This window comes from Arthrobacter sp. fls2-241-R2A-200 (assembly GCF_030209745.1).
GTDB lineage: Bacteria > Actinomycetota > Actinomycetes > Actinomycetales > Micrococcaceae > Arthrobacter.
Genome location: NZ_JARVRJ010000009.1, coordinates 397,004 through 450,831, shown reverse-complemented (window position 1 = coordinate 450,831; position 53,828 = coordinate 397,004). Strand labels below are relative to the sequence as shown.

Here is a 53,828-nt window from a genome sequence, read left to right as displayed (position 1 = left end):
CTCTTCATCTCCCATTACGCTCCGCGTCGGCTCGCCTCAGGGCTGGGCTACGTGGTGGACCTGCTTGCCGCAATTCCTTCCGTCGTTTACGGCGCATGGGGAGCCGCATTCCTGGCCAAGGAAATTTCACCCGCCTATGATTGGCTGGCGAAGAACCTGGGCTGGATCCCGCTCTTCCAAGGCCCCGCATCGGCCACCGGAAAGACCATCCTCACCGCGGGCATTGTCCTCTCTGTCATGGTCCTTCCCATCATCACGTCCCTCACCCGCGAAATCTTCCTGCAGACGCCAAAACTGCACGAGGAAGCTGCGCTCGCACTTGGTGCCACCCGCTGGGAAATGATTCGCATGGCCGTGTTGCCGTTTGGCCGCGCAGGCATTGTCAGCGCCGTCATGCTGGGCCTCGGCCGGGCGCTGGGAGAGACCATGGCGGTTGCGTTGGTCCTTTCCTCCGGAGTGTTGACTGCCAGCCTCATCCAGTCCGGAAACCAGACGATTGCCGCGGAAATCGCCCTTAACTTCCCCGAAGCCAGCGGCCTGAAGGTCAACACCTTGATCGCCGCAGGTTTGGTGCTGTTCGTCATCACACTGGGCGTGAACATGATTGCCCGCTGGATAATCACCAGGCACAAAGAATTCTCGGGAGCCAACTAAATGACCGCCACAGTAGTCCGCAAGCGCTCTGCGCTCACCAAGGGCCAGCTGCCCAAGTTCGCGCCGTATGTTGTCCTGGTCATCGCTTTGGTGGTTGGCGCCGCGATCCTGGCGCTCATCGGGTTCAACGCTTTCGGTTGGGGCCTTGTGTCCGCCATCTTGTTCACCGTCGGCCTCGTTTCCTGGAGCGGCGCCGTTGAAGGTTCCCGCAAAGCCAAGGACAAGCTCGCCACCTGCCTCGTTGTTGGGGCTTTCCTGATTGCACTCCTGCCCTTGATCTCGGTGATCTGGACGGTGCTGGTCAACGGCATTCCCGGGCTCACCGCACCTGGCTTTCTGACGACGTCGATGAATGGCGTTACCGGGGCGTTCGACAACAAAGCAATGGACGGTGGGGGCAAAGTCGTCGGCGGCGTCTACCATGCCCTGCTCGGCACCCTTGAGATCACCCTCCTGGCAACTGTCATCTCCGTTCCCGTAGGCCTGCTCACCGCTATTTACCTCGTGGAATACGGCAACGACCGCCGGTTGGCACGGGCCATCACCTTCTTCGTGGACGTCATGACCGGCATCCCGTCCATCGTGGCCGGCCTCTTCGCCGCAGCATTCTTCTTCGCCGTTGTTGGCCCCGGCACCAAGACCGGCGCCGTTGCCGCCGTCGCGCTTTCCGTCCTGATGATCCCTGTAGTGGTTCGGTCCAGCGAGGAAATGCTCAAGATCGTCCCTAACGAGCTCCGCGAGGCCTCCTACGCGTTGGGCGTGCGCAAATGGCGCACCATCACCAAGGTGGTTATTCCGACGGCGATCTCCGGCATCGCGTCCGGCGTCACCCTGGCAATCGCCAGGGTCATCGGCGAAACGGCACCCATCCTGGTGACCGCGGGGTTCGCGACAACCATCAATAACAACGTGTTTGGCGGATGGATGGCGTCACTGCCTACGTTCATCTACACGCAGATCCTGAACCCGACGTCGCCCTCCAACCCCGAGCCCTCGGACCAAAGGGCATGGGGTGCGGCGCTGGTGTTGATCATCCTGGTGATGCTCCTGAACCTCGGAGCGCGCCTCATAGCCCGTCTGTTTGCACCGAAGACGGGCCGGTAGGTAGCGGGCTATCGCCTGACTGCCGGCCCTCCGATAAACTTCCAACCCTGAGGAACAAAGGAACACCATGTCCAAGCGCATCGACGTCAAAGACTTGAATGTCTACTACGGCAACTTCTTGGCCGTAGAGGACGTCAACATCCACATCGAGGCCAAGTCAGTGACGGCCTTCATCGGACCCTCCGGTTGCGGCAAGTCCACCTTCCTCCGCACCTTGAACCGCATGCACGAGGTCCTCCCGGGCGCGCGGGTGGAGGGTGAGGTCCTCTTGGACGGGGACGACCTTTACGGTCCCGGCGTGGACCCCGTCACGGTACGCACCCAAGTGGGCATGGTTTTCCAGCGGCCCAACCCGTTCCCCACCATGTCCATCCGGGATAACGTGCTGGCCGGCGTGAAGCTGAACAACAAGAAGATCTCCAAGGGCGCCGCTGACGCTTTGGTGGAGAAGTCCTTGGTCGGCGCCAACTTGTGGAACGAGGTGAAGGACCGCCTGGACAAACCCGGTTCGGGCCTCTCCGGCGGGCAGCAGCAGCGTCTCTGCATTGCGCGTGCGATCGCGGTCGAACCCCAGGTGATCCTCATGGACGAGCCCTGCTCCGCACTCGACCCGATTTCCACCCTGGCCGTTGAGGACCTCATCAACGAGCTCAAGGACCAGTACACCGTGGTGATCGTGACGCACAACATGCAGCAGGCTGCCCGCGTTTCTGACAAGACTGCCTTCTTTAACATCGCCGGAACGGGAAAGCCCGGCAAGTTGATCGAGTTCGCGGACACCACCAGCATCTTCAACAACCCCGGCCAGAAAGCTACCGAGGACTACGTCTCCGGCCGCTTCGGATAGGGACCCGCCGTCGTCGTATTGACCGGTTAGCGCCGGACCAGCGGCGAGAACGCCAGTTCCAGAACGAATGCCGCGGCTGCCGCGACCACTGGCGTCGCAACCCAGAACAACAGGATCCTGCGGACCAGGCGCCTGTTGGTTCCGGCAAAGCGTTGGTTTGTTCCCGCTCCCAGCACGGCCGAGGTCAACGTGTGGGTGGTGGAGAGCGGGAGGTGCAAGCCGATAGCGCCGATGAAGAGCATCACGGACGTGAGGGTTTGTGCCACGAAGCCCCTCAGCGGGTCCACCCGGAGGAGCTTGTAGCCGAGGGTGTGCGATATCCGCCAGCCACCGAACAACGTTCCGGCCGTGAGCATGACGGCTGTCAGGAGCAGGACCCAGAGGGGGACCGCGTCCCCGCCCGTGAGTCCGGCCGCCACGAGCGCCAAGACCATGACGGCGGCCGTACGCTGCCCGTCCTGGAGTCCGTGTCCGAAGGCAACTGCGGCCGCCGAAACAGCTTGGGCCCGGCGGAAGCGGCTGTTCACCACATTGGGTTGGCTGTAGCGGGCTGCCCACGTTACGGGCCACACCAATAAGTAGGCCCCAACAAAGGCAATGACGGGGGAGAGCAGCAGCGGCAGCACCACTTGGGCGAGGATGACGCCGTCGAATCCCCGGATGGAGTCACCGCCCACCAGCACGCTCGCAGTTCCTGCGCCGATCAGGCCACCCACCAATGAGTTGGTGGAGGACAAGGGGATCCCGCCCCACCACCCGTAGATACCCCAGAGGATGCTCGCCACCAGGGCGGAGGCCAGCATGCTCAAACCCCCGGCCCCGCTGGGCAAGGTCACCCAGGACTGGGTGAAGGCCAGGATGAAGCTGCCGCTGAGCATGACGCCCAGGAAACTGAAAACGCCGGCCAACAGCACGGCAACAGACGGCGTGAGGGCTCGGGTCCTGGTAGACAGCGCGACGGCGTTGGAGACGTCGCGGAAACCGTTAAGGAACGCGAAGCCGGAGGCAAGGCCCACCACGAGGACAAGGAATGCGACGGTCACCCTACGATTCCTTGACGATAATGCTGCCTACTTGGGTGGCAACCTTTCGCATATCCTTGGTGACTTCCACCAGCTGGTTGGCGATGTCGCGATGGCGTGCGTACTGCGCTGATTTCATATCCTTGAGCATCTCCGCAACCCAGATGCGGTGAGTCCGTTCCGCGCGCTTGGCAAGCCTGAGGATCTCTATCCAGTAGTCCTCCAGCTCATCAAGGTCCTCAAGTTTCCGCATGGCGTCGACTGTCAGTTCCGCTTGGCGGCTGATGATTTCGAGTTGGTCCGCAGCCCGCTTGGGCAGCCTGTCCAGCTTGTAGAGAGCCACCAGCTCGCCAGCAGCATCGAGCTTCTCCATCGCTTCGTTGAGGTGCCGTGACAGGGTGTACATGTCTTCACGCGGAAGCGGGTTCACAAAGCTGGTACGCATATGGGTCATGAGCGCAAAGTGCAGGTCCAGGGACTGGGACTCGTGCTCGTGAAGTTGCTCGGCCAGGCGATCGAGCTCGTTGGAGGGCGTGCCCAGAATCTCCGAAAGGGTGCCGGTGGCGGCTACGATGACGCCAGCCATCTGCGCAAGCAATGCCAGCCCGGCAGGTTCCTGGGGAAAAAGGCGCAGCTTCATGTCACTTCCGGTCCGGGGACGGATTGGCAATGGCAGCACCGACGTGCCGGCGGCCATTTAAGTGTCAACTTTACCGGTCCCGCGGCGACTGGTGCGAAGAAGCCGTTTGCAGTGCGCTGGGGCATAAAAATGGTGCCGAACCGGATACGCCTCTCGGCGGTAGGCCGCTCGAAGCGGCTGTAAGTTGAAGCCCGGGGGTTTCGCGGTTCGACACCAGTTTTAGTTTTCTACGTCGGCCCAGCTAAGTCAACATTGACACGTGGCGCTGCACGTGGGTAGGTTCAGCGCCCTTACTTCAGTCGAGCTCACCCAGGCGCCAAGCGTTCGCTGCATGTTCCAGGTCTTCAGCGGTCTTAACCAATTGATGGGAGTTGCGGGTCAGCTTGCTGGCGTGGCCCTCATTGCTGTGCTCTGCGCCATCGGCCAAGGTGGCTTGACCCAGCGCAACCACGCGGCAGAACGCGGCGGAGCGTTCCAGCGCGACGTCGAAATCGCCGTCGAAAGCTCCAGACAGGATGGCGTCAGCCATCGTTTTCATTTCCTCCGCGCCCGGCGGCTCGGCCGCGCCTGCTACAACGTTGGCAACCTGGGCCGTGTCCCGGCCGGCCCTGAAGTAGACAGAGATCCGTTCAGGATTCTGGACGGTGGCCGCGCGCAGGGCGTAGAGCCGCCACAGCGCGCCGGGGAGAGAGCGTGCGGGGCTTTCGGCCCACATCTCGGCGATGGCATCCAGCCCCTGCTCGTCAGCCAACTTCACCAAGCGATGGGTGACCTTCGGATCATCGCTGTCGCGGCCGCGGCGGACCAAGGCCTGGGCGGCAAGGTGGGCGGCTTCGGAGACGCGTGCGGGGTCGGCGCCACCGGCGAACGGTTCGAAGTCAATGGGTGCGAAGGGCTTGGGCTTGTGGTGCCTGTTTGCGCCGCCGTACGTAGGTGATCCTGGCTGTTCGCTCATGAGTTCACCGTACTCCTGTGCCCTGACGGGGTCGAGTAACGGTTATCCGGGAGCCGGGTAACCAGCCGCGGCGCCCGGTTCCATGGTGGGCTTGACCTTGGGGTACAGTATTCATGGCTGTTTCAACAGCTGGAGGGCCTTTAGCTCAGTTGGTAGAGCATCGGACTTTTAATCCGTGGGTCGTGGGTTCGATCCCCACAGGGCCCACCCTTCAAATCCCCCGGAACCACACGGTTCCGGGGGATTTTTGCATCATCAGTGCTCTGGAAGACGGCATTTTGTGGCCATGCGGGGATCAGTCTCGGGCACATATCACAGATGTATGGTTGTGGTGACGGGGAAACCGCAGGTCCCAAGGCGAGGAAGCCACGAGGGTGCATGTATGAACGAGTACGAGGCTTCGCTGGTGATCAAGTCGGGAGCGGAACTGCTGTCAACGGCTTCCTCCGATCCCCGTTCGGAGGAAGGATATGCGGCGGTCAAGGCCAATATCTCCGAAGCACTCGAGCGCATAGCGGAAGCTCTTGGCAACTTTGAAGCAAGTTCAGGAGTGCCCAGCCGTTCGACCGGTTGGGTTCAGGACCTTCGCCGGATAGCGGACGACCTAGGGGAATGACAGGGCTGAAACGCCGATGACAGCCCTTGCCACTGATTCAACGGTACGGACAGCATCCGATGGACGGCTCTGGGGCTGGATTCGGTGGATAGCTGTATCGTTCGAAGTCAGGAACCTTTCGGTTCCGCTACAGGAGCAATCATGGCTGACAAATCCCCCCGCCAAACAGCATCCAAGAAATCCGCCAAGAGCATCAAGGAAAAGCGCGCCGATAAGAAGGCCGCCGAAGCACCCGCCAGCTCACTCGATAAGGCCACAGCCGCCAAGTCCACAAGCCCGAAAAAGAAGTGACCGGTATGACCGATCACCTCACCCTCGGCGTCCTCTCCAGCACGCGAAAACCTGACGAGCGGCGCCTGCCCATTCACCCGCTGCACCTCAAGCGCATTGCCCCCGAAATCCGGCAGAACCTCATTTTTGAGGAAGGCTACGGCGACCGTTTCGGCGTGTCGGACTCCCATCTGGCCCCACTTGTGGGGCGCGTCGTCCCGCGCGCGCAATTGCTGGCGGAGGCCGACGTCGTCCTCCTGCCCAAACCGCAACCCGAAGACCTTTCGGAACTACGTGACGGGCAGACCCTTTGGGGCTGGCCGCACTGCGTCCAGGACCGCGCCATCACCCAGATAGCAATCGATAAGAAACTCACGCTGATCGCCTTCGAAGCGATGAACCACTGGGCCAGCGACGGCGGATTCGGGCTGCACGTATTCCACAAGAACAACGAACTGGCCGGCTACTGCTCCGTGCTGCACTCCCTGGCCCTGACCGGGTCCACCGGGGACTACGGCCCGAGACTCAGCGCCGTCGTCATCGGGTTCGGCGCGACCGCCCGCGGAGCCGTCACGGCCCTCAATGCCCACGGCATCCATGACGTCCAGGTGCTGACTAACCGCGGGGTGGCCGCCGTGGGTTCGCCCATCCATTCGGTGCGGATTGTCCAGTTCGATCACGACCCCAAAGCGCCGTTCCTCAGCGAGGTCATCACCGAACGCGGGCGGGTCCCGCTGGCGCCGTTCCTTGCCGAACGCGACATAGTGGTCAACTGCACCCTACAAAACCCCAATTCACCTTTGACCTACCTGCGAACCGAAGACCTTGACGCCTTCCGGCCCGGCAGCCTGATCGTGGACGTTTCCTGCGATGAGGGGATGGGCTTCAGATGGGCGAAAACCACCACCTTCACTGAGCCAATGTTCACGGTAGGGGACCACATCGATTACTACGCGGTGGACCACAGCCCCTCCTACCTCTGGAAGTCCTCCAGTTGGGAGATCACCGAAGCCCTGCTGCCCTTCCTGGAATCCGTGATCACCGGTCCCGCAGCGTGGACAGAAAACGAAACCATCCGCCGCGCGATCGAAATCCGCGACGGCGTGATCCTGAACCCGGACGTGCTGCGGTTCCAGCAACGAAAGCCGGACTACCCGCACTTGCCTGAACAGGGCATCTAATCGGTACCCCGGGAGGCGGCATTGCCGATTGAGGGACGCTGTCCGGACCGGTAGGCAGAGGCGATGACCGGTTCGAGTTCGTCGATCACGGTACGGTTCCCGGGGAGTACCACATGGGCGAGAAATTCCGATTCGAGCGTAGCAACGCCGGCTGCCACCGCTGCGAGTTTGGCGTCTGTCGAAAAGGCGAAAGCCTGCCAAAACCTGCGGGCACTGAGCTCTTGGGCTTTTGTTGTCACTGCCTGGCCATGGGCCTCGACGACGTCACTCTGGACACCGGAAGTTCCATTGGGCTGCGGTAAAGAGATGACGATGCGGAACTGCCTTCCGCAGGCCCTGAACGCGATGGCGCTAAGGCACCCGCGTTGACTGAAACGAACATCGGTCGCCCCGGAGTCCTTGAGCGCCCGCTCGACATGTTCCCTTGAATCGCCAACACTGAGGGAGTCACCGCGCGTGTAAAAACTCCGGGTATCAAAAGTTGCCATCATCCAACTATGCGCCCCAATGGTGCCCTTTGGCTGCTTCAGTGCGAAGCGGTGTTATCTATTTCCCAACCGTTGGCAGCGTAACTAACTCCAGCCAGCAGCCGTGGAGGGAAATCCAGTTCGCTATTAATCGGTAGTAGGCGCATGCTGCTCCAGAGCAGAGCGCTGAATTGGTCCAGTCAACGGCCTTGGATTCGTGAACCTCAGGCGCTGATCAACGACTAGTTCACAGTTCCCTATCGGATCCGTTATGCAGCCAGCGGTTCCGACGGACTGCGTCCCAAAGGCGCGCTTCAGGGTTGCGCACCTTCACGCTTTGTCCAAGTGGGGCCAGCGTGGAGTCACTCCGCAGGCGAATCGCCCAGCACTTCCTCGGAGTAGGGTGCGTGGGGGCCAGCGAGGTCGTTGATCAACTCATTCGCCGCCATCGCCAGAAGGTCCCGTTCAAGGGTGGGGATGGAGAGCATTCCTTGGAGGTACGCCTCAGCTTCAAGCTCGCCCACGGACCCGCCGATGCCCAAGTAATACGGCCACAGGGCCCCGGGGCTCACGGATGCCCTTTCCATGGCGGTCACGAGCCGTTGGCGTTGTTCCGGTTCGTGGTGGTCGAAACCCATGCCATGCTGCTTACGCTCGCGCTGCCTGGGCCGCGGTCATGGGGCCGGTGCGGGGACAATGACGGTCAACCCATACGCCGGCAGGGAGGACGTCCAGAGGAAGTTGTACCTTCATCGTGGTGACTTTCGCTGCGCTCCGCCGGAGGCCGACCGAGATGTGCGTCAGAAGCTAGGCTTTCTTGTAGTAGCCATTCTATACGTTTTGTGGTTCACAGGGCCGCTCCTGCAGTGATTTATTCGACGACGGTGCGCGCGTTACTGTCGAAGGATGAACCACCTGATCCCGGCTGACATTCCAACCCCTGCCATCCTGATCGACGTCGACATCCTGGACCGCAACATCGAGCGGATGGCTGAAAGCATGCGCAGCCGGGGCATTGCGCTCAGGCCACATGTGAAAACCCATAAAACCTTGGAAATCGCGGCCAAACAGCTCGCTGCCGGGGCTACCGGCCTCACAGTGGCCACCATTGGTGAGGCCGAGGTGTTCGCCGACGGCGGTGCCACGGATATCTTCATCGCCTACCCACTGTGGGTGGACGCCCGCCAAGCGGAAAGGCTGCGCGCGTTGGCGGACAAGTGCCGCATCGCGGTTGGAGTCGATTCCGTGGAAGGCGCGACGGCGATGGGTCGCCAACTCGGTTCGGCAGGAAGCCGGATCGCGGTGCTAATTGAGGTGGACAGCGGACATCACCGCAGCGGCGTGCTGCCCGACGAAGTGGTTGACGTAGCCAAAGCCGCTGCCGACGCGGGGTTGGACGTGGCCGGGATCTTCACGTTTCCTGGCCACAGCTACAAGCCCGGAATGCCGAGCGGCGCGGCAGGCAACGAAAACGAGGCACTCGCCCAAGCTGCGAGGGAACTGACCGCCGCCGGATTCGCCGTGCGGACCATTAGTGGAGGTTCCACGCCCACGGCCTTGATCGGCGGCGGAACAGCCGCTACGGAGTTGCGCCCGGGGGTTTACGTTTTCGGTGACGCGCAGCAATTGGAACTGGAGCGCTGCACTTGGGAAGACATTGCCCTCAGCGTTGCCGCGACGGTGGTCAGCCGCCATGAGGCGAGAGGGGGCAATGTCCGGCGAGTGGTGGTAGACGCAGGGAGCAAGGTCTTGGGCAGCGATCGTCCGGACTGGGCTACGGGTTATGGCCGCCTTCCCGAGTATCCGGACGCCCGGGTTACTGCGCTCTCGGAGCACCACGCCACCGTGGTCTGGCCCGACTCTGAGGAACTCCCCGCCCTGGGCGCACGCGTCCGGGTGATCCCCAACCACGTATGCCTGGCGATGAACCTGGTGGATGAAGTCCACGCGGTGCAGGGCGGCGCAGTGTTGGACAGGTGGAAAGTAGCTGCCCGGGGTCGCAACAGCTAGCAGGGCAGTTTCACGGGAACCCCTGCCCAGCCCCGGGTGCATCTGCCAAACTCATCCCTATGCAGTGGTTGTTCGATGGGCTCCTCCACGCCAGTCCGGTGGTGGTGGTTTCCATCGTGTTCGCGCTCGTCTTCGCCGAGGACGCGTTGTTCGTCGGCTTCGTCATCCCCGGCGAGACGGCGGCCGTGGTGTCCGGGGTCTATGCGGACAGTACTGGCATGCCGCTGTGGATCATGATCGTGGTGGTGATCGCTGCCGCCGTCCTTGGCGACACCGTGGGGTACGAGGTCGGCAAGCATGTGGGCCCCCGGGTTATGGCGATGAAGATCCTGGACAAGCGACGGGATGGGTTGAAGAGGGCCGAGGACTTTTTGGCCAGGCGCGGTGGCCTGGCCGTTTTTCTTGGGCGTTTCACGGCTTTTTTCCGTGCCGTGATGCCCGCGCTCGCAGGGCTCAGCCGCATGCCGTACCGGCATTTTGCCGTCTGGAACTTCACAGGTGGGATCATCTGGGGATCCATGTTCGTCACACTGGGATTCGTCGCCGGCAGTTCATACGAGCAACTGGCACGGACTGTTGGGCGCGGTTCCGCCTTGGTGGTGGCCGCCGTCGTCGTGGTCATTGTGGTGGTGTGGCAGGTGCGGAAGCACCGCGCCGCGGCCCGGCCACCGGCGGAATAGGAAACGAATGCGGAAACGCCCTTGAAACACCACCACCTTAGGCTGGTCACAATCCGTTCACAGGCGCCGGCGGTGGGACGGCTGGAAGTGCCGGGCGTAAGGGGCTATAAGAGAGTAGTAGCTGCCCCGATGTCCTCGGCTGTTCCAGGCCTCGAGTATCTGACGTCTGCCGTCGCAGCCGCCCAACGTTAGGAGTGTCGATGCATCTTTTGCCCCGTGAGCAGGAAAAACTCATGATCGTGGTGGCGGCTGATCTCGCCCGGCGGCGACAGGCCCGGGGGTTGAAGCTGAACTATCCCGAGGCCGTGGCCATCATCAGTTACGAGCTCATTGAGGGCGCCCGGGACGGCAAGACCGTTGCAGAACTTATGAGCTACGGAACCACGCTTCTTCGCCGCGAGGATGTCATGGAAGGCGTGCCGGAGATGATCCACGACGTCCAGATCGAAGCCACTTTCCCGGACGGCACCAAGCTCGTCACCGTCCACGACCCCATCCGATAGGACCGCCATGATCCCCGGTGAATACAGGCTCCAGCCAGGACCCATCCGCTGCAACAACGGCCGTGAGGCAACCGCCGTCGAGGTTGTCAATCGCGGCGACCGACCAGTCCAAGTAGGTTCCCATTACCACTTCGCTGAGGCGAACCGCGCCTTGGAGTTCGATCGGGAGGCCGCTTTTGGCCGTCGCCTGGACATTCCCGCAGGTACGGCGGCGCGCTTCGAACCCGGAGACCGCAAGACCGTGCGGCTCATCGACCTCGCCGGATCGCGGGAAGTCTACGGGCTCAGTGACGCTGTTAATGGAAAGCTCGACGGCGGCACCGGCCTTGCCGCCGAGGCGACGGAAGGAACCACCAAGTGAGCTTCGAGATCCCGCGGCGGCAATACGCGGAACTGTACGGACCAACCACCGGTGACGCCATCCGCTTGGCCGATACCGAGCTGTTCCTGGAGATCGAGAAGGATTACACGGCCTACGGCGAGGAAGTGGTGTTCGGCGGCGGCAAGGTGATCCGCGATGGCATGGGGCAGAACGGCCAGCTGACCCGGGAAGAGGACATCCCGGACACCGTCATCACCAATGTGGTGGTACTGGACTACACCGGCATCTACAAAGCCGATGTCGCCCTCAGGGACGGGCACATCTTCAAGATCGGCAAGGCCGGCAACCCGCAGATCACCGATGGCGTTGATATCGTCATCGGTGCCAGCACGGAGATCATCGCCGGTGAACGGAAAATCCTCACTGCCGGCGGGATCGATACACACATCCATTTCATCTCCCCCGAGCAGGTGCCCACCGCACTCTGCAACGGCGTCACCACCATGGTCGGCGGCGGCACCGGGCCGGCTGATGGGACCAAAGCCACCACCATCACTCCAGGTAAATGGCACATCTCCCGGATGCTCCAGGCCGCTGAGGGCCTTCCGATCAACATCGGCGTCTTCGGCAAGGGCCACGCATCCGCCGTCGAGCCTCTTGCCGAGCAGATCCGCGCCGGCGCCGTGGGGCTGAAGGTGCACGAAGACTGGGGAGCGACAACGTCCTCGATTGACATGTCCCTCCAGGTGGCGGACGAATACGACATCCAGGTGGCCATCCACACAGACACCCTGAACGAGTGCGGGTTTGTTGAGGACACCATCAAGGCGATCGATGGCCGGGTCATCCACACCTTCCACACCGAGGGCGCGGGCGGCGGGCACGCCCCGGACATCATCAAAATTGCCGGCCTGCCCAACGTGCTTCCGGCGTCCACCAACCCCACGTTGCCGTACACCAGGAACACCATCGAAGAGCACTTGGACATGCTCATGGTCTGCCACCACCTCAACCCGGACATTCCGGAGGACGTGGCTTTCGCGGACTCGCGGATCCGGGCAGAAACCATTGCCGCGGAGGATGTACTCCACGATCTCGGCGTCTTCGCGATCACCTCGTCCGATTCCCAGGCCATGGGGCGGGTGGGTGAGGTGGTCACGCGGACCTGGCAGGTGGCGGACGCCATGAAACGCCAGCGTGGCGTTCTCCACGATCCCACCGGTGCCTCGCACGGCGCCGCCAACGGCCTGGGCGCGGAATCGGATAATTTCAGGCTCAAGAGGTACGTAGCGAAATACACCATCAATCCGGCCATCGCCCAGGGAATGGCAGATGTGATCGGTTCAGTGGAAGAAGGGAAATTCGCGGACCTGGTGCTGTGGGATCCGGCCTTCTTTGGGGTGAAACCGGAGTTGGTGATCAAGGGCGGCCAGATCGCCTATGCCCTGATGGGCGACTCCAACGGTTCCATTCCCACTCCACAACCGCGCACCATGCGGCCCATGTTCGCTACCTACGGCGCGGCGCTCCGGACATCGTCCATCACCTTCCTGTCCAAGGCCGCGATCGACGCCGGTGTTCCAGGGGAACTTGGCTTGCAGCGGGTCATCAAGCCGGTTTCCGGCATCCGCAACCTGAGCAAAGCGGACCTGAAGTACAACGGCGAAACCCCGGACATCGCCGTCGACCCGGAAACGTACCAAGTCACGGTCGACGGCGTCGAAGCCACCTGCGAGCCCTCCGACGTGCTGCCCATGGCCCAGCGCTACTTCCTTTTCTAGGACCCTCATGATCATCGAAAAAGTTCTCGGAAACCTGCACGAACAGCCCGGTGCCTACGCCGGGCACCACAAGGAAAAGGTGGTGCTCCCCAGCTCCCTCCTGGTCAAACGCATCCAACGAGTCACTACAGACCATGGCAAGGAACTCGGCATCCGCTTGCCCCCAGGCTCAGGTGACCTGCGCGACGGCGACATCCTCGCCGTTGATGACGGGAACCTCATCGTTGTCTCCGTGCTGCCGACGGATGTGCTGGTCATCGGGCCGCGGTCCATCCACGAGATGGGTGTGGTGGCGCACTCGCTGGGTAACCGGCATTTGCAGGCGCAGTTCTTCGACGCTGCCTCCGAGTATGGGGCCGAGGTCATGGTGTGCCAGTACGACCACACTGTGGAGGACTACTTGAAGCACGTGGGAGCCCCCTACGAGAGGCAAGAGCGGGTCATGCCGGTGCCGTTCCGCCATGCTGAGCACTCGCACTAGGGTGCCCTACCAGCTGGCTCTTCAACAGTTGACCGACTCCGCGCTGCCCACCGGAGCGTTCGCGCATTCCTTGGGGTTTGAAACGTACCTTGAGCGCGGGATGGTGCACGACGAAGCCAGTTTCGGCGCTTGGCTGCACGCTTTCCTGGGACAGCAGTTGCTGTATTCCGATGCGCTGGCTATCCGGTTCCTCTATGAGGACGTGGATGTGGCGGAGTTGGATGCCATGCTGTCCGGGCAGTTATTGGCCCGGGAGGTGCGGGAGGCTTCGGTGAAAGTGGGGGGCCGGCTGTTGGAGATCGGCAGCGAGGTCTTCCCCTCCACAGCCCTGGATCACTACATGGAACTGGTTGGCCAAGGCTTGGCGGCAGGGCACCAACCCTTGGCGTTCGCGGTCATTGCACGCTCCCTGGGTGTTCCCTTTGAGGAAGCGCTGCCTGCCTACCTCTTTGCGACTGTGACCTCCTTGACCCAGAACGCGGTGCGCGCCATACCGCTGGGCCAAAATGCCGGCCAGCGGGTGCTTGGCCACGCGCACGACGCCGTTGCTGCCGCCGTCGAGGATGTAGCACAGTTGTGCTGGGACGACTTCGGGGCCGTGAGCCCCGGCCTGGAAATTTCACAAATGCGGCACGAGCGGCAACGCGCCCGCATGTTCATGAGCTAACCGAGGAGAACACATGACAGAACCCATCAAAATCGGCATCGGCGGCCCCGTCGGCGCAGGAAAGACCCAGCTTGTTGAACGGATTACCCGCCACATGAGCCGGGAGATCTCCATGGCGGCCATCACCAACGACATCTACACCATTGAAGACGCCAAAATCCTGGCCGCCAACGGGATCCTTCCCGAGGACAGGATCATCGGCGTCGAAACCGGCGGCTGCCCGCACACGGCCATCCGTGAGGACACGTCGATGAACACAGCCGCCATCGAAGAGCTTAAGGCGCGGCACCCGGACCTGCAGATCATCTTCGTCGAATCCGGCGGCGACAACCTTTCCGCCACCTTCAGCCCCGAGCTGGTCGATTTCTCCATCTACATCATCGACGTGGCCCAAGGTGAAAAGATCCCCCGCAAGGCCGGCCAAGGCATGATCAAATCCGACCTTTTCATCATCAACAAAACCGACCTCGCCCCCCACGTCGGGGCTGACCTGTCCATCATGGAACGGGATTCCAAGGAATTCCGGGGAGACAAACCTTTCTGCTTCACCAACCTCAAGACCGACGAAGGGCTGGACGCCGTCCTGAACTGGATCCGCCGCGACGTCCTGATGCTCGATCTGACGCAGTGACGGAGACCCTCGCCGTTTTGCCGGGTCCGGCTACCTTGTCACCTCGTGGTCGCCTTGAACTCGGGATCAGTGTCCGCGGGGGGCGGTCCGTGGCTTCGCGGCAGTTCCATGAGGGGGCCCTGAGGGTGCTCAGGCCGCATTACCTGGACGAGTCAGGGCAGGTTTGTTATGTGATGGTGAATCCGGGTGGGGCCTATTTGGGGGCCGATCTGTTCCTGATTGATGTGGACGTCGAGGACGGGGCGGACCTGCTCCTGACCACGCAGTCGGCCACGAAGATATATCGGACTCCGGGCTCGTTTGCCGAGCAGCGGATGAACGTTCGGCTGGGGGAGCGGGCCCGGTTGGAGTTGGTTCCAGACCAGGTGATTGCGTACCGGGAGGCCAGCTATCGGCAGAGTTCCCGCTTTAGCCTGGACCCGACGTCGAGCCTTGTCATGGCAGAGGTCATCACGCCGGGTTGGTCGCCGGACGGCGCGTCGTTCAGGTACGAAGAGGTGCGGCTGCGCAACGAGATCCGGATTGAGACCGGCCGCGGCAGCGAATTGTTGGCCCTTGATAACCTGCTGATCCGGCCGCCATTGAACAAGGTGACGGGCATGGGGTTCATGGAGGGCTTCAGTCATCTTGGCTCCTTGGTGGTGGTTGATCCACGGGTGAGCCAGGGGCTTGCCGGTGAGCTACGTGAGCTGACACGGGATTTCGATGCCTATACGGGAGCATCTTTGACACGGTCCGTTGCCGGCACCGCCGGGCTGGTGTTGCGATCGTTGTCGAACAGCACGGAGGAGCTCAACAACTTGTTGGGTGCCTGTACAGGGCTTTTGCGTGGACGTTGGCATGGCCAGGCGCCTGTGAACTTAAGGAAGTACTGATGACTGCCCTGAACGGCCTGGCCGCCATATACCGGAACAGGGAGAAGCTCTCCCTGGGGACGCGGCTCTGGTTCACCTTCGGCGCGGTGGCCGCCTTGCACGTCGTCGCCGTCGTGCTCCTGCTGCTGGGGCTTGCCGGTGGCGGCCAGCCGCTGGCTTGGGGCCTTGTCATCACCGCCTACTTGGCGGGCATCAAGCACAGCTACGACTGGGACCACCTCGCTGCGATCGACAACTCCACACGCAAGTTCGTAGCGCAGCGGAAAGACCCGGTGAGTGTGGGTTTCGCGTTCAGCCTGGGGCACAGTTCGGTAGTGATCCTGGCCGGAGTGCTTGTGGTGGCCGGCGCCACGCTGATCGGCCAGTTCATGGAGGAAGGAACCACCGGGAACAGGGTGCTTGGCTTGATCGGCAGCGGGGTGTCCGGGCTGTTCCTGCTGGCCATGGGGTTGTTCAACGGATCGGCCTTCGTGCGGGCAACGCAGGTGTACCGCAGGGTGCAGGCCGGCGGTGAAGTACGCGCCGAAGACTTGGAAACGAAAGGCCTGGTTGCCAGGTTGCTCGCCAAACCGCTGTCCAGGGTTGAGCGGCCGCGGAACATCTATGTGATCGGGTTCCTCTTCGGTTTGGGATTCGACACCGCCACAACCATTGGGCTGCTGGTCATCACCACGACGGCGTCCCTCGCCGGAGTGTCAGCGCTCGCGTTGATGGCCCTCCCGCTCGCGTTCACCGCCGCCATGACGCTGTGCGATTCCGCCAATGGGGTGGCCATGATGAAGATGTACAAGTCGGCCATCCAGAACCCGCAGCGCAAGGTGGGTTTCAATGCCGTCATTACTGGCATCTCGGCGGTATCGGCGCTGTTCATCTCGGTCATCACCCTGGCCGGGTTCGCCGGCGAGGCGTTCGGTCTTGGCGACCCCATGACTACTTGGCTTGGCGGGATAGACCTGGGCGACGCGGGGCTGATTTTGGTGGGGCTCTTCATCGTGGTCTGGGCTGTGTGTGCTTGGCGGGGCAGGGCTGTACGTTAGGTCATTGGACTAGTGCATGGCCTTGCTAGCAAACATTATGCATTCGTCTATAACGAACTCTCTGGGACTTTCATAGGGTTGAAGAGATCTGCTTCACATCAGTGTTACCAGCAAGCCCCGAGCTACCAAGGATGAGATTCAAGGATGAAGAGCATCGCCCTCCTGCGCGAACGAGCCACCCGTGTCATGCCCACCGGCTCCCACTGCCCCGCATCGGGCCTGTGGAGCCCTGACTCGGACCCGGACGCTGTCCAACTCTTCGCCGAAGGCCACGTGCTGCCGGCCTACAACGGCGGCCCGACCCTTTGGCGTCGTCGGACCTCTGAAGGTTCGGCATGACCGGCACTAACCTGACCGGCACTAACCTGACCGGCACTAACCTGACCGGCACTGGCCTGAACCGACCCGCCGGCTACCGGCACGTACCTGTGGCAGAGTGGAGCGAGTTGGCCCCCGGCGATCCCGTCTGGGTCTACGACCTCGGATGGGGCGCGGGCGCGGGGCGCGTGGACGATGTCTCCCAGCACCAGGAGCTGCTGTGGGTCGTCATCGAGCCGACCGGCCGTCGACTCATTTGCGGAACAGACGACGTCGAGGTCTGGACCGCCTAATGACTCGCCGAGATGGCAGATAACACCAATGTCTGAGCGGATGATTGGTGTTAGATGCCATCTCGGCGTCAGTTAATCGGCCAGTACCAGGACGCTTGGGGATCCCGTTTCCATGCGGGCCACGGGGCCGCCCGGCAGACCCGTCCCGGCGTCCAGCGTGAAGGCAACGACGTCGTCCGAGCCTTCGTTGGCCACGTACAGCCAGCCTTCACGGACCAGGTGATGGCGGGGCCATTCGCCGCCGCACGGCACCTCACCGACGGGCTGGAGGGCGGCGCCGTCCCCGGATACCTGAAGCACGCAGATGCGGTTGGAGCCTCGGACTCCGACGTAGGCGAACCTGCCATCCGGCGATAACGCAATCTCTGCCCCGGCGTCGCCGTCGCTTGCTCCCTTGGCGCTGGCCGGAACCATGGCATTGAGTTCGTACGTGCCATCGGGCTGCATCCCCAGGGCGGCCACTTCCACCGAATACTCGGTGTCCACAAAAACGGTCCCGCTCTGGTGGCGGGCCATGTGCCGCGGCCCCGATCCCATCGGGAGGACAACCTGATGGTCCGGCACCAGGCCGGTTCCCGGCTCATACTTCCAAACCCGAACCAAGTCATGACCTAAGTCGGTGGTCATGACACGACCGTCCGGAAGCATGAGGCTCGAATGTGCGCGGCTCGGGCGGGGTTCTTCCGGTGACGCTGCCGTGTGAGGGTCGACGGCGGCCGTTGCGCTGGTGCGCGAGGTGATGGCGCCGTCGTGGTCCAGTTCGTAGAGGACTACCTGACCATCGCCCCAACACGTCGCTACGATGAATCGTCCGTGCGGATCCACGGCCACGTGGCAGGTAGCCTCACCCGCCGGCCAGGACTCGCCGAACGCCTCCAGCTCAGTCCTGCCTGTGCGGCGGTAGGCGCGCACCGTCCCGGCGTCTTCGGCCACGGCGTAAACCACCGGCAACGACGGGTGCACTGCCAGGAACGATGGCGAGTCGGCTGCAACAGCCAGCCCCATGTTGGTCAGTTGGCCGTTGTCGTCAACGGAAAGCGCGGCGATGCCCTTGCCTTTGGCGTTCCTGTCGGCAGTATAGGAGCCGGTCCAGATCAGTGTTTCCGTAGTCAAGTTCCCCATCCTTAATGGCCCTGTTCCTTAATGGCCCTGCACATCGGAGTCGACGCCCGCGTCAGGCCCGGCGTCGAGCGTTTGCAGTTTGGCGAGATCGTCCTTGTCCAACTCAATGTCGAACACATCCAGGTTCTCCCTCATCCGCTGCGGATTGGATGATTTGGGAATGGCGACGAGCCCCTGCTGCACATGCCAGCGGAGCACCACTTGGCCTGGCGTCTTGCCGTGCTTGGCGCCGATGGATTGCAGAACCGGGGCGTTCAGCAACTCGCTGCCCGCGCCGAGGGGGCTGTAGGACTCCGTGACGATCCCATGCCGTTCGTTGAAAGCACGGGCAGCGGGACGCGGGATGGAGGGGCTGACCTGAATTTGGTTGACCGCGGGCACCACCTCCGTTTCCCGGAACAAACGGTCCAAGTGGGCCGGTTTGAAGTTGGATACGCCGATGGAGCGGACCTTGCCGGATGCCTGGAGCTCCTGGAAGGTGTTCCAGGTGGAGACGAATTCATCGCGGCGCGGAAGAGGCCAGTGGATCAGGAGCAGATCCACATAATCCAGCCCAAGCCGCTCCAGGGATCCATCCAAGCCGGCGACGGCTTTGCCTGACCCTTGGAATTCCCCGTCCAGCTTGGTGGTGATGAAGAGTTCGCCGCGATCCACCCCGGAAGCCCGGATCCCTTCGCCAACGCCCTTTTCATTTCCGTACTTCACGGCCGTGTCGATGTGCCGGTAACCGTATGACACGGCCTCGACGACGGCGTCGGCAACCTGGGCGTCGTTGAGGGGCCACGTTCCCAGCCCGATTTGGGGAATCTTGAAGCCGTCGTTGAGCTCAATGAGTGGGGCAAGTGTCATGGGGCATGATCTCCTTTGGCTATATGGCGGACCGTGCTCACCAAGCGTAGTCCTCCGGGGCCGTGCGGTGGCCCGGGAATATCTCATCCAAGCGCTTCAGGGCGTCGGCGTCGAGCGTGACATCCAGCGCGCGTATGGCCGAGTCCAACTGCTCCTGGGTGCGGGGTCCAACAATCGGCGCGGTAACCGCTGGTTGGTGGAGGAGCCAAGCCAAGGCCACGTCTCCGGGCTTTTGACCGAGTTCGTCCGCGAAATCCTCGTATTGGCGGATCTGGTCCTCGTGCTTGCGGAGGGTCTCCAAAGCCCGGCCTTCGGTGCGTCGCACACCTTGCTCTTCCTTCTTCAACACGCCCCCAAGCAGACCGCCCTGCAACGGGGACCAGGGGATCAGGCCCAAACCGTACTGCTGGGCCGCGGGAATGACCTCCAGCTCCAGTTCGCGCCTGAAAAGGTTGTAGATGGACTGTTCGCTGACCAAGCCCGTGTAGTTGCGCCTGCGCGCTGCTTCCTGGGCTTGGGCGATGTGCCAACCGGCAAAATTGCTGCTGCCGGAATAAAGGATCTTGCCCTGCTGGACCGCTACCTCGATCGCCTGCCAAATTTCATCCCACGGGGTGTCACGGTCGATGTGGTGGAACTGGTAAATATCGATGTAGTCCGTCTGAAGCCGCTTCAGGCTTGCATCCAATGCCCGGCGAATGTTCAGTGCGGACAGCTTGGACTCGTTGGGCCTGCCCGTCATGGTGCCGTAGAGCTTGGTGGCCAGGACGGTCCGCTCGCGGCGCTCGCCGCCTTTGGCAAACCAGCGGCCGATGATTTCCTCAGTCCAACCACGGTGCCCGACGCCGCCGTAGACGTTGGCGGTGTCGAAGAAGTTGATGCCGGACTCCTGTGCAGAGTCCATGATGGAGTGTGCTGTTGCTTCCTCGGTCTGGGGGCCGAAGTTCATGGTGCCCAGGCAGAGTCTTGATACTTTGAGGCCGGACCGGCCCAGATGTGTGTACTGCATGTCCTTTGACTCCTTGATTTCGAGCGGGGGTCTAAAGCTGCGTGAAAGCCGCGACGGCGGGATCGGCGCCGATGCGGGTACCGGACTCCAGTGCGGTCACTGCCGCAAGTTCGGATTCGGTGAGGCTCAGGTCAGCGGCGCCAAAGTTTTCGCGCATGCGGGTGGAGTCCGCGGACTTGGGAATCACAATGGTTCCCTGCGCGAGGTGCCACGCCAAGATCACCTGGGCCGGTGTGGTGCCGTGGGTCTCTGCCACCAATGCCACTTGCTCGGCGTTCAGGTCCTGGCCCTGTCCCAGAGGGCTGTAAGCCTCCACGGCAATGCTGAGTCCACGGCACTTGTTGGCCAGATCGGCCTGCTGGAAGGTGGGGTGGAGCTCGATTTGGTTGACCGCAGGAACCACCTCGGTCTCACGCAGGAGCGTGTCAAGGTGTTCGGGGAGGAAGTTGGAGACCCCTATCGCCCGGATCTGCTTGTCCTGGTACAGCTTCTCCATTTCCTTCCAGGCCTGTGTGTACAGCCCTTGGGAGGGGACCGGCCAGTGGATCAAGTAGAGGTCGATGACGTCCAAGCCCAAAGCTTCGCGGCTGCGCTGGAACGCGTCATAGGCCTCGCCCTGTTCGCCGTTGCGCAGCTTTGTGGTGATGAAAAGTTCTTCGCGGGGGATCCCCGACGCGGCGATGGCGGCTCCCACGCCTGCTTCATTCCGGTAGGCGGCCGCGGTGTCGATGTGGCGGTACCCGGCGTCGAGCGCGTCTTCCACTACCTTCTGGGTTTCTTCCTCAGGTACTTGGAAGACGCCGAACCCCAGTTGCGGGATAGTGACGCCATTGTTCAAGGTCAGCTCCGGCATGACGATCTCCTTCGACGATGTGATTGGCTGGCTCTCCGACGCAGTTGGCTGGCACGGTTTTCGGGCATGTTTCCGGCATGCCCAGAAAGCGGTTTCGGAGGCTCTGCTATGAGCCTATGCAGTTTTGGCAGCTCAGTCAGTAACCCAGCCTGATCCTGTTTTTCCTAGGTTTCATAGACCTACCCACGATGATGGCCTTTCACACATTCGCGTCGCAGAATAGAACAATGGGTCAGAGCGCCGAGTTCGGTAAATTCCTTAAAGCCATGCGTGCGCGCCTCTCACCGGAGGACGCAGGAGCGCAGGATTCCAGCGGTTCGCGCCGCGTCCCCGGGCTGCGCCGGGAGGAGGTGGCACGCCTCTCGGGTGTGAGCACCGACTACTACACACGGCTGGAGCAGGGCAGGAATATCCACCCCTCCAAGGCGGTCCTCGACTCCGTCGCCCGCGCTTTGCGCCTGGATCCCAGGGAGCACGCGCACATGATGGACCTGATGGAACACTGTGCCAGTTCTGCAGGAAATCCCGGACCGGCACAGAAAGTCCGCCCTGCCCTGCGGCAGTTACTCGACGCCGTCGGAGACGTTCCAGCCATGGTGCTGGGAAGGCGTTCGGACATCTTGGCCGGGAACCGCTTGGCGTACCTTTTGTTCGCCGATTTCCCCGCATTGCCTGCCGCAGAGCGAAACCTGACGCGCTGGATCATCCTGGACCCCGCAGCGGGAAAGCTGTTCCGGGATTGGAAGACTGTGGCCGCCGATGCGGTCGGAGCGCTTCGCATGGATGTGGGCCGCCATCCGAACGACCCCCAAACCAACCAACTGGTCGGCGAACTCGCCGTGCAAAGTGAGCACTTCCGCCAGTGGTGGGCCGGCCATCGGGTTGCGGCGCGGCCCGCGGGCACCGTTCGGTTGCACCACCCCCTGGTGGGGGACATGGAACTGAACTTTGAGACGCTCAGTCTCCCGGACGACGCCGACCAGGCGCTTCGGGTGTATTCAGCGAAGGCGGGTTCGCCGTCGTCGGATGCTTTGATGCTGCTCAGCAGCTTTGGCGCGGTAGACGCAGCAGAGGCACTCGACTCAGTAGACACAGCGCCGCTGCCCACACCCGAACCCGCTCGCCGGGATGACAGTTAATGCCGATGTTCGTCTGAAACACCGGCATTAACTGTCATCTCGCGAGGTGGGATTAGCGTTCCAGACGGAATCCGAGCTTGATGGTGACCTGCCAGTCGGCGACTTTCCCGTCTTCGAGGTGTCCGCGGATTTCCTTGACTTCGAACCAGTCCAGGTTCCGCAGGGTCTGGGAGGCTGTCTCGATGCCGTTCCTCACGGCATCGTCCACGCCCTCAGTGGAGGTTCCTACGATTTCCGAAACGCTATATGTGTGGCCAGCCATGGTGCTCCTCATCATTAAATGCGGTTCTACGTCATTGGATCTTGTTATTCCGGCCGGGGCGGCCGTCCATGCAGACTAGCCCACGGATCACCGTGCGGCCATAGCTTGCATCGGCTCAGCTTTCCCGCCAGTCGTGGCTGGTGATGTGTGAACCCGCCTGCGGTCCCATCTGCAGCATTCCGCCGTCCACGGGCCACGAGGCGCCGTTGACATAGCTGGCCGCAGGCGAGGCAAGGAAGGCGACGACGGCGGCAATTTCGTTTGCGTGGCCGGGGCGTCCCAAGGGAACTCCTGGCCGTTCTTCCTTGGTGGGATCCTCGTCCGTCTGCCCCGTCATCGGGGTGGCAATCTCGCCGGGGGCCACATTATTGGCGGTGATTCCGTGCTCGGCGAGCTCCAGAGCCATGGTCTTGACCAAGCCGCCCAGGCCATGTTTCGAGGCATCGTAGGCAGAGGCTCCTACGCGAGGCTGGAACTCGTGGACACTCGTCACGGCGATGATGCGGCCACCGCGGCCGGCCTGCACCATCCGCTTGGCCGCAGCCTGCATTGCCACGAAGGCGCCATTGAGGTTGGTGTTGAGGGTGGTCATCCACGTTTCGTAGTCCAGGTCAAGGAATTTTGTGCCATCGCCGGTTCCGGAGTTGTTGACGAAGACGTCCACTCCGCCCAGTTCCTCCGCGAGCTGGTCCACTGTCGCCGCTGTTTCGGACGGCTTGGTGGTGTCCAATTGCTTCACCACGGCCTTGCGTCCCAGGCTGCGGATCTCTTCCGCCGTCGCCTCCGCTCCCTGCTCATCAGAGTGCCAGGTGACGCCAACGTCCATGCCAGCCTGCGCCAACGCCACAGCTGTGGCCCGGCCGATGCCCGAATCCGATCCCGTCACTATGGCGGTTCGCGGGTCAAATGCTTGCTCTGCCATGATCTTGCCTTTCGGTCGTGTGATCGTTCCGATGATTTATCCCTACCCGGCCGCGCGTCGTCGTAAACACTCCTGCGGCATCGCTTCCGTGCCGGGCCGCTGATGGCGTGTAGATTCGTGGGGCAGCACCCAGTGAATCTGAGACCCAGGAGAACACATGACAGAAGTTATCGTCGTCGGCGTTGACAACAGCGAAACGGCCAAACGTGCAGCAATGGCGGCGGCGAAGCTCGCCACAGCCACCGGAGCCGAGCTCCACGTGATCAGCGGCTTTTCCGACGACCGCATCGAGGAATTCGGCAGTGGCAGCGACCGCATCATTGTGTCCTCGGCCGATTCCGCGGAATACGTGGCCCGTCAGGTATCCGAGGCGCTCGATGTTCCCAAGGGCAAGGTCAAGTACTCCGCCGCCCGTGGTAATCCGGCCAATGCCCTGATCAGCTATGCCGAGGCCACCGATGCTTCGGTGATCGTCGTCGGCAACAAGCGGATGAAGGGGCTGGGCCGGGTACTGGGCAGCATCGCCAACAGCGTGGCTCACGGCGCCCCCTGCAACGTGTACATCGTCAACACCGAGGTTGACGCGTAGCCTGCTCCACCACGTAGAGCCCATCCAAGTAGGCTGCTGCTACTTGGATGGGCTAACAGGTTTGGATGGCTAACGGGGGGTCTTCCTGGATGCAAGCGCCTTCACCGCCAGGACCGCCCCGGCACCTACCGCCAGCCACGGACCGGCGACAATGATCGGGTCCAGCCACTGATGCTTGGTGTCAGCCCGCTTCTGTCCACGCCGTGAGCTCATGCCTCCGCTCTTGAATTCGCTGAGGACCCCTGTCTCCGTAATGGGATTGTCCGGATGCCGCGTTCCCAAGGACAGCAGATGGCTCTCCCACGCGTTGACACGGTCAGCGGCCAACAAGATCAGCCAGTGCGCTGCCCGGCCCTCGCTGTATTTGTAGGCATACTTCCGCATGACACCGGACAGGCCCGACGGCGGGGCTGAAGTTCCGAAAACGGGCGTCAGGAACCTGTGTTCAATGGAGCGTTCCCGAGGCGATTTCTCCTCCTGGCGCTCCGGGAAGTCCCAGTGCGCGCCGGTCTTGATGCCAGGTTGCTCGCGGGGAAACGAGGGCCTGTCCTTGGGATCCAGGTCTGCGCCCCACCCGGGAATCCTTGCCCGTAGCTCCTCCGCTGTTTCCCTGGGCTGCGGCTTTTCTGCCGTGTAGGGCATCTTGTTGCTTCCGTTCTCTTGCATGGTCAGCTCGCAGACGGTGTGATGATCGGCTTGATGCAGTTATCCAACTTCGCGGAGAAGATGTGGTAGCCCTCGGCGATGTGCTCCAACGGGATCCGGTGGGTGATGATGTCGCTCGGTTTCAGGTAACCGTTCTGGATGTGTTCGAACAACCGGGGCCACTGCCTTTTCACCGGGCACTGGTTCATCCTTAGCGTCAGTCCTTTGTTCATGGCGTCGCCAAACTTCACGGCGCTGAACATCGGGCCATAGGCGCCCATCACGGAAACAGTTCCACCCTTCCGTACCGAATCGATGGCCCAGTTGAGGGCTACGGGGGAGCCGCCCTGAAGCTTGAGCTTGGCCGCGGTAATGTGCTGGGTGAGGTTTCCGTCAGCTTCGGCCCCTACGGCGTCGATCACTACGTCCGCGCCCAGGTGGTCCGTGGCTTTCTTCATCTCCACCACTATGTCGTCGTGTTCCGCGAAGTTGTACGTTTCCGCGTGCGCGAACTCCCGGGCCTTGGCCAGCCGATACTCGAGGTGGTCGATCACGATCACCCGCCCAGCGCCCATCAGCCAGGATGATTTCGCCGCATACAGGCCAACAGGGCCGGCTCCGAACACCACCACCGTGTCACCTTCGTGGATGTCGCCTAGCTGAGCCCCGAAGTACCCGGTAGGGAGGGCATCGGTGAGCATCACCGCGTCCTCCTCGTCCATCCAGTGGGGGATTTTCACGGGCCCGACGTCGGCGAACGGCACCCGCACGAACTCCGCCTGGCCGCCGTCGTAACCACCGCAGGTGTGGGAGTAACCGTAGATGCCACCCACCGCCGTCGCGTTCGGGTTGACGTTATGGCAGTTCGAATACAGGCCTCGTGCGCAGAAGTAGCAGGAACCGCAGAAAATGTTGAACGGCACCATCACGCGATCGCCCACCTGCAGGTTCTCCACCGATGGCCCTACCTCGTGAACCACACCAACGAACTCATGGCCAAACGTCATGCCCACCCGCGTGTCTGGCATCATGCCGTGGTACAGGTGAAGATCGGAGCCGCAGATTGCCGCGCTGGTCACGCGCACAATGGCGTCGTTGGGATGTTCTATGGGTGGGATGTCTTTTTCTTCGACCCGAATCTTGTAGGGGCCCCGGTACACCATCGCTCGCATTTTGCCGCCTCGTTAGCTCGCTATCGATACCGTCAAGAACGCTAAGCTGTCTAGCCCCTCCGAGTGGCAGCAGGGTCCAGCACATACGTCTTCAAGTCATCCAAGGTCTGCTGCATGTGCCCGTCCATCGCGAGCCGGGCCTCGTTGGAGTTCCGCGATTCCAGCGCAGCGGCGATGTTTCGATGATGGCTGATTGCGTGTTCCTGGATCTCGGCAAAGGCGGACGTCTCAGCCCGGCGGGCCTCCAGGACGCGGTGCAAGGGTTCGAACAGGACGGCCACGAAAACGTTCCCGGATGCGTGCAGTATGACGTCATGGAAGGCGAGGTCGGCTTTGACGAAGGCGTCGAGATCATTGCTTTCGTGGGCCCCCCGCATCTTCTCCAGGTGCCCTTGAAGGTCACTGAGCTCCTGGCCTGAGATGCGTTCGGCGGCCAGTTCACAGGCGCCGGTTTCAAGCATGCGGCGCAGCTCGATCAGCTGGACGGCCGCGACGGCGTCGTTGGTTCCTTCGGACGCAGCCCGCAGGACGGCTTCGAGCGAGCCCCACTGGTTGAGCGGGGTTACGAAGGTGCCGCGCCCCCGCTCTACGCTCAGAATCCGCTGGGCTTCGAGGGTTTTCATGGCCTCCCGGACGGTCATACGGCTCACCTCATGCTTGGCACTGAGCTCAAGTTCGCCGGGGACCACACTTCCGGGCGGAAACTCGCCCGCGATGATCCGGTCCAGTAGCTCATCAGCTACTACGCCGACAAGCGACTTGCGTGCCATGTGTCCCCGTTTCCTCAACTCCAGCCCGCGCCCGAGTCCTCCTATGGCCGCAGGGATGTCAGACATCTTACGCTGGTGGAGGCCCGCTGGATCTCCAGAACCCGCCTAACGCCTCGGCGCATTCGCGGGGCCGTTCCCAGTGCACGCTGTGCCCAGCCTCGGGAACCACCGTCAGCTGCCGCCCCGGTTTAGCCTGGACACCCGGTTTAGCCTGGACAAAGGCCTCCATTTGGTCCATGGACCGCACCCGGTCACCCGATCCCGCGATCACCAGCAAGGGCGCGTGAACACGCCCGGGCACTGAAGGTTCGACGCCGGTCATCGCCGCGGTGGCGCTGGCGGACAGTACGGGGAAGGGCACATCAAAGCCACTGCTGAGCAACTCCCTGGCATCCTCCGGCAGGAGGGGCCCGAACCAGGAATCCATGAGTTTGGCCTTGGTCCCGGCGTCGAGGAACCCCTGCTCCACTTGCGAGAGCAGGAGGCGCTTAAAGGCATCGTTCGGCGGAGCCGGAACCATGCCCACCAGCGTCACCGTGGCCACCAGGTCCGGTCGGTCCGCTGCCAAGGTCAGGGAAACGCTGCCTCCCATCGAGTGGCCCACGAGGTGTACCGGCGCCTCGGTCCGGGTCGCGATGGCTGCGGCCACAGAAGCAGCCGCGGATTCCAGCGTCCATTCGCGGCCGGGTGGCCACAACTCGCCGGGAGGGTAGCCCGGAAGGTCAAGAATCCAGACTGGCCAACCGGCGTCGAGCAATGTGGAGGCCAGCGGTTCCCAGTAGACCGAGCCGGACGCCCACCCGTGAATCAGTACGGCGGGCGCGGCGTCGGCTGCGGGCCTGGTGGGTTCGCGGACATCCACGAACGGAAGGGGGACCGAAGAGCCAGCCATGCGTCCAGCCTAGCGACACGTTGCGCCCCGAAGGCCCCTGTGCCAGACTAAAACAGCAAATGTCTGACATCTTACATTCCACCATCGCCGCGCATCCCCACGGAGTGACACATGATCCTTGAAGCTGAGATTTTGGCCGGTTTCCCGCCCGAGATCCGGATTCCCGCGCAGCTGGTTGCCGACGCCGTCGCGGCATCGTCCGCAACCAGCCCCCGAGTCCTGGTAGTCCTCGACGACGACCCCACTGGAACGCAGTCCGTCGCCGACCTCCCCGTGCTCACCCGTTGGGACGAAGCAGACTTCACCTGGGCCTTCGCGCACATCCGTGAGAACCTGACCACGCCCGCCGTGTATGTCCTCACGAACACCAGGAGCCTGGACCCCGAAGAGGCCGCAAGCCGTAACCAGGAGATCGTTCGCAATGCCCTTGCCGCTGCCGCAACGGCCGGGCTGGTGCTGGGCTTCATCAGCCGCAGCGACTCGACCCTGCGTGGGCACTACCCGCTGGAACCGGACGTCATCGCGGCCACCATCGCCGCCGAAACCGGTGAAACCACTGACGGGGTGGTGATCGTTCCGGCATTTCCCGACGCCGGCCGGGTCACCATCGGGGGTGTGCACTACATGCGGGGCTCCGGAGAAGACTCTGGCACCCTCACCCCCGTTGCCGAGACTGAATTCGCCAAAGATGCATCCTTCGGGTTCGCCAACTCCGAGTTGGCCAAGTACGTGGAAGAGAAGTCGCAAGGCCGCTTCCCTGCGAACCGCGTGATTGTCTTGGACCTGGACATTATCCGCGCCGGCGCCGCTGCCAACGATCCCGCAATCTCCGCCAACGCCATTGCCGATGTCCTCGAACGGGCCACCAACTCCACCCCGATAGTGGCCGACATTGTCACCGAAAACGACTTCCGCGCCCTGGCCCTGGGTCTTGAGGAGGCGGAACGCCGCGGCAAGAAACTCCTCTACCGCGTGGGTCCACCATTCGTGCGTGGCCGCATCGGCCAGGAAATCCGCGCCGCACTGACCTCCAACGAAGCCTACGCAGGCAACTCTCCTTCAACAGCTGGGGGCCTGATCGTCGTCGGCTCCCACGTCGGCGTGACCACCCGCCAACTGAACCATCTCACCGCCGAACACCGCTCGGCGCGGACCGTCGAGATCGACGTTGAACAACTGCTTGGCGAAGAAGCCGACGCCTATGTCGCAATAGTGGTATCCGACGTCGTCGACGCCCTCCATCAGGGCGATGTCATTGTCCACACCAGCCGCTTGCTCATCAAAACAGACGACGCCGCGGCGAGCCTGAAGATCGCCCGCACTGTCTCGGCCGCCGTCGTCGCTGTTGTGAACCGCACGCTAAAGGCGTTCCCGCCACGGTTCGTCATTGCAAAGGGCGGCATCACGTCCTCCGACGTTGCAGCACACGGGCTGGAGATCCGCCATGCGGTGGTCCGCGGTCCCATGCTCCCCGGCATCGTGTCCCTCTGGGAGCCGGTGGACGGTCCCGCGAAGGGCATCCCGTTCATCGTCTTTGCCGGCAACGTGGGCAACGACCAATCCCTGACCGACGTAACGCGCAAACTCAGCAACACCTTCTGACCGCCACGTTTCAATGGAGAACATGATGACCAGCAACAACTTCACCGTCGCCGTCCTGGGCCTCGGCGCCATGGGCCTACCGATGGCGACTCGCCTCGCAACCGAATTAACGGTCCACGGCTTCGACATCGCCGACGCCCGGCTGGAGCTCGCCGCAAAGGCCGGCATCAAGACTTTCGGCTCTGCCCGCGAAGCATGCGACGGCGCCGACGCCCTCCTCCTTGCCGTGCGCAACGGCGACCAGCTCAACGAGGTCCTCTTCGGTGAGGACGGCGTGGCCTCGGTCCTGAAGCCGGGCGCCGTCGTCATTCTTGGCAGCACCGTAGGCACCGAAGCCATCCCCGCCACGGTGGCGCAGCTTTCCCGGTACGGCGTGGCGCTGGTGGACGCTCCGCTTTCTGGCGGCCCGAAGCGCGCCGGGGAAGGCGACCTGCTGATCGTGGTCGGGGCTGCGCCTGAAGCACTCGAAAAAGCCCGGCCCGTGCTCGAACTGCTGGCGTCCACCCTGAGCGTCGTGGGCGACAAGCCGGGCGACGGCCAGGCCCTCAAGACCGTCAACCAGTTGCTGTGTGGCGTCCATATCGCAGCCGCCGCTGAAGCGATGGCCCTCGCCGACGCCCTCGGCCTCGACCAAGCCAACACCCTCGCCGCACTCGAAGCCGGAGCTGCCGGGTCCTTCATGCTCTCCAACCGCAGCCCCCGGATGCTTGAGGCCTATAACGACGACGGCGCAGAGGTCCTCAGCCGCCTGGACATCTTCGTCAAGGACATGGGCATCGTGGGCAAAGCCACCCGCTCCGCCGGCTTGGCCACCCCTGTGGCGGCTGCTGCTGAACAGCTCTACCTTCTGGGTCAGGCCCAGGGCCTTGCCGCCGCAGACGACTCAGCCGTTATCAAGGTCCTTGCGCCGACCAAGCGGAATCCGGAGGCTAGGATCAAGCCATGACCCTGGCCTCCCTGGTATTCGCCTTCATCGCTGCCGTGCTCCACGTGTACATCTTCACCATGGAATCCATCACGTGGACCAGGCCGGCCACGTGGAAGCGGTTCAGCCTCACCTCGCAGGCCGACGCCGAGACCACGAAGTCGCTCGCCTATAACCAGGGCTTCTATAACCTATTCCTGGCCGTCGGCGCGCTGATCGGCATCGTTGCCGTGGCCATGGGCGCTCCGCAGGTCGGTTGGACGCTCATCTTCGCCAGTTGCGGATCGATGCTGCTTGCCGCGCTGGTCCTCGCGGCCAGCGGCAAAAAGTACCTCCGGGCGGCGGCCATCCAAGGCACGACGCCGGCGCTCGCCGTCGTGCTCGGCGTGCTTGCTGTGGCCCTGGGTAGCTAAGGCCACGGGGCTGGCTTGCTGGCCCAAGTACCACTGCGGGAGCAGAATGGAGGCAACACGCACGGGCGTGCTTCATAGGGAGAGTCATGGAGAGGAACGGGCACCCGGCCGCCGAGCAGCGGACTGCGCAGGGCGAGCCGGCACCGCAGAGGGAGCCGGCCATCGATCTTGTCCGGTTTACTTGCCTACTCTTGGTGGTGGCTGCCCATTGCCTGATGGTCAACCCCGTCCTGCATAGGGACGGAACAGTGACAACCCGGAACACGTTGATGGACCAGAGCTGGTTCGACCCCGTGGGGTGGGTGTTCATGATCGTGCCGCTGTTCTTCGTGCTGGGCGGCGAAACCGGGCTCCAATCATGGCGGCGCCTGCGAGCCCGCGGCGGTAACGGATTCGACTTCGCCCAAATCCGGCTCCTACGCCTGGTCCGCCCGGCCATGGCCCTCCTCGCCATGATGTGGGGAGGCCTCTGGGCGGCGTTGCTGCTGGGTGTGGACCCCAGGGTCATCCAGCTGATGACCACCGGCGCCGCGATGCCGCTCTGGTTCTTGGCGGCGTACCTCACCGCCCAACTCAGCATCCCGGTCATGTCCCGGTTGCACAGCCGTGCGCCGATGCTGACTTTGGCCGTCTTGGTGGTGCTCATCATCACGGTCGATTCGCTGCGTGGCGCCCTTCCGATTTTGGCATTTATCAACATGATCTTCGTCTGGTGTGCGGTACAGCAGCTGGGGTTCCTCCGGGCCGACGGGTTTTTCGACAACCGCGGCCGCACGTGGTTGGTTGGCGCGATCGCATCAAGCAACGTCCTCTTGGGCCTCGTCACGGGGGTGGGCGTCTACCCTGGGAACATGGTGGTGGACCTCAATCCTCCTAACCTGTGCCTACTCCTGCTGGCTATCTCACAGACCGCGTCCCTCCAGCTCCTCCGGAATGGAATCGATGCCGTGGCGAACATTCGCTGGGTCCAGATGGTCATCGCTGTGGCTGGTAGGCGTTCCATGACGGTCTACCTTTGGCACCTTCCGGTCTTGGTGGCACTATCCGGGCTGCTGTTGCTCACGGATATTTCCCTGCCTCCGGACGACGCCGCCGAATGGTGGTGGGCCCGGATCCCGGTCTTCTTCGCAGTCATTGCTGCCTTGTTGCCCGTCGTCTGGATTTTCGGGCGTTTGGAGAACCGTCCGACGGCGGCCAGCCACGCGCGCGGCCCGTCGCATGTCGCTGTGGTGACGGCCGCCGTCGTGGTTTTTGTCCCTGTGGCGGACGCAGCTTTCAATGGCCTGACGCTGGCGTTGCTGGGCGGGGGAGCGGCGTGTTTCGCCCTCGCGGTGCTGCTTTTGGGCAGGGTCCCAACCCCTGTGCTGCCTCCCTTGGAAGAAATCGTTCCGGAGCCGTCAACGGAAATTCGGGCCACGTTGCCAGAGCCGGGTTTACGTGCCAACCTCGAGTCATGAGCGAGTACACGGATTCCCTGGCAGAGTCGTTCCCGGCGGGGGTTACCACCACACGCAACGACAAATTCCACCGCTACGAGCTTCACGTCGGTGGCGAGCTGGCAGTGATTTCACAGTTCCTCGACCGGCCTGGCCACATCGACTTCACACATACCGAGACGAAGCCCGGGTTCACGGGCCAAGGCCTGGCGAAGGTGCTCGCCCACTTCGCACTCGATGACGTCGTGGCGTCGGGCAAACGGATCATTCCGCATTGCCCGTACATAGCGGCCTACTTGAAGAAGCACGAAGGATACGGACAGGATGTCGACTGGCCTTTGGAAAAGCCCGTGGGCGAGCCGGATAACGACTGACCGCGGCTGCTAGGAGTAGAGTCGCACCCGAGCTTCGCATTCCTCGCTAACTTCCTGCCCCTCACCCGTGGTGGCCCTGACTGCCACTCCGCTCACCAAGTCCGCCCCGCGGCGAACGTCTTGTGAGGTAATGCAATAGCTGAACCTTTGGGAGCACATGTCGCCCGCTTCCAGGGTGCCCAACAGATGCGGCGAGCAGGGCAGTGCCTCGAGATTGCCGCTGTTGGCGCGGGCTTTGTTCCGCGACTTTCCCAGCCGAAAGTAGGGAATCAGGGTGATCCCCCGCAAGGGTGTTCCGCCGTCGTTCATGACATCCGCGGTGAAGGTGACAACTTGGTCTGCAGAGGCATCAAACACGTCCGGGGTGTGGATGACTGTCAGTCCTGGCACAAAGGCGACTGCGTTGCTGCTCCCGCAATTGGGGCCGCTGATGACGTGGAGTCCCGTGGTGAGCTCTCCCAGCCTGGACAACCAGAGCCGGACCGTATCCAAGGGAACGCCCAGGTGTTCGGCTACTTCATAGGGGCCGACCCCTTCGGCCACCGCCGCCAGGAACTCCGTACGGACGGAGCTCATAACGCTGGAATTCGGCATGCGAAAGCCCCCTGATCGCTTGCCTCCTGCGTGCCCTTTGTCAGGTTCACCGTATCCGTCGGCGAAAGAACCGGCAACTGACACGGTACGGTCCAGGTCGGGCCACGGTCCGGGTCCGATGCTGGGACTGGTAGTCATCAATTAGGAGTGCTGGAGGGTCCTTCGACTTCCATAATGCCCATATGGCCAGGCCTCGGTCGCGGTGCGCGGCGTCGGGGCAGGAGAGGCGGGAGGGCGGTGGACGCCCGGTATGGCAATCCGTTCCTCGTGGCTCCGAATGGCCAGTCCTTCCGTGAGCCACTGAGGGAAACAATGGCGTCATGCTCGTCGGTAATGACCTGCCCACGGCACGTAGCCCGCACCTGCATGGCGCTGATTACGCTGCCTCCGTGGAGGTGATCTGAATCGGTCACCAAGTAGGAGAAGCTCCGCATCACGGATTGGCCGGGACCCAGCAGCGCAATCTTGAGATCGCGTTCCACCGGTTGGGATGTGTACTCAAGCATCTCCATCCCCTCATTGGTGAAGGAACGGGGTATCAGGCGGACGTCCTTGAGGTGGCTCCGGGAGTCGTTGGTAATCCACGCCGTGAAAATGACGACGTCTCCCGGTATCGCCACAGGCCTGTCCGCTCCATAAACCAGGGCAATATGCCCTGCGTTCTTCTTCTTGGCCAGCGCGGCCGAGCGGTGTGCGGGCAGGGTACGCACTATTGCGGTTTGTTGCTGTCTGGCGTCGTTGTGGATGGCTCGCATCAGCTTGAGGAACGGGCGACGTCGAGCATCCATGGAAGCACGGGGAGATCCGGCGGCGTCGCCGATGTTACCGGTGTCAGGGGTCATGCCCTAGGAGTGCGGCAAGCGTCGGAATCGTGACGAAAAATAGTTAGGTTCTCTACAGGTACTTCGGCACCGATTCAAGTCACACAGGTTGTGATGTCACACTACTGTTTATGGATCAACTATTTGCGGTCGGAGCCGATGGGGCGTCTCCGGACTTGGCCAAGGCCAAGGACGACGATCCCCATATCATCGCCTTGGTCCGCCAAGGCGTTACCGATGCCTTTAACGTGCTCTACGAGCGCCACTTGAAGGTGGCCCAGTATGTTGCCCGAGCGCAGACGGACAACCCCAGCGACGCCGATGATGTTGTGGCGGAGTCCTTCGCCGCGATCTTCCAACTGCTGCGGGAAGGTAAAGGGCCCAACGAGTTCTTCCGCTCCTACCTCCTCACGGTGGTCCGCCGGACAGCCCACGATCGGAACCGTAAGGCCAGGAGGATGGCGACCGCAGCCGATGATGCGATCCTCGATACCGCCGTGACCGATTCGGATCCCGTGCTAAGTGATCTTGAGTCGACCATCATGGCCAAAGCATTCAAATCGCTGCCTGAACGCTGGCAGGCAGTCCTTTGGCACGTTGACATTGAAGGCCTGAAACCTGCGGCCGCGGCCCCCTTGGTGGGCCTCACCCCCAACGGTGTCTCATCCCTGGCCATCCGGGCGAGGGAGGGCCTCCGCCAAGCCTACCTGCAACAGCACATCAGCCAAACGGTGGATGCAGCCTGCGGAGAATTCGCCAGCCAACTGGGTCGCTATGCCCGCAACGCACTGAAGCGAACCTCCCAAGAAAAGGTCAGTGCGCACCTTGAGACGTGCGCTAAATGCACCGCGCTGCTCATTGAGCTCAACGACGTTCAGGGTGGAATGCGGGCAGTCCTGATTCCGCTGATCACCGGGATCGCATTCACTCCAGGCGTTGCGGCGTCTCTGGCATCTGCTGCGACGGCGATGGGGCCGTCCTCAGGAGCGGGGAGCACGGCGGTGCCCGCCCAGGCTCAACGGCCCGGAGGCCTGGGCCGGCTGGTGAGGTTGGCGGCGGCTATTGCGTTGGGGGTCGTTGCGTTGGTGGCGGTTCTCGTCTGGTTTGCCCAAGCGAGTTCGACCACGCATGCTCCCGTAGCCACCGACGAAGCCAGCAAAGCCCCTGCCCGGCCAACTGCCGGTAACCCGTCGCCCATTGCCACGGCCAACGCCGGGCCCACCGTCACGCCCAGTGTCCCCATTTCGTCGCCGAGTTCGACGCCGGAACCGGGCTCCGCGCCGTCGTCGCCCGCTGCTGCGGTGCAGGCTGGGGAGCCTGCAGTGTCTGGGCCGCAAGCGACTGTCGTTGTGGTCCCCAGCGTGGGGCTGCCTCCGCGGAGTTCCACGGTGGTGGACTCCGGCCTGGTGTCCGCAACGACTGCGCCCCAGGCGGTTGCCGCGGCGTCAACCGAAACTGTTGATGCAACGTTCGCTTCTTCGATTGGCCCATCGGCGGCTGAGCGGCAGCTACAGGTGCAATTTAGTTTGCAGGGTAATGGAACGCCGACCGCCGCCGAAGTGGTCTTCACCTTGCCGGACCAAGCTGGCTTCGTTCAAGGAAGGACGCGGGCACCCTCCGGGTGGACCTGTGCCGACACGGGCTCTGCCGGCAAACAGATTCGGTGTTCCACCGATGCCATGGATCCTCAACAGCTTGCGTTCGCGCTCGAGGTTTCTTTGCCGGCTGGCAGCGGCAGCGGAACCCTGAACTACCAATTCGGTGGTCAAGGGATCGTCCCAACCACGTTCTCCAACACCTTCAACTAAAACTTAAAAACTTTTTTCGATTTTCGCGTCACGATTTACGTAGTCCCGCCACTGTGTCTTTGGGCTCCTGTTGTTTGGATGCCCTGGCCGACCGCGGAGTGTGCTTCGGCCGTGACAATATCGGTTGAGCCAGTCCTACGGAGAAGTACGAGAATCATGAAGCCCACACGCCCACCGAGGATGCTGGCGACCCTCGTAGCCGCAGCGGCCATCTCCTTGGGAGCGGGCGGCGCACTGTCAGTGCCCGCCCAAGCGACGGTTCCCGCCCAAACATCGGTTCCCGCCCAAGCGAGGGCGCTGGTCCCCACCACGGCGCCCGGCACACCCGGTGCCACCCAGCCTGGAGCGGTCATCTACTCCGAGGACTTCTCCAACCAGGACGCAAGTGGCGGCGCCATCAGCATCCTCGATTACGTTGGAGGGCCGGCCGCCGCAGGTGAAACGTACAGCGCCGATCTGCCCTACACCCCGGCCGGAGGCCAGTGCGACGGCTGGATCCTGAATTCCTCCAGCCCGCTGCCAACCTCGGATGCAGGTTGCGCCCACAACCAGCCCAATGGATGGAACCAAGTCCGCGACATGGCCATGAAACTGGGCCTTGCGCAGGGACAAACGCCAGCACAGGCGGCAAAGAACCAGGTTTTGTCGGAATACACCAACAGCATGTCGGGAGCAATCACGGCCGGAAGTGAACTCCGCAGTGGAAGCACGGGAATACCTGCCATCGCCGGCCACTACTACGCGGTCTCGGGCTACTTTGCCCAAGTCAACTGCCAGGCGACGCACGCCAGGGAGACCTTCAGCCTCCTCGTCAACGGCTCACCGGTGGTGCTCGGTGCGCGACTCGACCCCTGCGGGGCCAACACAACCCAAGGCGGCAGCACTGAAACCACCAAGCTGGAGTCCGCTGCCTACCGGATCCCCTCCGGCCCGGCGATTTCCCTTGGCCTGGACATCAGGAATGAGGCCAGCAGCGGGGTCGGTAACGACGTCGCCGTCGACCTTCCGCAAATCGTAGACGTCACGCCGCAGCTGGATACAGCGTTCGCGCCGGCGTTGATTGCTCCGCACGGAACTTCCACGTTGACGCTGACCGTCACGAACACTGATGACCTCAAGGCCAAGCCGGACTGGTCCATTACCGATAACCTCCCGGCCGGACTGGCTGTTGCGGCGGTCCCGAATATTGGCGGTACCTGCGCCCAAGATCCAGGTACCAACCCGTATTCGGCCAATGCGGCCGCGGGGAGCAACTCCGTGACTGTTTCGGGGGGTGGCCTGGCCCAGGGTGTTTCCTCATGCACGGTGACGGTGGATGTCACGGCGCAAGGGGAGGGGACATACACCAACCGGGTCGCCAACGTTGTGACTAATTTGAACCCGCCGGCTAATGCCGCCCTCGTGGTACGTGCGCCCAGGATCGCGCTCAGCGGTGCGTTCGCCACGCCTCGGCTGAACGATGCGGACCAATTCACCATGGAGATCCACAGCGGTTCGCCCGATGGCCCAATCGCGAACGACCCCACCGCTTCCTCGACCACCGGTTCGGGCTCCCTGGTGGCCGCGGGCACTGGCGATACCGGCCGCTCCATTGCGGACTCCGGAACCACGTACTATCTGAGCGAGTCCGGCGGCGATCTTTCCGACTACGCGAGGTCCATCACCTGTGCCGACGCCAATGGTTTGCAGCCGGGCCTGCCTGCGGGTGCCTCCCTGTCCGGCTCCCTGTCCGGCTCCGTGGCCGTGAGGCCTGTGGCAGGATCGGACATCAGCTGCGTGGTGACCAACACCGCACTCGCGTCACCGGGCCTTACTTTCGCAAAGTCGGCCGACGTCGGCAGCCTTCATTCGCCACCGCTCGCCGGTGACCGGATCACGTACGCGTTCACGGCGAAGAACACCGGCAATGTCACGCTGCTGAATGTGGCCGTCGAGTATCCGATGCCCGGCCTCCCGGCCTTGGCCTACGCTTGGCCGGGAACCCCGGGCAAGCTGCTCCCCGGCCAGGCTGTCACTGCGACAGCAACGTACCGCATCACCCAATCGGACATCGACGCCGGACACGTCGCCAACAGCAGCACGGCCAGCGCAACGCCCGTCGTAGGACCCGGGTTGCCTGCTGCTTCAAGTTCCACCGACACTCCGTTGGTTGGTGCACCGGCCATGTCATTTTCCACGGTGGCAGATGTCTCGGGAATGCATTCGCCGTCGGTTGTGGGTGACCCGATCACGTACAACGTCACAGCGAAGAACACGGGAAATGTCACTCTGAGGAACATCTCCATCGTGGACCCGTTGCCTGGTCTCGCGGCCCTAAGCTACGCCTGGCCAGGTGCCTTGGGGGAGCTGCTGCCAGGACAAACCGTCACCGCCACGGTCAAGTATGAAGTTAAGCAATCGGACATCGACGCCGGGCACTTGCTGAACAGTGTGACGGTGGGCGGCACTCCTCCCTCCGGGGTTCCCCTGGCGCCTCCTCCCGTCGCGGTGGACACTGCGTTGACGCCAAACGTCGGCCTGCAGTTTGCCAAGGCTGCCGATGTTTCACGGGTCGGCGATCCAGCACGCAGCGGGGATGTCATTACCTACACGTTCACTGCCCGGAACATAGGCGCTGTCAGCCTGCGTGCAGTGGCAATCAACGATGCGCTGCCTGGGCTTTCGGGCTTGGCGTACAAATGGCCGGCTGCTGCCGGCACCTTGCTCCCGGGCCAAACAATGACGGCCACTGCGACTTACGTGATCAACGGAGCTGATGTGATCGCCGGCGCTGTTCGCAACACAGCCACGGCCAGTGGCACACCTCCCGCTGGCCCAAGGACCACTACACCCCGAGCCAGCGTGGTTGTCACCTTCCCCTCACTTTCACGCTCGGATTCCGGTGGTGGAGGCAACGGGAGTGCACCTTGGGGATCTCCGGGCACCGGAGCGGGAACCGGTGGGGTTGGAACCGTCAGCTGGGGAGTGCCGGGGGTCGGGGTGGCTGGCTCGGGAACAAGCGGATCGGGAACGGGCGGTTCCGGAGTCGGCGCGTCGGCAGGGCAGGGGATGTCCAGCAGCGGCGCCCAAGCCTACGGCTTTTTGGCCTCGACCGGCGTCGCGCTCACGGCGATACCCGTTGCGCTGGTTGCGATCGGTGCAGGCATGTTCCTTCTCCTAATGCAGCGTCGGAGAACCCAGCGCCAAATAGCCAGCGCCGAACAAGCAGCGCCAGACAATTCAGGAGCGTGAGGCGCGTAGTCTGGGCGGATGACGACTCGAGCCAATGAACTCACTGCCTTGGTCACTGGTGCCAGCGCCGGCCTGGGCGCCGAATTTGCCCGTCAACTGGCCGAAGCGGGGCATCATCTGGTGCTGGTAGCCCGTGACGAGCAGCGCCTTGCGGCTAAAGCGGAGGAGCTTGAACGTGACTTCAGCATCTCAGTGGAGATCCTCCGCGCAGACTTGACTACCGACGTCGGGGTTTCAGCTGTTGCAGACCGCTTGCGGGACGCTGGACGTCCTGTGGATGTGTTGGTCAACAACGCGGGGATCGGGCTGTTGAAGTCCTTCGAGCTCAACAGCGTGGATGAGGAGAGGCGGCATCTTCGGCTCCATGTCCAGACGCCAATGGAACTGTGCCACGCCGCTCTGGAGGTGATGCTGGCGCGGGGGAAGGGCCGGATCATCAACGTGGCCAGCGTTGCCGCCTTCGCCAACCGCGGCACTTATTCGGCCGCCAAGGCATGGCAGGTGACGTTCAGCCGATGGGCGAACACCGCGTACGGGAAGTCCGGGGTGCAGATCACCGCGGTGTGCCCGGGCTTTACTCATACTGAATTCCACGAGCGGATGGGCATGGACAAGACCGTGGCTCCCCGTATCCTGTGGCTCACAGCCGAGCGTGTGGTTCGCGAAGGGTTGGCCGACAACGCAAAAGGCAAGGGAGTTTCCATTCCCACTCGCCGGTACAAGGTGGCCAGCTTTTTCGCGAAGATCCTGCCCGCCAAGCTCACATCTGGTCCACGGCGCCGTCCACTGGCCGGTTAGAGGCGACTCGTTAGCGGCGCCGCTGGACCACCACCGCCGTCGCGATCCCTACCGTTGCTCCCACGAAAGTTTCAATCGCGCGTTCGGTCACGAGCACCCCGGGGTTTATGGGTGCCGCGAGTTGCCCGACCAGAAGGATCACGGGCGTGAAGAACACCATGGCCCAGCCGTAATGCCTGGCCATGAACAGTTCGGTGGGGAATTGGCAAAGGATCACCACCGCGGCGAGCACCACAGCGGCGTGGCCTGGAAAGTACTGCAAGGGCGACAGCGGGCCCGGGAAGAGTACGACGGCGACCACCGCCAACCCGAGGAACGTCCCCACGATGCGGTGGATACCACGGTGGACGCGGCTGGGCAGGTCCGCGCCGGCAAGCGGAACAGCCGCGGCAGCCATGGCCCAGTGCGGGTGGCCGCTGCCGGTAAGGACGCCGATAATGCCTGTGACGCCCACAGCCAATAAGTAGCGTGCGGCATGTACCAGGCCCGCCCGGTTCAGGGGGCCGCGGAGCAAGGAAATATTTCGGGTGGCGCCCGCCAGCCACGTCCGCCGTCGGAACCAGCCGGCAAAACCGATCACCACGGAGAAGGCGGCGGAGGCCGCTGCGATGAGTACCGCGATGGCCCAGGGGACACTCGTTGGGACGGAAGCGCAGGCACCCAGCGCCAAGATGCCGAAGAAGGGCCCGATGGGTTTGAGCCGCACTGCGTCCGCATACAGTGACCCGACTCCAGCGAACAGTGCCTCTATCAGCACCAGCCACCAGGAATTGATGTGATTGACCGATAGGGTCACCCCAATGCAGACGCCACCAAGGAGCATCGCAGCGGCTTGGCCTTGGTGCTTAAGGCGGAGTTGGTGGGATTCATGGCGGCCGTACATGCCTGTCAGTGCGCCGAAGACCGCGTACATCATCAGCTCGGGCCGCCCGACCAAGACCAGGAAAACCCCCGGCACGGCAACGCTGACAGCAACCCTCAGGGCCGAGAGCTTGTCGTTGTTCGCCGGGCCCATCCTGTACAGATCGCGGGCATGCCCCAGGAACGTCGGCACGGGTACACCGCCAATCATTGTGGGTCGTGAGCGCATTGTGGGTGGTGAGCGTCATTGCCTGTTACGAAAACTATCAGGATCGTGCGTGGCGATGCCATCGGGCATTCACAACCCGTAGCAAGCGTGCGGCGCAAGCGGCCCCGGGTCTGGGAAGATCGAGATATGCCAGTAGCTTTCGTCTGCCGCAACCGCTCCTCCATGTCGCCGCAAGAGCTCTTTGATCTCTCCCGCAACATCGATGCCCATGTCGGGTCCATGACGCGGAGCCGGGAGAAGGCAATCGGTGGCGTTACCTCGGGACTGATCTCCGAAGGGCAGACCGTCACATGGCAGGCATGGCACCTCGGAGTGAGGTTCCGCATGACCAGCCGCATCGTACAGATGGAGGCGCCGGCGTCGTTCTCTGACGAGCAGGTGAAGGGCCCCTTCAAGTACCTCCGGCACACGCACGAGTTCCGGCCCGACGGCAGCGGGACCCTCATGGTGGACACCGTGGAGTTCGCAGCGCCCTTCGGGCCGCTGGGCCGGTTAGTGGAAAAGTTGGTTCTGGCCCGCTACCTGCAGAACCTCATCGAGAAACGCAACGAATTCCTGGTGGGGCAAGCACCAGACGCCCACCAATGATCAGGTTGGCGCACGCGGATGACCTGGTCATCATGCAGCAGATTGAACGGGCCGCCGGAGAGACCTTCCGGAGCTTGGGGATGGACGCCATCGCCGATGACCAACCGTTCTCCGTGGAGAAGCTGAACAGCTACGCAACCGCCGGCCGGGCATGGGTGTACGTCGACGGGCTCGACTATCCGCTGGCTTATTTGCTCGCCGACGTCGTGGACGGTGACGCACATGTTGAACAGGTCAGCGTCCACCCGGATCAGGCACACCAGGGGCTGGGCCGGGAACTGCTGGACGCCGCCCGGATTTGGGCCAGGGGTTACGGGATGCACCGACAGACACTCAGCACTTTCCGCGATGTGCCGTGGAACGCCCCGTATTACAGGCGCCTGGGGTTCGACGTGCTCGACGCCGGAAATTGGGGACCGGAGCTCGCTCGCCTGATGAACCACGAGGCTGACCTGGGGCCGACCCGTTGGCCGCGGGTGGCGATGTGGCGGCCCGCGGTTCCACCGGGTCGCTAATCGGCCACCAACTCCACCTCGTAGCTGTCGGTATTAAGAAGGTACGCGGCGTAATGATCGGGACCGCCGGCGTGCGGGTACTTTGACTCGAACATCTCATACCAGCCGGCATCGGCACCGAGCGCCCGGATCCTGTCCACGTTTTCCCTTGTGCCCGCATGGAAGGCCACGTGATTTACGCCCGGATCGGTGCGACGATGCGCGGTGCCGGTGATGGCGTCTGTTTGTTCCACCACGACGTACGTGCCATTGAGCTTCCAGCTGCATCCGGTGGGCCGTTCCTGGAACGGCTGATAGCCCAGTTCGCCCAGGAGCCACCCCCACTCATCGCGGGCACGCTCAAGAATCGGTACCCAGATTTCAAGGTGGTGGATGGACCCTACAGGTCCCGTAGCAGCAGTGTCTCGCATGCGCCGAGTCTACGAGGTCCGTGCCCGTTCCACATCGGCAGCACTGTGGAGATCGCCGCGTGCTTGGAGACCGGCGATGACGCCGTCGACATCAGCCGGAGCCCTGTTTTGGCTGAGTTTGGTCTTCGCCTCCACCCTACTGATCACGAGTTCGACGCCGACAATCGCCCTCAGCTGCCCGGCGATGAACCGTTCGGGTGCTTCGTCCACAGTCCAAGGGTGCTGCATCTGTGCTTCGTGTTTGTGGGTCAAGCGCCGCACATGCCGGGCGAGCCAGTCGACGTCGTCGTGTATCACGAGCTCGCCGTAGACGTGCGCGGTGGAGTAATTCCACGTTGGCACCACGCGGCCATGCTCAGCTTTGGAGGCATACCAAGATGGCGAAATGTAGGCATCCGCACCTTGCAGGATCATGAGCGCCTCTCCCGTGACCGGGGCCGACCACTGGGTGTTGTTGCGGGCCAAATGCGCCTGCAGGGCTCCGTGCTCGCCGATCGAGGGGTCGTAGGCGAACGGCAGCAGGGTGGCAAGCAAGCCGCTCGGCGACATCGTGATGAGGTTGGCGGTGCCGGAGTTGAGGAGCAGTGAGTCGACGGCTTCAGGGGAGGCGGCGAAATGCGCGGGGGTGTACATGGAGGCGTCCTTTCAGGGGACAAATAGCTTCAAGGGGATGTCAGGAGTTCGACGGCGGCCCAAGCCTCACGCGGACAGCAGCACCAGCACAGAGGATCACCGCGAGTCCGCCCACCACGGTGGTCCATGTCATCGGCTCGCCGAGCAGCAGGCCCGCCCATGCGATGCTCAACACTGGCTGGACCAGTTGGATCTGGCTGACCTGCGCCATGGGCCCGATGGCCAATCCCCGGTACCAGGCGAAGAAGCCCAGGAACATACTCACCACACCGAGATAAGCGAAGGACAACCATTGGGCGGGCGAAGCGGAAGGAGCTCCCGCACCAAGGGAAACAATTGTCAGCAGGATCATCACCGGAGAAGCCACCACCAACGCCCAGGAGATGGTTTGCCACGCTCCGAGCTCCCGGGCCAGCAAGCCGCCTTCCGCGTAACCGATGGCGGCAGCCACCACTGCACCGAGCAGCAGCAAGTCCGCCCAGTGGAGTGAGCCGAAGCCGCCGGACTGGACCAGGGCGAACACGAGGGCCGCGATCACGCCGATTGCTGTCAGGACCCAGAACAGAGGACGTGGGCGTTCACGGCCCCGGATCACAGCTACTGTTGCCGTGGCTGCAGGCAGTAGCGCGATGACCACGGCCCCATGGCTGGCGCTGGTGCTTTTCAGGGCGAAAGTAGTGAGCAGGGGGAATCCGGCAACAATTCCGCCCGCGACAACGGCCAAGCGGAACCATTGCGAACCGGCGGGCAACCGTTGCTTGGTCAAGCCGAGCGCCAGCGCTGCCAACAAAGCCGCCACCACGGCCCGGCCCGCGCCGATGAACAGCGGGGACATTCCCTCCACAGCCACGCGGGTTAGCGGCACGGTGAAGGAGAAGGCCACGACGCCGAGCAGGCCCCACCAGATTCCGGTCGACGTCCGTTTGGATACCACTGGCCGCGAAAGGGTAGTAGCGCTACTATTGATATTCATGAACAACGATAGCAGTTCCCGAATCGCCTTGCGCGTCAAAGAGTGGATCGCAGGGGCGGCGCCGGGAGCCAAGCTGCCATCCACCAGGCAACTTGTGGCTGAATACCAAGCGAGCCCGGTAACGGTCCAGAAGGCCTTGAGGACGCTCACGGCACAGGGCTTGATCGAAAGCCGTCCCGGTGTGGGGACCTTCGTGCGCGCTTACCGGACGGCGAGGCCGTCGGATTATGGGTGGCAAACTGCGGCCCTGCGCTCGGCGCAGGTAGCCCGGCCACTCAACTCAGCCGCAATGCGCAGTGCCTCGAACGACGTCATCGCGTTCCACTCCGGCTACCCGGCCCGGGAACTGTTGCCGGAGCGCCTCGTTCGGGCCGCGCTCACCCGCGCAGCAAGGGGAGACGCGGCACTGTCCCGCCCGCCCGCGCAAGGGCTTCCCGAGCTGCAATCATGGTTCGCCCACGAACTCAGTGCGTCCACACCGGTGGGCGTCACGCCGCCCCAGCCGAGCGACGTCGTGGTTCTTCCCGGCAGCCAAAGCGGACTCAGCTCCATTTTCCGCGGCCTGGTGGGTCACGGGCAGCCGCTGCTCGTGGAATCGCCCAGTTACTGGGGCGCGTTGCTCGCTGCCGGCCAAGCGGGCGTTAACGTCATTCCGGTCCCCAGCGGTCCGGATGGGCCGGATCCGGATGAACTGGCCAGGGCTTTCGAGGAATCAGGCGCGCGGCTGTTTTATGCACAGCCCAATTTCGCCAACCCCACGGGTGCACAATGGTCCGCCAAACGCGGCGAAGAGGTGCTGCGGATTGTGCAGCAACACGGGGCGTTCCTTGTGGAGGACGACTGGGCCCATGACTTCGGCATCACCGCGCCGTCCGTTCCGATCGCTGCCAAGGACGATTCCGGCCACGTGGTGTACATTCGCTCGCTGACCAAGAGCGTCTCGCCATCCATCCGCATCGCTGCGATCATCGCGCGCGGCCCAGCCCGTGAGCGGATCATGGGTGCCCAGGCTGCTGAGTCCATGTACGTCAGCGGCCTGCTCCAAGCCGCAGCGCTCGACGTCGTCACGCAACCCGGCTGGCAGACCCACCTCCGCGGCCTCAGCCACCAGCTGCAGTCCAGGCGCGACCTCCTGGTCACGAGCCTCGCCGAACACGTCCCGGAGGCGCACCTCAGCCACCTGCCCAAAGGCGGCTTGAACCTGTGGTTGCGGATGCCGGACGGGTTCGACGTCGAACAACTCACCAAGGACTGCGAGGCGGCCGGGGTGCTCATTGCCGCCGGAACCGAGTGGTTCCCCGCCGAACCGGAAGGACCCTACATCAGGCTCAACTACGCCGGCTCCAATCCGGGCGCCTTCCCGGAAGGCGCCCGGATCATCGGCCAGGCGGTACGGGGCTTGCTGGCCGTATAGGCGAGGCCGCCGTCGAGCGCTTCCTATGTGGAGGCGAGATCCTTGGTGCCGTTGCCAAAGGCGGAATCGTCGATGGGGCGGCCGTCGAACGGCATCTGGTCCAGGTTGATGAGCGGGTTGGTATCCTGCGTCGCCACAAGCTCCCTGGCCTCCGCCGCGGTGTCCACGCTGGGCATCGATCCCGGCAGCGGGCGCTGGGCTGATTCGCGGAGGAAGTAGATCGCGATCGCACCAACGATTGACGTGGCCATCAGGTAATACGCCGGCATCATGTCATTGCCGGTTCCCTCGATGAGTCCCTGCACGATGAACGGGGTGGTGCCCCCGAAGATTGCTACCGAGAAGTTGTAGGCGATCCCCATTCCGCCGTAGCGGCTGGACGTGGGGAACAGGGCCGGCAGCGCAGAAGCCAGGTTGGCCACATAGAACGTGACCGGGAAAGCCACCAGCGCAAGCCCTGCCAAGGTGGACCAGATCTCCCCGATCCCGATCAACATGAAGGCCGGGATGGCGAAGACGATAGTGCTGCCTGCGCCGATCCACAGCACGGGACGGCGCCCGATACGGTCCGAGAGCTTACCCGTGAGCGGGATGCACACTGCCATGATCACGAGGACAGGGATGGTCAGCAGGGTGCCGTGGACGGGGTCGTAACCCTTGGAATCGGTGAGGTACGTGGGCATGTAGGAAGTCAGCGCGTAACCCACGGTGTTGGCTGCCGCTGCGAGGATCATGGCCAGCACGATCTGGCGCCAGTATGCCTTGATGATTCCCACCGGGCCCTTGGCGACGGCGACGTCCTGCGAGGCTGCGTCCTTGGCGAGGGCTTCCTGCGCATCCAAGGTGGCTTGGAATTGGGGGGATTCCTCAATTTTGCTCCGGAAGTACACTGCGATGACTCCCAGCGGGCCGGCAATGAGGAACGGAAGCCGCCAGCCCCAGTCCTCCATCACGGACTGTCCCATGGTGAGCTGCAAGACCGAAACCAGGGCGGCGCCCAAGGCAAAGCCGATGTAGCTGCCCATATCCAGGAAGCTGGCGAAGTAGCCGCGGCGCTTGTCCGGGGCGTACTCACTGACGAACGTGGTGGCGCCGGCGTACTCGCCACCGGTGGAGAAACCTTGGATGAGCTTGAGGATGACCAGCAGCGCGGCAGCCCAAATGCCGATCTGCGCGTACCCGGGCAAAAGGCCGACGGCGAACGTGCTGGCCGCCATCAGCATCAGGGTGGTTGCGAGGACCTTTTGCCGGCCCACCTTGTCGCCCAGCCAACCGAACACAACGCCGCCAAGCGGGCGTGCCAGGAAGGTTGCTGCGAAGGTTCCGAGCAGGAAGAGCGTCTGGACCGACTTGTCCGCTTCCGGCAGGAAGACGGGTCCCATGGTGGTGATGAGGTACCCGAACACGCCGACGTCGTACCACTCCATCGTGTTACCGACGATCGTGCCGCCGAGGGCTTTGCGCAGCATCGGCTTGTCCACCACGTTGACGTCGGATTCTCTCAGCCGGCGCTTGGGAAGGAGCTTAATTTTCTTGGAGTTCTTTGCTGGGTTCCCAGGGTTGGGCAAACCGGGGGTAGGGCTCGCCGATCCTTGATTCCCGGCGGCGTTCCTTGCGCCGTTCGGGGAGACGGTGTTGCTTTGGTCTGTGGGCATTTGGGCTGCTCCTAGGGAGGTCATTTGCTTGCGACTTCTGCTGCCCCGCTCTGGGCAGGGTTTCAATTTTACGGGGTTGGATGGAAAAACCCGAGTTGAGATCCGATTTTTAGGCTGTTTAAGGGTGCAAATTGCCTAGTTGTGTTGCATCTCATTGCCCTCTTTTGCCCTGCGACGGCGCGGAAGTCGGGTGATTTTTGCCCTTCAGGGCACCTTGTTGCCAAATTGTTGAGCTGAGCCCACCATATGGGCCGGTTTAGCCTCTAAAACTGTTGATTGCAGGTAGGGAGGGGACGGTTCCCACTACCACCGTGGCGTCGAGATCTTCGTCCGTGACCACGTCCGCCACCAAGCCCGCCCGGGTCATGATTCCGGCAGTTTCGGGCGCCTGCCGCCGCGAAGACTCGATCAGGAGCGAACCACCCGGCGCTAACCACTCAGCCGCCCCGAGCGCGATCCGGCGCTGCACATCCAAACCGTCAGCGCCGCCGTCGAGCGCCACCATCGGCTCGTGGAGCCGCGCTTCCGGGGGCATCATGCTGATGGAGCCGGTCGGGACATACGGGGCGTTCGCCAGGAGGAGGTCCACCTTGCCGAGGAGTTCCTGTGGGAGGGCCGCGAAGAGGTCGCCGTGGAAGACGCGCCCGCCGCGGGCTTCAACATTTCGTCGCGCGCATGCAACCGCGGCGGGATCAATATCGGCCGCGTAGAGCTGGCAGATACCGAGTGCGTCGGAAACGGCCGCACCGATGGCCCCGGAGCCACAGCAAAGGTCGACGACGACGGCGCCCGGTGTGGCAAGCAATGCCGCGTGGTTGACCAGCAACTCAGTGCGACGCCTCGGCACAAAGACGTCTGGACCCACGATGATGCGGCTGCCGCAAAAATCAACCCATCCCACGATGTGTTCCAAGGGCAATCCGCGTACCCGTAAGTCCACAAGCCGGGACAATTCCTCTGGGTCATGTGCGGCGTCGAGGAGGACCTGGGCTTCTTCCTCCGCGAAAACGCAGCCCGCGGCACGGAGGGTGGTGACGATCGACGTTGTCCGGATCACGAGTGCAATGCTAATCGAAGGGGTTCACAAACGTCCCGGAGTTTCGTTAGGGTATGAAGCATGGGAACACTGATTTTTGAGTAGACCGGCCGTGCCCTCCCACGGAGGATGCCGCCGCCTAACAGAAGACAAAAATCCATGCCTGTTGAGGCTTGCCTCCATGCCGTTCCCGTTGTCCCGACTTCTTTTTGAACCGAAAACGCCACGGGATACGTGTCTCTTCAGGACTCACACACTTTAGGAGTCCAAATGACTGCCAACCCTTCCGACAATAAGAACCAAGCTGCTACCGGTGGGATTAAATCCAAGCTCACCGATGCCCAAAAGGCGATGCTCGCCAGCAAGTCCGGCGGCGGAGCACCAGCCGGTTGGCAAAGCACAGGCAAGGGGCACAAGCCCACATCGGCCAGCGGCAAGCAGGCAAAGACGGAGAAAAAGGTCCGTTGGTAGACCCACCGGACAGGACACTGGAGAGAGGAAGAGTCATGACCGCGAATCATGAGCCGGAGAACATCGATGCCGGATTGGCGCGTCACCTGGCCGAGTCCATGGGGCAGGCCCCCATGCCTGCACCGGCAACCATTGCCTTGGCTTTAGGCAATGACCAAGGAGCGCCGTGGCCGGATGGGAACGGTAAGCACCGGCACCACTTGGGTTCCGGGGCCGACCCGGGCCATGGTCGTCTGGGCCAAGGTGCGGCGGTGACGGCAGTCCACCGGACCAGCCGCCCCCAAATGCCGCACTCCTCCTAGCCGCAACCCCAAGCGCCGCCCCACCCAACTAAGTCGCGACCCAACTAAGTCGCGACCTAGTTGGGTGGGACGACGTCCTTTGGCGTCTTGTCCGTGCGCCAACCGCGCCACACGGGATGGCGTAGCCGCCCGGGACCGGTCCAGTTGCCGAACGCCACCTCTGCTACGAGGTCAGGCCGCACCCAACGGGCACCGGCAGCGTCCTCACGCGGGATGTCTGCGAATGGCGTCTCACTGACCGTGCGCGACTCGAGCGTTGCCTGGATCTCACGGAGCTGCCAGTCCTTGAAGCCCGTTCCCACCCGTCCCACGTAGCGAAGTTTGGCGCCGTCGGGGATGCCCAGCAGCAGGGAACCGATGGTGCCGCTCCGCGCTCCGGACCCCGGCCGCCAACCACCCACCACCACTTCCTGGCTCTGCTCCAGCTTGAGTTTGATCCAGGACCTGCTGCGGCGCCCCACTACGTACCGGCTGTCGGCCTTCTTTGCCATGACGCCCTCAAGGCCCAGTTCCCCCGCGCTCTTCATGAGGTCATCCACGTCGTGCTCCAGAACGGCCGATACGTGCAGCGGGCCGTCATCCTCAAGGTCCTCCGTAAACGCCGACAGCCTGTCCCGGCGCTCGCGGTACGTCAGGCCGGTGAGGTCGGCGCCGTCGTCGTACAGAAGGTCGAACAGCATGAGCTGCACGGGCACCGAAGCCCGCGCGCGTTCTATGTCTGCGGTTTTGACCAGGTTCATCCTCAACTGCAGGCGCCCGAAGTCGGGCACCGACCCCTTGCCGAGGGCCACGATCTCGCCGTCCGCCACGAAGTCCCCGTCGGGCCACAACCCGCGGTCCGTGAGCTCGGGGTAGGCTGCCGTGAGATCGTTACCGTTACGGCTCGTCAACCGGATCCCGCCGTCGGTACCCGTGATGACAGCCCGTATACCGTCCCACTTCAACTCAAAGAGCCAACCCTTTCCGCGCGCGTCGGCTACCGTGCCCGCAGTCGCCAGCATGGGGGCGTAGTCGGGCATTGGTTGGGGTGCTGGCTTCTTGTCCGGCGGAATAGTTTTCGACGGCGAAGGCCGGGCTTTTGTGACGGGTGTTGGGTGACGTCCTCCGGGCTGGTCCTTCATCAAGTGGATGAGCCACCGGTCTCCGGTGTTGATCAGCGCCAGGCGCTTGGTTCCGCCCAGGCCACCTCCGGGTTGGCCGGTCAGCGTGGCAATCACCTCCTTGCCGTCCCGCCATTTTTCGCAGGTGAACTCGCCACTGTCCCAGATGCTGACCGTTCCGGCGCCATACTCGCCGTGAGGAATCACCCCCGCGAAGTTCGCGTAATCCATGGGGTGGTCCTCGGTATGGACCGCCAGATTGTTCCGGTCAGGGGTCTCCGGGACGCCTCGTGGCAGGGCCCAGGACACCAGGACGCCTTCATGTTCCAGCCGGAAGTCCAGGTGGAAGCGCCGGGCATGGTGCTCCTGGATGACGAAGATTCCGCCGGCCGGAGGGGGATCGCCTGCTTTCGGTTGCTCGGATGATGCGACGGCGGACGCCTTCGAAGAAACAGCAGACGACGCCGGAAAAGGTTCGGGTGTCTTCTTCGGATCGCGCATGCCAACGTACTTGGCGAGACGGCTCTCCACGGTCACCACCCTCTCACGCGGTGTTGCCGAGCCTACGGATGCATGGCCCCCGCCCGCGCCGTCGTCGTCAGCGTCTTCGCCGTGGGGCGGCAGGTGCCGTTCGGAGATAGGGGCAAAAAGGTCCTTGCCGGTTCTGACGCGCTTCATGACAGCGGCGTAGTCGAGGTGGTCCAGAGTTGGCGAGGCGAGTTCGCGCCACGTGCGCGGCGCCGCCACGGTGGGGTGTGCCTTGCCTCGGAGGGAGTAGGGCACGATGGTGGTTTTGTTGCCGCTGTTCTGGCTCCAATCCACCAGGACCTTCCCGTGCCGGAGCGACTTTTTCATATCGCTGACCACGAGATCGGGGTGGTCCGATTCCAGCGAGCGGGCGAGTTCGTGAGCGAAGGCGGAGACGTCCTCGGAGCGTAGTGTCCCGTCCAAGCCGGTGTACAGGTGGATGCCTTTGCTGCCGCTGGTCACAGGAACCGGCTCCATCCCCATGTCCTGGAGGATGGAGCGTGCCAGCTTGGCAACTTCGACGCATTCGGGGAGTCCTGCGCCAGGACCGGGGTCCAGATCCAAGACGAAGCGATCGGGCCGGAGCGGTTTTCCGGACGGATCCACCTGCCACTGCGGAACGTGGATTTCCAACGACGCGATCTGGGCCATCCACGTGAGCGTTGCAAGATTATTGACCAATGGGTAGTCGTTGACATGGTCAGAGTGCTGGATGGTTGCGCGAGGAATCCACTTGGGTGCTGATTCCTCCAAGTTCTTCTGGAAAAACACCTGGCCAGGGTGCGCAACGGTGCCCACTCCGTTGACCCAGCGCTTGCGGGTGACCGGACGGTTCGCTGCGGCAGGGATCAGGAAAGGCGCCACGGCCGCGTAGTACTCGAGCACTTCAGCCTTGGTGGTGCCGGTCTCCGGGTAAATGATTTTTCCCAGATTAGTGAGGGTCAGTTGGTGCCCCTCGACGGTCACCCGCTCCTGCTGCTTGCCTGCCACCTCTTCTCCTCTGCTGCTATGTGCTGTTGACTGGGTGCATGAGGGCCATCTGGAAGGGATCTATCGCGTTCGGTCTGGTCAACGTACCAGTGAAGCTTTACAGCGCCACGGAAGATCACGATATTAGCTTGCACCAAGTCCACAATGAGGACGGCGGGCGCATCCGTTATCAGCGTAAATGTGAGATTTGCGGCGAAGTTGTTGCTTATGAGGACATCGACAAAGCGTATGAGGAAGACGGCCGCACGGTGGTCCTCACCTCCGCTGAATTGAAATCCCTGCCCGAGGAAAACAGCCGCGAAATCGAAGTGGTGGAGTTTATCCCCGCTGAGCAGTTGGATCCGATCATGTACGAGCGAAGCTATTTCCTGGAGCCGGACTCCAAATCTCCCAAGGCTTACATGCTGTTGCGGCAGACTCTCGAAGATACTGACCGGATAGCGATCGTGCAGTACGCCCTGCGCCAAAAGACCCGCCTGGGTGCACTCCGGGTTCGTGGAGATGTGCTGTTGCTGCAAGCGCTGTTGTGGGGCGACGAGGTTCGGGAAGCCAAGTTCCCTTCCCTGGAGACGGACATCAAGATCACGGACAAGGAGATGGAGATGTCTTCGGCCTTGGTGGATTCCATGGCCCACGACTTCGATCCGGACGAATACACGGATGATTACCAAGCACAGTTGAAGACCCTGATCGAAGCCAAGCTGGAGAAAGGCGAGGCCCTGGATACCGAGGCCACCTTCGGCGCCGTCGAGGGCGACGGGGAGGGCGGGGACGTTATCGACCTCATGGAAGCCCTCAAACGGAGCTTGGACAAGAAACGTGGCAAGGAAAAGGCGTCCGACGACGACGCTGCCGCCGAGAAAGCTGCCAGCAAACCCAAGGCGCGGGCGAAGAAAAAGGCATGACCCGGCGTCGTACTTGAAACTAGGCTGCTACCTGGTTGGGCGAACGGACTCAGTGGTTCCGCAACATCGAAATAAGGTCGGATTTCTTCTTGTCGGAATAACCTTTGATGCCTAATTCCTTGGCGCGGGACTTCAGCTTGGCAACGGTCCAATCGTCGTAATCGCCGGCCTTTCCACCTTTGCGGCCTACTTCCTTGCGTCCTTGGGCCGCAGCCGCATTGGAGATGCGGGCAGCTTTCTCTTTCGACGCGCCATCCTCCCGGAGTTCTTCATAAAGCTCGGGATCTTTCAGGCTTGGGTTTTTCTTTTGCGGCATCTTCTTGTTCCTTCCCAGCAGCGGTTTATGGTTTCTGCGCAGTTCTAGGGTTCTGGCGCAGGGGTGTGGCCCTCGCCCTCGTCCCGGGCGCGGTGTTGCAACCACAACGGCATGCCCACCACAAAAACGAGCACCACCAAGAGAATGCAGCCGCCGGCCACCAACCCCGCAGCCCTGCCGACTGTCACGTCAAAGACCAAGGAGGCCGAGCCGGTTATCAGGATGGCAACACCGGCCAGCGCCCACTTGGTGATGATGTCCGCGCTGGAAACGAGGACGGCCTTGAGTCCACGGCGGAAAAGCCTGCGGTGGACACTGACCGGCAGAACGATGAGGACCGTGGTCAGCGCAGCGGTCATCACGTTGAAGAGGTACAGCGTCCGCTGCCATTCGTCCAGGGTCGCGAAACGCGTTTGAAAAGGCAGTGTCAGCAGGAAGCCGCCCAGGATCTGCACCCCGGTTTGCAGGACGCGCAATTCCTGGATCAACTCCATCCAGTTGCGGTCCATCCGTTCTTCCGTGGACTCGTCCCGCCCGGTCCGCGGGACCTGTTCAGCCTCAGACATCGTCTGCTCCCCGCCGTGTGGTATCGGTGCCAGACACGAAAGGGCTGCCCCGGCGTGCAGTTCGACTGCGGCTTGGACAGCCCTTACGGCCGGCGTTGGTTTATACGGTGTGGCCCCGGCGGCCTGACATGTAGTTCAGGATCCAACCGATGACCGCGACGACCAAGAGGATGATTCCCACCCACAGCAGCCAGCTCACTGCTTGGGCGAACCCGCCAACGAGGAGAAGGACAATCGCAACAATGCCAGCAATAATCAGAAGCGTATTCATGGTCAGCACATTCCTTTCCGGGGGATCTTCAACCTTTGTCTCGGTCCCCGATGATGCGTTCCCTTTTACTTCGGTTCCATATTTCGGAGCCCTCGGTGCGAATAAACTCCCCGCGGGCTTTATCGTTTCCACGAATCGACGTTTTCCCTAACGGAAGTTCGCCGGTCGTGAACAGCAACCACACTTCATTGTACTACTAAGGGTCCTTATGAAAGGCTGGGGGGAGTCGTCACTTGATGATCGGGCGGTTGCCAAGGATTTTGGTGGCAACGCTATTCGCTCGCATGACCGTCCACGAGAGGAACACCATGAAAGCGTCGCAACAGCTCGCAGACAACCTTCAAATCGTCCTGACGGACCTGATCGAGCTCCAACTCCAGGGCAAGCAGGCTCACTGGAACATTGTGGGCCCTAACTTCCGGGACTTGCACCTGCAATTGGACGAGCTCGTCCTTGCCACCCGCCAGTTCGCGGACGACACTGCG

General features: G+C 62.8%; 62 protein-coding genes and 1 tRNA gene (2 of these 63 running past the window's edge). 36 read left to right on the top strand and 27 right to left on the bottom strand.

All coding sequences use genetic code 11. The features are described 5' to 3' along the window. From pstC to pstB, 3 genes are all read left to right on the top strand, one after another. A protein-coding gene (gene pstC, locus QRN42_RS12215; protein WP_284977083.1) for a phosphate ABC transporter permease subunit PstC crosses the window boundary here: on the top strand, positions 1-654 show its 3' portion. Its footprint begins 279 nt before the window's first position; only the last 654 of its 933 coding nucleotides appear in the window; the start codon falls outside the window, past its left edge; it ends in the stop codon at positions 652-654. Continuing rightward, positions 655-1,758, top strand: coding sequence for a phosphate ABC transporter permease PstA (pstA, locus tag QRN42_RS12210; protein ID WP_284979412.1), 1,104 nt, complete (start codon positions 655-657; stop codon positions 1,756-1,758). 67 nt (positions 1,759-1,825) lie between these two features. Further along, complete coding sequence (gene pstB, locus QRN42_RS12205; protein WP_284979411.1) at positions 1,826-2,605, top strand: phosphate ABC transporter ATP-binding protein PstB; 780 nt, start codon at positions 1,826-1,828, stop codon at positions 2,603-2,605. A 26-nt stretch (positions 2,606-2,631) separates the two neighbouring features. Here pstB and QRN42_RS12200 read toward each other — a convergent pair whose 3' ends face one another. The 3 genes from QRN42_RS12200 to QRN42_RS12190 form a co-directional block, all read right to left on the bottom strand. Continuing rightward, positions 2,632-3,648, bottom strand: coding sequence for an inorganic phosphate transporter (locus QRN42_RS12200; RefSeq protein WP_284979410.1), 1,017 nt, complete (start codon positions 3,646-3,648; stop codon positions 2,632-2,634). Position 3,649: 1 nt separating this feature from the next. Then, positions 3,650-4,267 (bottom strand): DUF47 domain-containing protein, encoded by a 618-nt coding sequence (locus QRN42_RS12195; protein WP_284977079.1) that lies wholly within the window; start codon positions 4,265-4,267, stop codon positions 3,650-3,652. Positions 4,268-4,562: 295 nt separating this feature from the next. Next, a complete protein-coding gene (locus tag QRN42_RS12190) occupies positions 4,563-5,222 on the bottom strand; it encodes a hypothetical protein (protein WP_284979409.1) in 660 nt (219 codons plus the stop codon). A gap of 134 nt (positions 5,223-5,356) precedes the next feature. On the opposite strand from QRN42_RS12190, the gene QRN42_RS12185 reads away from it, so the two are divergent. The 4 genes from QRN42_RS12185 (at position 5,357) to QRN42_RS12170 (ending at position 7,289) form a co-directional block, all read left to right on the top strand. After that, a tRNA-Lys gene (locus QRN42_RS12185) sits at positions 5,357-5,429 on the top strand. A 175-nt stretch (positions 5,430-5,604) separates the two neighbouring features. Next, the gene (locus QRN42_RS12180) at positions 5,605-5,838 is read left to right on the top strand and encodes a hypothetical protein (protein ID WP_284979408.1); all 234 of its coding nucleotides are present in this window, start codon (positions 5,605-5,607) and stop codon (positions 5,836-5,838) included. 141 nt (positions 5,839-5,979) lie between these two features. Further along, entirely contained in the window at positions 5,980-6,129 is a 150-nt protein-coding gene (locus QRN42_RS12175) for a hypothetical protein (protein ID WP_284977076.1), read from the top strand. A gap of 5 nt (positions 6,130-6,134) precedes the next feature. Further along, positions 6,135-7,289 carry a N(5)-(carboxyethyl)ornithine synthase gene (locus QRN42_RS12170; protein ID WP_284979407.1) on the top strand — a complete coding sequence of 385 codons (1,155 nt, stop codon included), beginning with the start codon at positions 6,135-6,137 and terminating at the stop codon, positions 7,287-7,289. On the opposite strand, the gene QRN42_RS12165 is transcribed toward QRN42_RS12170, so the two are convergent. Together QRN42_RS12165 and QRN42_RS12160 are read right to left on the bottom strand one after the other, a co-directional pair. After that, on the bottom strand, positions 7,286-7,777 hold the full coding sequence (locus QRN42_RS12165) for a hypothetical protein (protein ID WP_284979406.1): 492 nt from the start codon (positions 7,775-7,777) through the stop codon (positions 7,286-7,288). The genes QRN42_RS12170 and QRN42_RS12165 overlap by 4 nt on opposite strands. Before the next feature lie 341 nt (positions 7,778-8,118). After that, positions 8,119-8,394 carry a hypothetical protein gene (locus QRN42_RS12160; RefSeq protein ID WP_284979405.1) on the bottom strand — a complete coding sequence of 92 codons (276 nt, stop codon included), beginning with the start codon at positions 8,392-8,394 and terminating at the stop codon, positions 8,119-8,121. A gap of 268 nt (positions 8,395-8,662) precedes the next feature. On the opposite strand from QRN42_RS12160, the gene QRN42_RS12155 reads away from it, so the two are divergent. From QRN42_RS12155 to QRN42_RS12100, 12 genes are all read left to right on the top strand, one after another. Continuing rightward, the gene (locus tag QRN42_RS12155) at positions 8,663-9,766 is read left to right on the top strand and encodes a D-TA family PLP-dependent enzyme (protein ID WP_284979404.1); all 1,104 of its coding nucleotides are present in this window, start codon (positions 8,663-8,665) and stop codon (positions 9,764-9,766) included. 59 nt (positions 9,767-9,825) lie between these two features. Then, a complete protein-coding gene (locus QRN42_RS12150) occupies positions 9,826-10,446 on the top strand; it encodes a DedA family protein (protein WP_284979403.1) in 621 nt (206 codons plus the stop codon). A 200-nt stretch (positions 10,447-10,646) separates the two neighbouring features. Continuing rightward, positions 10,647-10,949, top strand: a complete 303-nt coding sequence (locus QRN42_RS12145; protein WP_284977070.1) for an urease subunit gamma — start codon at positions 10,647-10,649, stop codon at positions 10,947-10,949. A gap of 7 nt (positions 10,950-10,956) precedes the next feature. Continuing rightward, positions 10,957-11,310, top strand: a complete 354-nt coding sequence (locus tag QRN42_RS12140; RefSeq protein ID WP_284979402.1) for an urease subunit beta — start codon at positions 10,957-10,959, stop codon at positions 11,308-11,310. Beyond that, complete coding sequence (gene ureC / locus QRN42_RS12135; RefSeq protein WP_284979401.1) at positions 11,307-13,052, top strand: urease subunit alpha; 1,746 nt, start codon at positions 11,307-11,309, stop codon at positions 13,050-13,052. The genes QRN42_RS12140 and ureC overlap by 4 nt, the downstream gene beginning before the upstream one ends. Before the next feature lie 7 nt (positions 13,053-13,059). Further along, entirely contained in the window at positions 13,060-13,533 is a 474-nt protein-coding gene (ureE, locus tag QRN42_RS12130; protein ID WP_284979400.1) for an urease accessory protein UreE, read from the top strand. Further along, positions 13,514-14,200 carry an urease accessory protein UreF gene (locus tag QRN42_RS12125; protein WP_284979399.1) on the top strand — a complete coding sequence of 229 codons (687 nt, stop codon included), beginning with the start codon at positions 13,514-13,516 and terminating at the stop codon, positions 14,198-14,200. Before ureE ends, QRN42_RS12125 begins: the two co-directional genes overlap by 20 nt. A 13-nt stretch (positions 14,201-14,213) precedes the next feature. Continuing rightward, positions 14,214-14,831: an urease accessory protein UreG gene (gene ureG, locus QRN42_RS12120; protein ID WP_284979398.1), complete on the top strand. Its 618-nt coding sequence runs from the start codon at positions 14,214-14,216 to the stop codon at positions 14,829-14,831. Further along, positions 14,828-15,706, top strand: a complete 879-nt coding sequence (locus tag QRN42_RS12115) for an urease accessory protein UreD (protein WP_410550211.1) — start codon at positions 14,828-14,830, stop codon at positions 15,704-15,706. The genes ureG and QRN42_RS12115 overlap by 4 nt, the downstream gene beginning before the upstream one ends. Next, entirely contained in the window at positions 15,706-16,743 is a 1,038-nt protein-coding gene (locus QRN42_RS12110) for a HoxN/HupN/NixA family nickel/cobalt transporter (RefSeq protein WP_284979397.1), read from the top strand. Before QRN42_RS12115 ends, QRN42_RS12110 begins: the two co-directional genes overlap by 1 nt. Before the next feature lie 144 nt (positions 16,744-16,887). Continuing rightward, on the top strand, positions 16,888-17,082 hold the full coding sequence (locus QRN42_RS12105) for a hypothetical protein (protein WP_284979396.1): 195 nt from the start codon (positions 16,888-16,890) through the stop codon (positions 17,080-17,082). Beyond that, on the top strand, positions 17,079-17,354 hold the full coding sequence (locus tag QRN42_RS12100; protein ID WP_284979395.1) for a pentapeptide repeat-containing protein: 276 nt from the start codon (positions 17,079-17,081) through the stop codon (positions 17,352-17,354). The genes QRN42_RS12105 and QRN42_RS12100 overlap by 4 nt, the downstream gene beginning before the upstream one ends. 72 nt (positions 17,355-17,426) lie before the next feature. Here QRN42_RS12100 and QRN42_RS12095 read toward each other — a convergent pair whose 3' ends face one another. Genes QRN42_RS12095 through QRN42_RS12080 form a run of 4 tightly spaced genes read right to left on the bottom strand, consistent with a single transcriptional unit; the run spans position 17,427 to position 21,187 of the window. Then, positions 17,427-18,476: a lactonase family protein gene (locus tag QRN42_RS12095; protein WP_284979394.1), complete on the bottom strand. Its 1,050-nt coding sequence runs from the start codon at positions 18,474-18,476 to the stop codon at positions 17,427-17,429. A gap of 18 nt (positions 18,477-18,494) precedes the next feature. Beyond that, positions 18,495-19,325, bottom strand: coding sequence for an aldo/keto reductase (locus tag QRN42_RS12090; protein ID WP_284979393.1), 831 nt, complete (start codon positions 19,323-19,325; stop codon positions 18,495-18,497). Positions 19,326-19,362: 37 nt separating this feature from the next. After that, positions 19,363-20,334 carry an aldo/keto reductase gene (locus QRN42_RS12085; protein ID WP_284979392.1) on the bottom strand — a complete coding sequence of 324 codons (972 nt, stop codon included), beginning with the start codon at positions 20,332-20,334 and terminating at the stop codon, positions 19,363-19,365. A gap of 31 nt (positions 20,335-20,365) precedes the next feature. Beyond that, positions 20,366-21,187: an aldo/keto reductase gene (locus QRN42_RS12080; protein ID WP_284979391.1), complete on the bottom strand. Its 822-nt coding sequence runs from the start codon at positions 21,185-21,187 to the stop codon at positions 20,366-20,368. A gap of 227 nt (positions 21,188-21,414) precedes the next feature. On the opposite strand from QRN42_RS12080, the gene QRN42_RS12075 reads away from it, so the two are divergent. Beyond that, positions 21,415-22,326, top strand: a complete 912-nt coding sequence (locus QRN42_RS12075; protein WP_284977056.1) for a helix-turn-helix transcriptional regulator — start codon at positions 21,415-21,417, stop codon at positions 22,324-22,326. Between the two features lie 52 nt (positions 22,327-22,378). Here QRN42_RS12075 and QRN42_RS12070 read toward each other — a convergent pair whose 3' ends face one another. Together QRN42_RS12070 and QRN42_RS12065 are read right to left on the bottom strand one after the other, a co-directional pair. Further along, entirely contained in the window at positions 22,379-22,588 is a 210-nt protein-coding gene (locus tag QRN42_RS12070; RefSeq protein ID WP_284977055.1) for a dodecin, read from the bottom strand. A 115-nt stretch (positions 22,589-22,703) separates the two neighbouring features. Further along, a complete protein-coding gene (locus QRN42_RS12065; RefSeq protein WP_284979390.1) occupies positions 22,704-23,510 on the bottom strand; it encodes an SDR family oxidoreductase in 807 nt (268 codons plus the stop codon). A gap of 157 nt (positions 23,511-23,667) precedes the next feature. Between QRN42_RS12065 and QRN42_RS12060 the strand changes: the two genes are divergently transcribed. After that, a complete protein-coding gene (locus QRN42_RS12060; RefSeq protein ID WP_284979389.1) occupies positions 23,668-24,099 on the top strand; it encodes a universal stress protein in 432 nt (143 codons plus the stop codon). Positions 24,100-24,168: 69 nt separating this feature from the next. On the opposite strand, the gene QRN42_RS12055 is transcribed toward QRN42_RS12060, so the two are convergent. From QRN42_RS12055 to QRN42_RS12040, 4 genes are all read right to left on the bottom strand, one after another. Then, entirely contained in the window at positions 24,169-24,741 is a 573-nt protein-coding gene (locus QRN42_RS12055) for a hypothetical protein (protein WP_284979458.1), read from the bottom strand. Positions 24,742-24,767: 26 nt separating this feature from the next. Next, positions 24,768-25,916 (bottom strand): zinc-dependent alcohol dehydrogenase, encoded by a 1,149-nt coding sequence (locus QRN42_RS12050; protein WP_284979388.1) that lies wholly within the window; start codon positions 25,914-25,916, stop codon positions 24,768-24,770. A 50-nt stretch (positions 25,917-25,966) separates the two neighbouring features. Next, positions 25,967-26,686: a FadR/GntR family transcriptional regulator gene (locus QRN42_RS12045; RefSeq protein ID WP_284979387.1), complete on the bottom strand. Its 720-nt coding sequence runs from the start codon at positions 26,684-26,686 to the stop codon at positions 25,967-25,969. 67 nt (positions 26,687-26,753) lie between these two features. Then, complete coding sequence (locus QRN42_RS12040; RefSeq protein WP_284979386.1) at positions 26,754-27,578, bottom strand: alpha/beta fold hydrolase; 825 nt, start codon at positions 27,576-27,578, stop codon at positions 26,754-26,756. Between the two features lie 111 nt (positions 27,579-27,689). Here QRN42_RS12040 and QRN42_RS12035 point away from each other — a divergent pair, with 111 nt between their 5' ends. The 5 genes from QRN42_RS12035 (at position 27,690) to QRN42_RS12015 (ending at position 32,328) form a co-directional block, all read left to right on the top strand. Further along, a complete protein-coding gene (locus tag QRN42_RS12035) occupies positions 27,690-29,180 on the top strand; it encodes a four-carbon acid sugar kinase family protein (RefSeq protein ID WP_284979385.1) in 1,491 nt (496 codons plus the stop codon). A gap of 25 nt (positions 29,181-29,205) precedes the next feature. Then, positions 29,206-30,126 carry an NAD(P)-dependent oxidoreductase gene (locus QRN42_RS12030; protein WP_284979384.1) on the top strand — a complete coding sequence of 307 codons (921 nt, stop codon included), beginning with the start codon at positions 29,206-29,208 and terminating at the stop codon, positions 30,124-30,126. Then, positions 30,123-30,518, top strand: a complete 396-nt coding sequence (locus QRN42_RS12025; protein ID WP_284979383.1) for a DUF1304 domain-containing protein — start codon at positions 30,123-30,125, stop codon at positions 30,516-30,518. The genes QRN42_RS12030 and QRN42_RS12025 overlap by 4 nt, the downstream gene beginning before the upstream one ends. 86 nt (positions 30,519-30,604) lie before the next feature. Next, positions 30,605-31,975, top strand: a complete 1,371-nt coding sequence (locus QRN42_RS12020; RefSeq protein WP_284979382.1) for an acyltransferase family protein — start codon at positions 30,605-30,607, stop codon at positions 31,973-31,975. Continuing rightward, on the top strand, positions 31,972-32,328 hold the full coding sequence (locus QRN42_RS12015; RefSeq protein WP_284979381.1) for a GNAT family N-acetyltransferase: 357 nt from the start codon (positions 31,972-31,974) through the stop codon (positions 32,326-32,328). The genes QRN42_RS12020 and QRN42_RS12015 overlap by 4 nt, the downstream gene beginning before the upstream one ends. Positions 32,329-32,337: 9 nt before the next feature. Here QRN42_RS12015 and QRN42_RS12010 read toward each other — a convergent pair whose 3' ends face one another. Continuing rightward, a complete protein-coding gene (locus tag QRN42_RS12010; RefSeq protein ID WP_284979380.1) occupies positions 32,338-32,922 on the bottom strand; it encodes a helix-turn-helix domain-containing protein in 585 nt (194 codons plus the stop codon). A gap of 137 nt (positions 32,923-33,059) precedes the next feature. Continuing rightward, positions 33,060-33,764: a hypothetical protein gene (locus QRN42_RS12005; RefSeq protein WP_284979379.1), complete on the bottom strand. Its 705-nt coding sequence runs from the start codon at positions 33,762-33,764 to the stop codon at positions 33,060-33,062. Positions 33,765-33,874: 110 nt separating this feature from the next. Between QRN42_RS12005 and QRN42_RS12000 the strand changes: the two genes are divergently transcribed. The 3 genes from QRN42_RS12000 (at position 33,875) to QRN42_RS11990 (ending at position 39,580) form a co-directional block, all read left to right on the top strand. Then, on the top strand, positions 33,875-35,551 hold the full coding sequence (locus QRN42_RS12000) for a sigma-70 family RNA polymerase sigma factor (protein WP_284979378.1): 1,677 nt from the start codon (positions 33,875-33,877) through the stop codon (positions 35,549-35,551). A gap of 156 nt (positions 35,552-35,707) precedes the next feature. Continuing rightward, complete coding sequence (locus tag QRN42_RS11995) at positions 35,708-38,782, top strand: CLIPPER-2 domain-containing protein (RefSeq protein WP_284979377.1); 3,075 nt, start codon at positions 35,708-35,710, stop codon at positions 38,780-38,782. An 18-nt stretch (positions 38,783-38,800) separates the two neighbouring features. After that, complete coding sequence (locus QRN42_RS11990; RefSeq protein WP_284979376.1) at positions 38,801-39,580, top strand: SDR family NAD(P)-dependent oxidoreductase; 780 nt, start codon at positions 38,801-38,803, stop codon at positions 39,578-39,580. A 10-nt stretch (positions 39,581-39,590) separates the two neighbouring features. Here QRN42_RS11990 and QRN42_RS11985 read toward each other — a convergent pair whose 3' ends face one another. Next, entirely contained in the window at positions 39,591-40,652 is a 1,062-nt protein-coding gene (locus QRN42_RS11985) for an FUSC family protein (RefSeq protein ID WP_284979375.1), read from the bottom strand. Positions 40,653-40,796: 144 nt separating this feature from the next. On the opposite strand from QRN42_RS11985, the gene QRN42_RS11980 reads away from it, so the two are divergent. Further along, complete coding sequence (locus tag QRN42_RS11980) at positions 40,797-41,258, top strand: SRPBCC family protein (RefSeq protein ID WP_284979374.1); 462 nt, start codon at positions 40,797-40,799, stop codon at positions 41,256-41,258. Next, entirely contained in the window at positions 41,255-41,773 is a 519-nt protein-coding gene (locus QRN42_RS11975) for a GNAT family N-acetyltransferase (RefSeq protein WP_284979373.1), read from the top strand. Before QRN42_RS11980 ends, QRN42_RS11975 begins: the two co-directional genes overlap by 4 nt. Here the strand turns inward: QRN42_RS11975 and QRN42_RS11970 are convergent. The 3 genes from QRN42_RS11970 to QRN42_RS11960 are packed head-to-tail and all read right to left on the bottom strand — an operon-like array spanning position 41,770 to position 43,789. After that, positions 41,770-42,183 (bottom strand): VOC family protein, encoded by a 414-nt coding sequence (locus tag QRN42_RS11970; protein WP_284979372.1) that lies wholly within the window; start codon positions 42,181-42,183, stop codon positions 41,770-41,772. The genes QRN42_RS11975 and QRN42_RS11970 overlap by 4 nt on opposite strands. 9 nt (positions 42,184-42,192) lie before the next feature. Continuing rightward, the gene (locus QRN42_RS11965; RefSeq protein ID WP_284979371.1) at positions 42,193-42,816 is read right to left on the bottom strand and encodes an FMN-binding negative transcriptional regulator; all 624 of its coding nucleotides are present in this window, start codon (positions 42,814-42,816) and stop codon (positions 42,193-42,195) included. 40 nt (positions 42,817-42,856) lie between these two features. Further along, positions 42,857-43,789: a DMT family transporter gene (locus QRN42_RS11960; RefSeq protein ID WP_284979370.1), complete on the bottom strand. Its 933-nt coding sequence runs from the start codon at positions 43,787-43,789 to the stop codon at positions 42,857-42,859. Here QRN42_RS11960 and QRN42_RS11955 point away from each other — a divergent pair. Then, entirely contained in the window at positions 43,788-45,203 is a 1,416-nt protein-coding gene (locus QRN42_RS11955; protein ID WP_284979369.1) for an aminotransferase-like domain-containing protein, read from the top strand. The two genes, QRN42_RS11960 and QRN42_RS11955, sit on opposite strands and share 2 nt — an antisense overlap. Before the next feature lie 23 nt (positions 45,204-45,226). On the opposite strand, the gene QRN42_RS11950 is transcribed toward QRN42_RS11955, so the two are convergent. Beyond that, positions 45,227-46,858 (bottom strand): MFS transporter, encoded by a 1,632-nt coding sequence (locus tag QRN42_RS11950; RefSeq protein WP_284979368.1) that lies wholly within the window; start codon positions 46,856-46,858, stop codon positions 45,227-45,229. Positions 46,859-47,114: 256 nt separating this feature from the next. Continuing rightward, on the bottom strand, positions 47,115-47,915 hold the full coding sequence (locus QRN42_RS11945) for a putative protein N(5)-glutamine methyltransferase (RefSeq protein ID WP_284979367.1): 801 nt from the start codon (positions 47,913-47,915) through the stop codon (positions 47,115-47,117). Between the two features lie 249 nt (positions 47,916-48,164). On the opposite strand from QRN42_RS11945, the gene QRN42_RS11940 reads away from it, so the two are divergent. Together QRN42_RS11940 and QRN42_RS11935 are read left to right on the top strand one after the other, a co-directional pair. Next, entirely contained in the window at positions 48,165-48,365 is a 201-nt protein-coding gene (locus QRN42_RS11940) for a hypothetical protein (RefSeq protein ID WP_284977033.1), read from the top strand. A gap of 35 nt (positions 48,366-48,400) precedes the next feature. Further along, positions 48,401-48,667 (top strand): hypothetical protein, encoded by a 267-nt coding sequence (locus tag QRN42_RS11935; RefSeq protein WP_284979366.1) that lies wholly within the window; start codon positions 48,401-48,403, stop codon positions 48,665-48,667. A gap of 56 nt (positions 48,668-48,723) precedes the next feature. Here QRN42_RS11935 and QRN42_RS11930 read toward each other — a convergent pair whose 3' ends face one another. Next, positions 48,724-51,285 (bottom strand): ATP-dependent DNA ligase, encoded by a 2,562-nt coding sequence (locus QRN42_RS11930; RefSeq protein ID WP_284979365.1) that lies wholly within the window; start codon positions 51,283-51,285, stop codon positions 48,724-48,726. 38 nt (positions 51,286-51,323) lie between these two features. On the opposite strand from QRN42_RS11930, the gene ku reads away from it, so the two are divergent. Further along, positions 51,324-52,190, top strand: coding sequence for a non-homologous end joining protein Ku (gene ku, locus QRN42_RS11925; protein WP_284979364.1), 867 nt, complete (start codon positions 51,324-51,326; stop codon positions 52,188-52,190). Positions 52,191-52,239: 49 nt separating this feature from the next. Here ku and QRN42_RS11920 read toward each other — a convergent pair whose 3' ends face one another. The 3 genes from QRN42_RS11920 to QRN42_RS11910 form a co-directional block, all read right to left on the bottom strand. Then, positions 52,240-52,506, bottom strand: a complete 267-nt coding sequence (locus QRN42_RS11920; RefSeq protein ID WP_284977029.1) for a DUF7218 family protein — start codon at positions 52,504-52,506, stop codon at positions 52,240-52,242. Between the two features lie 44 nt (positions 52,507-52,550). Further along, positions 52,551-53,072 (bottom strand): DUF6328 family protein, encoded by a 522-nt coding sequence (locus QRN42_RS11915; RefSeq protein ID WP_284979363.1) that lies wholly within the window; start codon positions 53,070-53,072, stop codon positions 52,551-52,553. Positions 53,073-53,172: 100 nt separating this feature from the next. Then, on the bottom strand, positions 53,173-53,343 hold the full coding sequence (locus QRN42_RS11910; protein ID WP_284979362.1) for a hypothetical protein: 171 nt from the start codon (positions 53,341-53,343) through the stop codon (positions 53,173-53,175). Between the two features lie 308 nt (positions 53,344-53,651). Between QRN42_RS11910 and QRN42_RS11905 the strand changes: the two genes are divergently transcribed. Beyond that, on the top strand, positions 53,652-53,828 hold the 5' portion of the coding sequence (locus tag QRN42_RS11905; protein WP_284979457.1) for a Dps family protein. Its footprint extends 303 nt past the window's final position; only the first 177 of its 480 coding nucleotides appear in the window; its start codon is at positions 53,652-53,654; the stop codon falls past the right edge of the window.

What these genes read in the sequence shown, in the direction of transcription:
- QRN42_RS12100 (WP_284979395.1), top strand. Translation starts at nt 17,079, where the DNA reads ATGACCGGCACTAACCTGACCGGCACTAACCTGACCGGCACTAACCTG.
- QRN42_RS12170 (WP_284979407.1), top strand. Translation starts at nt 6,135, where the DNA reads ATGACCGATCACCTCACCCTCGGCGTCCTCTCCAGCACGCGAAAACCT.
- QRN42_RS12160 (WP_284979405.1), bottom strand. Translation starts at nt 8,394, where the DNA reads ATGGGTTTCGACCACCACGAACCGGAACAACGCCAACGGCTCGTGACC.
- QRN42_RS12150 (WP_284979403.1), top strand. Translation starts at nt 9,826, where the DNA reads ATGCAGTGGTTGTTCGATGGGCTCCTCCACGCCAGTCCGGTGGTGGTG.
- QRN42_RS11915 (WP_284979363.1), bottom strand. Translation starts at nt 53,072, where the DNA reads ATGTCTGAGGCTGAACAGGTCCCGCGGACCGGGCGGGACGAGTCCACG.
- QRN42_RS12055 (WP_284979458.1), bottom strand. Translation starts at nt 24,741, where the DNA reads ATGCCCTACACGGCAGAAAAGCCGCAGCCCAGGGAAACAGCGGAGGAG.
- QRN42_RS12060 (WP_284979389.1), top strand. Translation starts at nt 23,668, where the DNA reads ATGACAGAAGTTATCGTCGTCGGCGTTGACAACAGCGAAACGGCCAAA.
- QRN42_RS11955 (WP_284979369.1), top strand. Translation starts at nt 43,788, where the DNA reads ATGAACAACGATAGCAGTTCCCGAATCGCCTTGCGCGTCAAAGAGTGG.
- QRN42_RS12110 (WP_284979397.1), top strand. Translation starts at nt 15,706, where the DNA reads ATGACTGCCCTGAACGGCCTGGCCGCCATATACCGGAACAGGGAGAAG.
- QRN42_RS12085 (WP_284979392.1), bottom strand. Translation starts at nt 20,334, where the DNA reads ATGCAGTACACACATCTGGGCCGGTCCGGCCTCAAAGTATCAAGACTC.
- QRN42_RS11980 (WP_284979374.1), top strand. Translation starts at nt 40,797, where the DNA reads ATGCCAGTAGCTTTCGTCTGCCGCAACCGCTCCTCCATGTCGCCGCAA.
- QRN42_RS12030 (WP_284979384.1), top strand. Translation starts at nt 29,206, where the DNA reads ATGACCAGCAACAACTTCACCGTCGCCGTCCTGGGCCTCGGCGCCATG.
- QRN42_RS12140 (WP_284979402.1), top strand. Translation starts at nt 10,957, where the DNA reads ATGATCCCCGGTGAATACAGGCTCCAGCCAGGACCCATCCGCTGCAAC.
- QRN42_RS11965 (WP_284979371.1), bottom strand. Translation starts at nt 42,816, where the DNA reads ATGTACACCCCCGCGCATTTCGCCGCCTCCCCTGAAGCCGTCGACTCA.
- QRN42_RS11985 (WP_284979375.1), bottom strand. Translation starts at nt 40,652, where the DNA reads ATGATTGGCGGTGTACCCGTGCCGACGTTCCTGGGGCATGCCCGCGAT.
- ku (WP_284979364.1), top strand. Translation starts at nt 51,324, where the DNA reads ATGAGGGCCATCTGGAAGGGATCTATCGCGTTCGGTCTGGTCAACGTA.
- QRN42_RS12090 (WP_284979393.1), bottom strand. Translation starts at nt 19,325, where the DNA reads ATGACACTTGCCCCACTCATTGAGCTCAACGACGGCTTCAAGATTCCC.
- QRN42_RS12095 (WP_284979394.1), bottom strand. Translation starts at nt 18,476, where the DNA reads ATGGGGAACTTGACTACGGAAACACTGATCTGGACCGGCTCCTATACT.
- QRN42_RS12080 (WP_284979391.1), bottom strand. Translation starts at nt 21,187, where the DNA reads ATGCCGGAGCTGACCTTGAACAATGGCGTCACTATCCCGCAACTGGGG.
- pstB (WP_284979411.1), top strand. Translation starts at nt 1,826, where the DNA reads ATGTCCAAGCGCATCGACGTCAAAGACTTGAATGTCTACTACGGCAAC.
- QRN42_RS12070 (WP_284977055.1), bottom strand. Translation starts at nt 22,588, where the DNA reads ATGGCTGGCCACACATATAGCGTTTCGGAAATCGTAGGAACCTCCACT.
- QRN42_RS11950 (WP_284979368.1), bottom strand. Translation starts at nt 46,858, where the DNA reads ATGCCCACAGACCAAAGCAACACCGTCTCCCCGAACGGCGCAAGGAAC.
- QRN42_RS12165 (WP_284979406.1), bottom strand. Translation starts at nt 7,777, where the DNA reads ATGGCAACTTTTGATACCCGGAGTTTTTACACGCGCGGTGACTCCCTC.
- QRN42_RS12195 (WP_284977079.1), bottom strand. Translation starts at nt 4,267, where the DNA reads ATGAAGCTGCGCCTTTTTCCCCAGGAACCTGCCGGGCTGGCATTGCTT.
- QRN42_RS12005 (WP_284979379.1), bottom strand. Translation starts at nt 33,764, where the DNA reads ATGACCCCTGACACCGGTAACATCGGCGACGCCGCCGGATCTCCCCGT.
- QRN42_RS12155 (WP_284979404.1), top strand. Translation starts at nt 8,663, where the DNA reads ATGAACCACCTGATCCCGGCTGACATTCCAACCCCTGCCATCCTGATC.
- ureE (WP_284979400.1), top strand. Translation starts at nt 13,060, where the DNA reads ATGATCATCGAAAAAGTTCTCGGAAACCTGCACGAACAGCCCGGTGCC.
- QRN42_RS12125 (WP_284979399.1), top strand. Translation starts at nt 13,514, where the DNA reads ATGCTGAGCACTCGCACTAGGGTGCCCTACCAGCTGGCTCTTCAACAG.
- ureG (WP_284979398.1), top strand. Translation starts at nt 14,214, where the DNA reads ATGACAGAACCCATCAAAATCGGCATCGGCGGCCCCGTCGGCGCAGGA.
- QRN42_RS11935 (WP_284979366.1), top strand. Translation starts at nt 48,401, where the DNA reads ATGACCGCGAATCATGAGCCGGAGAACATCGATGCCGGATTGGCGCGT.
- QRN42_RS12040 (WP_284979386.1), bottom strand. Translation starts at nt 27,578, where the DNA reads ATGGCTGGCTCTTCGGTCCCCCTTCCGTTCGTGGATGTCCGCGAACCC.
- QRN42_RS11970 (WP_284979372.1), bottom strand. Translation starts at nt 42,183, where the DNA reads ATGCGAGACACTGCTGCTACGGGACCTGTAGGGTCCATCCACCACCTT.
- QRN42_RS12045 (WP_284979387.1), bottom strand. Translation starts at nt 26,686, where the DNA reads ATGGCACGCAAGTCGCTTGTCGGCGTAGTAGCTGATGAGCTACTGGAC.
- QRN42_RS12105 (WP_284979396.1), top strand. Translation starts at nt 16,888, where the DNA reads ATGAAGAGCATCGCCCTCCTGCGCGAACGAGCCACCCGTGTCATGCCC.
- QRN42_RS12145 (WP_284977070.1), top strand. Translation starts at nt 10,647, where the DNA reads ATGCATCTTTTGCCCCGTGAGCAGGAAAAACTCATGATCGTGGTGGCG.
- QRN42_RS11940 (WP_284977033.1), top strand. Translation starts at nt 48,165, where the DNA reads ATGACTGCCAACCCTTCCGACAATAAGAACCAAGCTGCTACCGGTGGG.
- QRN42_RS12180 (WP_284979408.1), top strand. Translation starts at nt 5,605, where the DNA reads ATGAACGAGTACGAGGCTTCGCTGGTGATCAAGTCGGGAGCGGAACTG.
- QRN42_RS12010 (WP_284979380.1), bottom strand. Translation starts at nt 32,922, where the DNA reads ATGCCGAATTCCAGCGTTATGAGCTCCGTCCGTACGGAGTTCCTGGCG.
- QRN42_RS11995 (WP_284979377.1), top strand. Translation starts at nt 35,708, where the DNA reads ATGAAGCCCACACGCCCACCGAGGATGCTGGCGACCCTCGTAGCCGCA.
- QRN42_RS12020 (WP_284979382.1), top strand. Translation starts at nt 30,605, where the DNA reads ATGGAGAGGAACGGGCACCCGGCCGCCGAGCAGCGGACTGCGCAGGGC.
- QRN42_RS12190 (WP_284979409.1), bottom strand. Translation starts at nt 5,222, where the DNA reads ATGAGCGAACAGCCAGGATCACCTACGTACGGCGGCGCAAACAGGCAC.
- QRN42_RS12175 (WP_284977076.1), top strand. Translation starts at nt 5,980, where the DNA reads ATGGCTGACAAATCCCCCCGCCAAACAGCATCCAAGAAATCCGCCAAG.
- QRN42_RS12050 (WP_284979388.1), bottom strand. Translation starts at nt 25,916, where the DNA reads ATGCGAGCGATGGTGTACCGGGGCCCCTACAAGATTCGGGTCGAAGAA.
- QRN42_RS12065 (WP_284979390.1), bottom strand. Translation starts at nt 23,510, where the DNA reads ATGGCAGAGCAAGCATTTGACCCGCGAACCGCCATAGTGACGGGATCG.
- QRN42_RS12000 (WP_284979378.1), top strand. Translation starts at nt 33,875, where the DNA reads ATGGATCAACTATTTGCGGTCGGAGCCGATGGGGCGTCTCCGGACTTG.
- QRN42_RS11975 (WP_284979373.1), top strand. Translation starts at nt 41,255, where the DNA reads ATGATCAGGTTGGCGCACGCGGATGACCTGGTCATCATGCAGCAGATT.
- QRN42_RS12025 (WP_284979383.1), top strand. Translation starts at nt 30,123, where the DNA reads ATGACCCTGGCCTCCCTGGTATTCGCCTTCATCGCTGCCGTGCTCCAC.
- QRN42_RS11920 (WP_284977029.1), bottom strand. Translation starts at nt 52,506, where the DNA reads ATGCCGCAAAAGAAAAACCCAAGCCTGAAAGATCCCGAGCTTTATGAA.
- QRN42_RS11960 (WP_284979370.1), bottom strand. Translation starts at nt 43,789, where the DNA reads ATGAATATCAATAGTAGCGCTACTACCCTTTCGCGGCCAGTGGTATCC.
- QRN42_RS12035 (WP_284979385.1), top strand. Translation starts at nt 27,690, where the DNA reads ATGATCCTTGAAGCTGAGATTTTGGCCGGTTTCCCGCCCGAGATCCGG.
- QRN42_RS11910 (WP_284979362.1), bottom strand. Translation starts at nt 53,343, where the DNA reads ATGAATACGCTTCTGATTATTGCTGGCATTGTTGCGATTGTCCTTCTC.
- QRN42_RS12075 (WP_284977056.1), top strand. Translation starts at nt 21,415, where the DNA reads ATGGGTCAGAGCGCCGAGTTCGGTAAATTCCTTAAAGCCATGCGTGCG.
- pstA (WP_284979412.1), top strand. Translation starts at nt 655, where the DNA reads ATGACCGCCACAGTAGTCCGCAAGCGCTCTGCGCTCACCAAGGGCCAG.
- QRN42_RS11990 (WP_284979376.1), top strand. Translation starts at nt 38,801, where the DNA reads ATGACGACTCGAGCCAATGAACTCACTGCCTTGGTCACTGGTGCCAGC.
- QRN42_RS12015 (WP_284979381.1), top strand. Translation starts at nt 31,972, where the DNA reads ATGAGCGAGTACACGGATTCCCTGGCAGAGTCGTTCCCGGCGGGGGTT.